The 47,195-nt window shown below is 73.0% G+C and carries 46 protein-coding genes; 26 read left to right on the top strand and 20 right to left on the bottom strand.

Translation table 11 applies throughout. The annotated features are described in order from the left end of the window. Nucleotides 1–200 precede the first annotated feature (200 nt). Complete coding sequence (locus tag ACWEFJ_RS34610) at nt 201–713, bottom strand: CGNR zinc finger domain-containing protein (protein WP_378095102.1); 513 nt, start codon at nt 711–713, stop codon at nt 201–203. A 207-nt stretch (nt 714–920) separates the two neighbouring features. On the opposite strand from ACWEFJ_RS34610, the gene ACWEFJ_RS34615 reads away from it, so the two are divergent. Beyond that, on the top strand, nt 921–1,592 hold the full coding sequence (locus tag ACWEFJ_RS34615) for a TetR/AcrR family transcriptional regulator (RefSeq protein ID WP_378095104.1): 672 nt from the start codon (nt 921–923) through the stop codon (nt 1,590–1,592). On the opposite strand, the gene ACWEFJ_RS34620 is transcribed toward ACWEFJ_RS34615, so the two are convergent. Next, a complete protein-coding gene (locus ACWEFJ_RS34620; protein WP_378095106.1) occupies nt 1,497–2,387 on the bottom strand; it encodes a sucrase ferredoxin in 891 nt (296 codons plus the stop codon). The two genes, ACWEFJ_RS34615 and ACWEFJ_RS34620, sit on opposite strands and share 96 nt — an antisense overlap. Before the next feature lie 142 nt (nt 2,388–2,529). Here ACWEFJ_RS34620 and ACWEFJ_RS34625 point away from each other — a divergent pair, with 142 nt between their 5' ends. The 4 genes from ACWEFJ_RS34625 (at nt 2,530) to ACWEFJ_RS34640 (ending at nt 5,663) form a co-directional block, all read left to right on the top strand. Continuing rightward, nucleotides 2,530–3,228: an alpha/beta fold hydrolase gene (locus ACWEFJ_RS34625; RefSeq protein WP_378095108.1), complete on the top strand. Its 699-nt coding sequence runs from the start codon at nt 2,530–2,532 to the stop codon at nt 3,226–3,228. Continuing rightward, nucleotides 3,216–3,929, top strand: a complete 714-nt coding sequence (locus ACWEFJ_RS34630) for an SDR family oxidoreductase (protein WP_449716334.1) — start codon at nt 3,216–3,218, stop codon at nt 3,927–3,929. The genes ACWEFJ_RS34625 and ACWEFJ_RS34630 overlap by 13 nt, the downstream gene beginning before the upstream one ends. Nucleotides 3,930–4,055: 126 nt before the next feature. Then, nucleotides 4,056–4,628 carry a class I SAM-dependent methyltransferase gene (locus ACWEFJ_RS34635; protein ID WP_449716335.1) on the top strand — a complete coding sequence of 191 codons (573 nt, stop codon included), beginning with the start codon at nt 4,056–4,058 and terminating at the stop codon, nt 4,626–4,628. Nucleotides 4,629–4,697: 69 nt separating this feature from the next. Continuing rightward, a complete protein-coding gene (locus tag ACWEFJ_RS34640; RefSeq protein WP_449716336.1) occupies nt 4,698–5,663 on the top strand; it encodes a helix-turn-helix transcriptional regulator in 966 nt (321 codons plus the stop codon). A 52-nt stretch (nt 5,664–5,715) separates the two neighbouring features. On the opposite strand, the gene pip is transcribed toward ACWEFJ_RS34640, so the two are convergent. After that, nucleotides 5,716–6,663, bottom strand: a complete 948-nt coding sequence (gene pip / locus ACWEFJ_RS34645; protein ID WP_449716337.1) for a prolyl aminopeptidase — start codon at nt 6,661–6,663, stop codon at nt 5,716–5,718. A 42-nt stretch (nt 6,664–6,705) separates the two neighbouring features. Between pip and ACWEFJ_RS34650 the strand changes: the two genes are divergently transcribed. From ACWEFJ_RS34650 to ACWEFJ_RS34690, 9 genes are all read left to right on the top strand, one after another. Beyond that, on the top strand, nt 6,706–7,212 hold the full coding sequence (locus tag ACWEFJ_RS34650) for a MarR family winged helix-turn-helix transcriptional regulator (RefSeq protein ID WP_378095118.1): 507 nt from the start codon (nt 6,706–6,708) through the stop codon (nt 7,210–7,212). Nucleotides 7,213–7,297: 85 nt separating this feature from the next. After that, complete coding sequence (locus ACWEFJ_RS34655; protein WP_449716338.1) at nt 7,298–8,509, top strand: glycosyltransferase; 1,212 nt, start codon at nt 7,298–7,300, stop codon at nt 8,507–8,509. Between the two features lie 761 nt (nt 8,510–9,270). Next, nucleotides 9,271–10,254 carry a tyrosine-type recombinase/integrase gene (locus ACWEFJ_RS34660; protein ID WP_378095122.1) on the top strand — a complete coding sequence of 328 codons (984 nt, stop codon included), beginning with the start codon at nt 9,271–9,273 and terminating at the stop codon, nt 10,252–10,254. A gap of 95 nt (nt 10,255–10,349) precedes the next feature. After that, nucleotides 10,350–11,234 (top strand): non-homologous end joining protein Ku, encoded by an 885-nt coding sequence (gene ku, locus ACWEFJ_RS34665; protein ID WP_378095124.1) that lies wholly within the window; start codon nt 10,350–10,352, stop codon nt 11,232–11,234. Between the two features lie 16 nt (nt 11,235–11,250). Further along, nucleotides 11,251–12,702, top strand: coding sequence for a non-homologous end-joining DNA ligase (ligD, locus tag ACWEFJ_RS34670; protein WP_378095126.1), 1,452 nt, complete (start codon nt 11,251–11,253; stop codon nt 12,700–12,702). After that, nucleotides 12,695–13,597: a non-homologous end-joining DNA ligase gene (gene ligD / locus ACWEFJ_RS34675; protein ID WP_449716339.1), complete on the top strand. Its 903-nt coding sequence runs from the start codon at nt 12,695–12,697 to the stop codon at nt 13,595–13,597. Before ligD (ACWEFJ_RS34670) ends, ligD (ACWEFJ_RS34675) begins: the two co-directional genes overlap by 8 nt. A gap of 39 nt (nt 13,598–13,636) precedes the next feature. After that, nucleotides 13,637–14,188, top strand: coding sequence for a GrpB family protein (locus ACWEFJ_RS34680; protein WP_449716340.1), 552 nt, complete (start codon nt 13,637–13,639; stop codon nt 14,186–14,188). Between the two features lie 44 nt (nt 14,189–14,232). Then, on the top strand, nt 14,233–17,244 hold the full coding sequence (locus ACWEFJ_RS34685; RefSeq protein WP_449716341.1) for an ATP-binding protein: 3,012 nt from the start codon (nt 14,233–14,235) through the stop codon (nt 17,242–17,244). Between the two features lie 53 nt (nt 17,245–17,297). Next, nucleotides 17,298–17,759 carry a PPOX class F420-dependent oxidoreductase gene (locus ACWEFJ_RS34690; RefSeq protein ID WP_449716342.1) on the top strand — a complete coding sequence of 154 codons (462 nt, stop codon included), beginning with the start codon at nt 17,298–17,300 and terminating at the stop codon, nt 17,757–17,759. Between the two features lie 373 nt (nt 17,760–18,132). Here ACWEFJ_RS34690 and ACWEFJ_RS34695 read toward each other — a convergent pair whose 3' ends face one another. The 3 genes from ACWEFJ_RS34695 to ACWEFJ_RS34705 form a co-directional block, all read right to left on the bottom strand. Continuing rightward, nucleotides 18,133–18,801, bottom strand: coding sequence for a VOC family protein (locus ACWEFJ_RS34695; protein ID WP_449716343.1), 669 nt, complete (start codon nt 18,799–18,801; stop codon nt 18,133–18,135). A gap of 28 nt (nt 18,802–18,829) precedes the next feature. After that, nucleotides 18,830–20,875, bottom strand: a complete 2,046-nt coding sequence (locus tag ACWEFJ_RS34700; protein ID WP_378097334.1) for a putative bifunctional diguanylate cyclase/phosphodiesterase — start codon at nt 20,873–20,875, stop codon at nt 18,830–18,832. Nucleotides 20,876–20,943: 68 nt separating this feature from the next. Then, complete coding sequence (locus ACWEFJ_RS34705) at nt 20,944–21,300, bottom strand: hypothetical protein (protein ID WP_378097337.1); 357 nt, start codon at nt 21,298–21,300, stop codon at nt 20,944–20,946. 68 nt (nt 21,301–21,368) lie between these two features. Here ACWEFJ_RS34705 and ACWEFJ_RS34710 point away from each other — a divergent pair, with 68 nt between their 5' ends. Next, entirely contained in the window at nt 21,369–22,145 is a 777-nt protein-coding gene (locus ACWEFJ_RS34710) for a glycerophosphodiester phosphodiesterase family protein (protein ID WP_449716344.1), read from the top strand. Nucleotides 22,146–22,346: 201 nt separating this feature from the next. Beyond that, on the top strand, nt 22,347–23,744 hold the full coding sequence (locus ACWEFJ_RS34715) for an MFS transporter (RefSeq protein WP_378097343.1): 1,398 nt from the start codon (nt 22,347–22,349) through the stop codon (nt 23,742–23,744). A 16-nt stretch (nt 23,745–23,760) separates the two neighbouring features. Here the strand turns inward: ACWEFJ_RS34715 and ACWEFJ_RS34720 are convergent, their stop codons facing one another. Further along, nucleotides 23,761–24,480 carry a hypothetical protein gene (locus ACWEFJ_RS34720; RefSeq protein WP_378097346.1) on the bottom strand — a complete coding sequence of 240 codons (720 nt, stop codon included), beginning with the start codon at nt 24,478–24,480 and terminating at the stop codon, nt 23,761–23,763. Then, complete coding sequence (locus ACWEFJ_RS34725) at nt 24,477–24,791, bottom strand: PadR family transcriptional regulator (RefSeq protein WP_378097360.1); 315 nt, start codon at nt 24,789–24,791, stop codon at nt 24,477–24,479. The genes ACWEFJ_RS34720 and ACWEFJ_RS34725 overlap by 4 nt, the downstream gene beginning before the upstream one ends. Before the next feature lie 281 nt (nt 24,792–25,072). On the opposite strand from ACWEFJ_RS34725, the gene ACWEFJ_RS34730 reads away from it, so the two are divergent. From ACWEFJ_RS34730 to ACWEFJ_RS34745, 4 genes are all read left to right on the top strand, one after another. Then, nucleotides 25,073–25,792: a thymidine kinase gene (locus ACWEFJ_RS34730; protein ID WP_378097348.1), complete on the top strand. Its 720-nt coding sequence runs from the start codon at nt 25,073–25,075 to the stop codon at nt 25,790–25,792. Nucleotides 25,793–25,865: 73 nt separating this feature from the next. Then, entirely contained in the window at nt 25,866–26,471 is a 606-nt protein-coding gene (locus ACWEFJ_RS34735; protein ID WP_378097351.1) for a helix-turn-helix domain-containing protein, read from the top strand. A 61-nt stretch (nt 26,472–26,532) separates the two neighbouring features. Then, nucleotides 26,533–27,003, top strand: a complete 471-nt coding sequence (locus ACWEFJ_RS34740) for an NUDIX domain-containing protein (RefSeq protein ID WP_449716345.1) — start codon at nt 26,533–26,535, stop codon at nt 27,001–27,003. Between the two features lie 470 nt (nt 27,004–27,473). Then, nucleotides 27,474–27,818, top strand: a complete 345-nt coding sequence (locus ACWEFJ_RS34745; protein WP_378097357.1) for an RNA polymerase-binding protein RbpA — start codon at nt 27,474–27,476, stop codon at nt 27,816–27,818. 78 nt (nt 27,819–27,896) lie between these two features. Here ACWEFJ_RS34745 and ACWEFJ_RS34750 read toward each other — a convergent pair whose 3' ends face one another. From ACWEFJ_RS34750 to ACWEFJ_RS34760, 3 genes are read right to left on the bottom strand one after another with little or no spacing between them, the layout of a single operon-like run. Next, complete coding sequence (locus ACWEFJ_RS34750; protein ID WP_378097551.1) at nt 27,897–28,688, bottom strand: polyprenol monophosphomannose synthase; 792 nt, start codon at nt 28,686–28,688, stop codon at nt 27,897–27,899. Next, the gene (gene lnt / locus ACWEFJ_RS34755) at nt 28,663–30,270 is read right to left on the bottom strand and encodes an apolipoprotein N-acyltransferase (protein WP_378097548.1); all 1,608 of its coding nucleotides are present in this window, start codon (nt 30,268–30,270) and stop codon (nt 28,663–28,665) included. Before lnt ends, ACWEFJ_RS34750 begins: the two co-directional genes overlap by 26 nt. Before the next feature lie 37 nt (nt 30,271–30,307). Next, nucleotides 30,308–31,381, bottom strand: coding sequence for an MrcB family domain-containing protein (locus ACWEFJ_RS34760; RefSeq protein ID WP_449716346.1), 1,074 nt, complete (start codon nt 31,379–31,381; stop codon nt 30,308–30,310). Between the two features lie 141 nt (nt 31,382–31,522). Here ACWEFJ_RS34760 and ACWEFJ_RS34765 point away from each other — a divergent pair, with 141 nt between their 5' ends. After that, nucleotides 31,523–31,708 carry a PspC domain-containing protein gene (locus tag ACWEFJ_RS34765; RefSeq protein WP_378097545.1) on the top strand — a complete coding sequence of 62 codons (186 nt, stop codon included), beginning with the start codon at nt 31,523–31,525 and terminating at the stop codon, nt 31,706–31,708. On the opposite strand, the gene ACWEFJ_RS34770 is transcribed toward ACWEFJ_RS34765, so the two are convergent. The 9 genes from ACWEFJ_RS34770 to ACWEFJ_RS34810 form a co-directional block, all read right to left on the bottom strand. Then, the gene (locus ACWEFJ_RS34770) at nt 31,702–32,073 is read right to left on the bottom strand and encodes a GntR family transcriptional regulator (RefSeq protein ID WP_378097542.1); all 372 of its coding nucleotides are present in this window, start codon (nt 32,071–32,073) and stop codon (nt 31,702–31,704) included. The genes ACWEFJ_RS34765 and ACWEFJ_RS34770 overlap by 7 nt on opposite strands. Before the next feature lie 515 nt (nt 32,074–32,588). Beyond that, a complete protein-coding gene (kal, locus tag ACWEFJ_RS34775; RefSeq protein WP_449716347.1) occupies nt 32,589–32,990 on the bottom strand; it encodes a 3-aminobutyryl-CoA ammonia lyase in 402 nt (133 codons plus the stop codon). Beyond that, nucleotides 32,987–33,727 (bottom strand): lysine 5,6-aminomutase subunit beta, encoded by a 741-nt coding sequence (gene kamE, locus ACWEFJ_RS34780; protein ID WP_378097536.1) that lies wholly within the window; start codon nt 33,725–33,727, stop codon nt 32,987–32,989. Before kamE ends, kal begins: the two co-directional genes overlap by 4 nt. Continuing rightward, complete coding sequence (kamD, locus tag ACWEFJ_RS34785; RefSeq protein ID WP_378097533.1) at nt 33,724–35,292, bottom strand: lysine 5,6-aminomutase subunit alpha; 1,569 nt, start codon at nt 35,290–35,292, stop codon at nt 33,724–33,726. The genes kamE and kamD overlap by 4 nt, the downstream gene beginning before the upstream one ends. 76 nt (nt 35,293–35,368) lie before the next feature. Further along, nucleotides 35,369–36,865, bottom strand: a complete 1,497-nt coding sequence (locus ACWEFJ_RS34790; protein ID WP_449716354.1) for an amidohydrolase — start codon at nt 36,863–36,865, stop codon at nt 35,369–35,371. A 56-nt stretch (nt 36,866–36,921) separates the two neighbouring features. Continuing rightward, a complete protein-coding gene (gene kdd, locus ACWEFJ_RS34795) occupies nt 36,922–37,938 on the bottom strand; it encodes an L-erythro-3,5-diaminohexanoate dehydrogenase (protein WP_449716348.1) in 1,017 nt (338 codons plus the stop codon). 103 nt (nt 37,939–38,041) lie between these two features. Further along, a complete protein-coding gene (locus tag ACWEFJ_RS34800; RefSeq protein WP_449716349.1) occupies nt 38,042–39,586 on the bottom strand; it encodes an alpha-amylase family protein in 1,545 nt (514 codons plus the stop codon). Continuing rightward, complete coding sequence (locus ACWEFJ_RS34805; protein ID WP_378094119.1) at nt 39,583–40,542, bottom strand: TIGR03885 family FMN-dependent LLM class oxidoreductase; 960 nt, start codon at nt 40,540–40,542, stop codon at nt 39,583–39,585. The genes ACWEFJ_RS34800 and ACWEFJ_RS34805 overlap by 4 nt, the downstream gene beginning before the upstream one ends. A gap of 59 nt (nt 40,543–40,601) precedes the next feature. Continuing rightward, nucleotides 40,602–41,075, bottom strand: coding sequence for an FxsA family protein (locus ACWEFJ_RS34810; RefSeq protein WP_378094122.1), 474 nt, complete (start codon nt 41,073–41,075; stop codon nt 40,602–40,604). A gap of 108 nt (nt 41,076–41,183) precedes the next feature. On the opposite strand from ACWEFJ_RS34810, the gene ACWEFJ_RS34815 reads away from it, so the two are divergent. The 5 genes from ACWEFJ_RS34815 to ACWEFJ_RS34835 all read left to right on the top strand — a co-directional run bounded on the left by ACWEFJ_RS34815 (nt 41,184) and on the right by ACWEFJ_RS34835 (nt 47,011). Beyond that, complete coding sequence (locus ACWEFJ_RS34815) at nt 41,184–42,569, top strand: KamA family radical SAM protein (RefSeq protein WP_449716350.1); 1,386 nt, start codon at nt 41,184–41,186, stop codon at nt 42,567–42,569. A gap of 204 nt (nt 42,570–42,773) precedes the next feature. Then, nucleotides 42,774–43,991 carry a cytochrome P450 gene (locus ACWEFJ_RS34820; protein ID WP_449716351.1) on the top strand — a complete coding sequence of 406 codons (1,218 nt, stop codon included), beginning with the start codon at nt 42,774–42,776 and terminating at the stop codon, nt 43,989–43,991. A 107-nt stretch (nt 43,992–44,098) separates the two neighbouring features. Beyond that, nucleotides 44,099–44,938, top strand: coding sequence for a carbohydrate kinase family protein (locus ACWEFJ_RS34825; protein WP_449716352.1), 840 nt, complete (start codon nt 44,099–44,101; stop codon nt 44,936–44,938). 76 nt (nt 44,939–45,014) lie between these two features. Next, complete coding sequence (locus ACWEFJ_RS34830) at nt 45,015–46,040, top strand: LacI family DNA-binding transcriptional regulator (RefSeq protein ID WP_378094130.1); 1,026 nt, start codon at nt 45,015–45,017, stop codon at nt 46,038–46,040. Next, nucleotides 46,037–47,011, top strand: coding sequence for a winged helix DNA-binding domain-containing protein (locus ACWEFJ_RS34835; protein WP_449716353.1), 975 nt, complete (start codon nt 46,037–46,039; stop codon nt 47,009–47,011). Before ACWEFJ_RS34830 ends, ACWEFJ_RS34835 begins: the two co-directional genes overlap by 4 nt. Nucleotides 47,012–47,195: the final 184 nt, after the last annotated feature.

The raw sequence follows: 47,195 nt of genomic DNA on the forward strand, positions 1-47,195 counted from the left end.
GGCCAAAGCCGGCAGGCCCGGCGGGGAAAAGCGTCCCGCCAGGCCTGCCGGCTTCGTCCAGCCTAGGACACTCGAACCCGTGTCAAATCGGGCCTCGGTGGGGATGGTGGCGGGGCCGTTGTGGGTGGGGTGGGTGTGGTGTGGTGAGGGTGCGGTGAGGGGAGGGAGGGAGGGAGGGTTGAAGCGGGGCGGGGTTGGGGTTAGGCGGTGCGGGTGCGGTGGTCGGCGACGTGGACGCGGTTGGCGCAGCGGGTGGTGCAGAAGCGGCGGCGGGCGTTGCGGGAGGTGTCGATGTAGACGGTGTGGCAGCCCGGTCTGGCGCAGCGGCCCAGGCGGTTCGGGTCTTCGCAGACCAGGTGGGCCAGGCCGGCGGCGGTGAAGGCGCGGACGCGGTCGGCGGTCGGGGCGGTTTCGGGGGCGAAGTGCAGGTGGGGTGGGCGGTTGTCGTGGGTGGAGATGTAGGGCTTGGCGGCGGCTTCGGTGAGCAGGTCGTTGACGAGGGAGACCTGGTCGGGGGTGCGGTCGAAGACCGGGGAGAGGCGGGCGGCCCAGGTGGTCAGGGTGCGGGCCTGGTGGTGGTCGAGGGTGCCCAGGGGTTTGTAGCCGTGGTCGCGCAGCAGGTCGAGCAGTTGGTCGGCGGTGCTGTCGGGGTCGGCGTTGACCAGGGCGGCGGCGAGTTCGGCGGCGGCCCCGCCGTAAGGGTTGAAATGCACTGAACCATGACAGCACGCTGGTGGGGTGAGCACCAGTTCCGGTTCCTGTCCTTGCTGTGGGTGGCCCGTGGCCGAGCCTGTGTACCCGGTGTCGTCGCACGGCGCGGTGGAGTACGTGCGCTGCGTGTGCGGGGTGTGGTTGGTGGTGGAGTCGGGGCGGGTGGTGGCGACGGCGGGCCGGCGGTGATCGGCTAGTGTCCCGTGCCCGTGACGAGCCGTCGGGACCTGTTGTGCGACTCTGCGATCGCCGTGCTGGCGGCGGAGGGCGGCCGGGGGTTGACGCACCGGGCCGTGGACCGGGCGGCCGGGGTGCCCGAGGGGACGACGAAGAACTACTTCCCGACCCGGGACGCGCTGTTGGGCGCGGCGGCGGCGCGGATGACGGCGTCGCACGCGGCGGCGGTGCGGCGGTTGCGGGAGACGACGCCGGAGGGTGTCACGCCGGCGGAGGTGGCGCGGTTGTACCCGGCGTTGCTGCGACGGGCCGTGGTGGAGGACCCGACGCAGTTGCTGGCGATGGTGGAGCTGTACCTGGAGGCGGTGCGGCGGCCGGGGGTGCGGGAGGCGTTGGGGCGGATGGCGGTGTCCAACGCGCGGGCCGGCGCGGGGTTGCACGCGACGGCGGGGCTGGCGAGCACGGTGCGGGACGCCGGGTTGCTGGACGCCTACTTCCTGGGGGTGGCGTTGTCGCTGGTGGCGTTGCCCGAGCAGGCGTTGCGGGCGGTGGGGTTGGACGACCCGGAGGCGGTCGGCTCGGGGTTGTTCCGGGCGGCGGTGCCGGGGTCAGCCGACGGGGACGAGCCGGTGGACGGCGGTGGCGACGAGCTCGGTGGCCGGGGTGAAGGGCGCGCCGCAGCTGGCGGGCCGGGCGGCCGGTAGTTCGCGGCCCTCGACGGTGACGTGCCAGGCGCGGCCGTCGGTGTGGTGGACGGTGTCGCCGCGGACGGTGAGCACGTCGCGGTGCTCGCCGGTGTGGCGGCGGACGGCGAGTTCGGCGACCTGGCCGTGCGGGGTGTGGGTGGAGCGGCCGCGGCAGCGGTCGGTGACGACGTGGCCGGCGGCGGCCCGGTCGAGCAGGCGGTCGGCGAAGTCGCGGTCGAGGCGGCCGTAGGTGTAGCCGGTGGGCAGCAGCACGCCGGTGGGGGCGAAGCGGTGCCCGCCGGTGTGGGTGCACTCCCAGACGGCGTCGGGACGGGTGGCGGCGAGGTCCTCGGCGAGGGGCCGGCCGCGCAGCGCGCAGCAGACGTCGCGGCGGCTGTTGGTGCACACCAGCAGCAGGGGGTCGGTGACGGGCGTGCCGAAACCGGCGGGCCGCTGTCCGGCGGCGAGGTCGGCGAAGTCGAGGTCGAGCAGGTCGCCCGGGTCGGCGAGGTCGGCCCGCGCCAGCCACGGCCGGCCGGGGGTGGTGGCGGCGAGGTAGGCGCGGCGCGGAGCGTCGTGGTGGGTGTCGGCGTGACGGCCCGGGCGGCGGATGAGCAGGACGCGGACGCCGGTGTCGGCGGCGCGGCGGGCGAGTTCGGCGCCGAGCGCGGGGTCCAGGCGGCTCTGGGTGAGCGCGTCGCGGCCCCACGGGCCGGGTTGTTCCAGGCAGATCCAGGCGGCGGCGGTGGCGGCGGTGCCCGCCTGGGGTTCCTCGAGGTCCGCGGAGATCGCGGCGCAACGCGGCTCGGTCACGCCCCCAGGGTGCCCTGGAACGACCGTTCGAGTGACACCGGGGTACGGGTTCACGCGTTCGGGCGGCAACCGGTGGCCGTCCGTGGCCGGTGTTCGCGACGGGTGGACGCCGTCCGGGGCCGCGGGGCATTAGGTTCGGACCATGGTGATCACGGGGGAAGCGGCGGGGATCCGCTACGTGGCGACGCCGCCCGCGGGCGACGGACGACGCCTGGTGCTGGTGTGGCACCTGCTGGGCGAGCCCGACACACCGGAGGCCATGGCACGGGCGCTGCCGCTGGCCGGTGTGGACGCGTGGCGGCTGTACCCGGCGCTGCCCGCGTGGGGCCAGGGCGACGACCCGGTCGCCGACGGGTACGCGCCCCTGGTCGAGGCGGCGCTGGCCGCGACACCGGAGCTGGTCGGGGCCGCGCGGGAGCGGCTGGGCTGCGACGACGGACCGGTGGACGTCGTGGGCGGCTCGGCCGGCGGTCACGTGGCGTTGCTGACGGCCGTGCGGCGGGTCGTGCCGGTGCGGCGGGTGGCCGTGGTCAACCCCGCGGTGACCGCCCGCGCGGTGGTCGAGGCGTCCCTCGACGTCGGCGCGCTGGAATCCCACCACTGGACCGACGCCTCGCTCGCCGCGGCCGAGCCGCTGGACGTGGCGGCGCGGGCCGACCGGCTCGACGTGCCGCTGCTGGTCGTGCAGGGCGAGCAGGAGTACGAGGCGTTCCGACCGGTGCAGCGGGCCCTGGTCGACGCGGTGCCGGGCGCGCGGCTGGCGCGCGTGCCCGGGCTGGCGCACATGCTCGTGACGCGGCAGGACGTGGTGGACGCGGAGGTGTCGGCGTGGCTGGCCTGATCGTGGTGACCGGCGGCAGCCGGGGCATCGGCGCGGCGGTGGTGCGGCGGGTGGCCGCGGACGGGCACCGGGTGGTGATCGGCTACCGCGCCGCGACCGAGGAGGCCGAGGCGCTGGCACGCGAGGTCGGCGGGGTCGCGGTGCGGGCCGAGGTCTCCGACGAGGCCGACGTCGACACCCTGTTCGACACCGCCGCCGGCCTCGGCCGGGTGACCGGGGTGGTGATCAACGCCGGCATCACCAGCCCCGTCGGCACGCTGGCGCAGCTGCGGGTGCAGGACCTGCGCCGCGTGGTGGACGTCAACGTGGTGGGCGCGCTGCTGTGCGCGCGGCGCGCGGCACGCGACCTGGTCTCCGGCGGATCGATCGTGTCCCTCTCGTCCGTCGCCGCGACGCTCGGCGCACCGGGGGAGTACGTGCACTACGCGGCCAGCAAGGCGGCGGTGGACGCGATGACCGTCGGCCTGGCCAAGGAACTCGGGCCGCGCGGCATCCGCGTCAACGCCGTCGCCGCCGGCACCGTGCGCACCGCGATCCACGAGCTGTCCGGCGTGCCCGACCGACCCGACCGGGTCGCCTCCCGCATCCCGCTCGGCCGACCCGGCGAACCGGAGGAGATCGCGGAGGCCGTGGCGTGGCTGCTCAGCGACGCCGCGTCGTTCACCACGGGCGCGGTCCTGCGGGTCGCCGGAGGGCTCTGACCCACCCCGGCACTAGCATCACGGCATGGTGCGACAGCCCGCCCCGGCCGACCACGACCCCACCCGGACGCCGCGACCGGACGCCTAGTGGAGGACTTCGTCCGCGCGGCCACCACCCCGCGACCGGTGCCCCTCACACCGGACATCGTGCTGCGCACCGCCGACGACATCATCGCCCTGTGGGAACGCACCGGATCCCCCGAACCCCCGTTCTGGGCGTTCCCGTGGGCCGGCGGACAGGCCCTCGCCCGACACGTCCTCGACCACCCCGACCTCGTCGCCGGCCGCCGCGTCCTCGACCTCGCCTCCGGCTCCGGCCTCGTCGCCGTGGCCGCCGCCCGCGCCGGCGGCCACGTCACCGCCAACGACATCGACCCCGTCGCCACCGCCGCGATCACCCTCAACGCCCGCGCCAACGACGTCACCCTCACCGTCACCGAAGGCGACCTGCTCGACACCACGCCCGACACCGACGTCCTGCTCGCCGGCGACGTCTTCTACGACCGCGACATGGCCGCCCGCGTCGCCCCGTTCCTGCTCGCCGCCCACCGCCGCGGCGCGCTCGTCCTCGTCGGCGACCCCCAGCGCTCCTTCATGCCCCGCGGCTGGACCCGCGTCGACGCCTTCGACGTCCCCGTGCCCCACGACCTCGAAGGCGTCGACACCCGCACCACCACCGTGTGGCGACCCCCGCCCTGACGCACCACGCCCGACGCACCCGCCCCTTGCGGCCGGTTCCCGTCCTCGACACCCGGCAGACTGCACGCCATGCTGGAAACCTCCGCGAGACTGCTGCGCCTGCTGTCGCTGTTGCAGACCCGCCGCGACTGGCCCGGCCCCGAACTCGCCGAACGCCTCGACGTCAGCCCCCGCACCGTCCGCCGCGACGTCGACCGCCTCCGCGAACTCGGCTACCCCGTCCACGCCACCACCGGCACCCTCGGCGGCTACCGCCTCGGCGCCGGCGCCGCCCTGCCACCCCTGCTCCTCGACGACGAGGAAGCCGTCGCCGTCGCCGTCGGCCTGCGCACCGCCGCCACCGGCACCGTCACCGGCATCGAGGAAACCTCCCTGCGCGCCCTGGCCAAACTCGAACAGGTCCTGCCCTCCCGCCTCCGCCACCGCGTCAACGCCCTGCAGACCTTCACCGTCCCCGTGCCCCACGACACCCCCGCCGCCACCGTCGACCCCGACGTCCTCACCACCCTCGCCGCCGCCTGCCGCGACCGCGAACGACTCCGCTTCGACTACCTCGACCACCACGGCCACACCACCACCCGCGCCGCCGAACCCCACCGCGTCGTCACCTGGGGCCGCCGCTGGTACCTCGTCGCCTACGACGTCGACCGCCAGGACTGGCGCACCTACCGCGTCGACCGCATCACCCCCAAGACCCCCACCGGCCCCCGCTTCACCCCCCGCGACCTCCCCGACGGCGACGCCGCCGCCTACGTCGCCCGCAGCGCCTCCAGCGCCGCCTGGCGACACCACGCCGAAGTCGTCGTCCACGCACCCGCCGACACCGTCGCCGCCCGCGTCAACCCCGCCGTCGGCACCGTCGAACCCCTCACCGACACCACCTGCCTGCTGCGCACCGGCGCCGACACCGTCGCCGCCCTCGCCGTCCACCTCGGCCTGCTCGACACCGACTTCGAGGTCACCTCACCCGCCGAACTCGTCGCCCACCTGCGCACCCTCGCCACCCGCTACGCCCGCGCCACCCCCACCGCCTGACACCCGACGGCGGGCCGGGGGAGCGGACCCGCCCCGACCCGCCCACCGGCGACTACCGACGGCGCGCGAACCGGTCCGTCGCCGCCAGCACCGCCTCCGCCATGCCCGGGTCCGACACCGCGTGCGACGCGCCCGGCACCACCACCAGCTCCGCGTCCGGCCACTTCCGGGCCAACTCCCACGCCGTCCACAACGGGCCCTGCAGGTCCAGCCGACCGTGCACCAGGATCGCCGGGATGCCGCGCAACCGCTCCACGTCCCCCATCACCTCACCGTCGCGCAACCACGCCCGGTGCCGGAAGTAGTGCGCGCACAGCCGCGCGAACGCCATCCGCCACGCCGGATCCGCCGCCCGCGGCCCCGGCCGGTAGTCCGGGTCCAACGACACGATCGAGAACTCCCAGTCCGTCCAGTCCGTCGCCGCCTTCTCCCGCACCGCCGGATCCGGGTCGTTGAGCAACCGGTCGTACGCGGCCACCAGGTCCGTCGCCCCCTCGCCCGCGCCCTCCCGGAACCGCGACCACTCCTGCGGGAACAACATCCCCAACCCGTGGTACAGCCAGTCCAGCTCCGCGTACCGGCCCGTCGTCACCGCCACCAGCACGATCTCCGTCACCCGCTCCGGGAACGACTGCGCGTACCGCAGCCCCAACGTCGAACCCCACGACCCGCCGAACACCATCCACCGCCCGATCCCCAGGTGCTCCCGCAACCGCTCGACGTCCGCCACCAGGTGCGCCGTCGTGTTCACCGACAGGTCCGTCGAGAACTCGCCCGCGTGCGGCACGCTGCGCCCGCTCCCGCGCTGGTCGAACAACACCACCCGGTACGCCTCCGGGTCGAACTGCCGCGCCGCGCCGGGGGAGCAGCCCGTGCCCGGCCCGCCGTGCAGGTACACCACCGGCTTCCCCTCGGGGTTGCCGCACTCCTCCCAGTACACGAGGTTGCCGTCACCGACGTCCAACATCCCCTGCGCGAACGGCTCGATCTCCGGGTACACGACCACTCCTCCCAGAAACAACAGTGCTGTTACATTAGGGGAGTGGACCACGCACCCGCCGGCCAATACCTCGGCACCCGCCTCCGCCACCTCCTCGACCTCCTCGAAGGCGACGTCACCCGCGTCTACACCGACCTCGGACTCCCCGGCTTCCGCCCCCGCTACACCCCGGTCATCCGACTCGTCCACACCCGCGGACCCCACTCCATCCGCGACCTCGCCGACACCATCGGCGTCACCCACTCCGCCATCAGCCAAACCGTCAACCAGATGCGCCGCGACGGCCTCGTGGACCTCCACCCCGGCGACGACGCCCGCCAACGCATCGTCCACCTCACCGACCACGCCCGCGCCATCCTGCCCGTCCTCGACGCCGAATGGCACGCCACCACCACCGCCACCCACCACCTCGACACCGAGCTGCCCCACCCCCTCAGCACCCTGGTCGACCACGCCCTGCGCGCCCTGCGCGACAAACCCCTCCGCGACCGCATCCACGAACACCTCACCCCACCGGCGAACACCACCGACCCCACCCGAAGCCCCTGACCCACAACTCCGCACCGGGCTCGGAAACCCCGGCTACAGTCCGCTCCTTCCCAGCGCCCACCACCCCGCGCCACGAGGAGCACCCATGCCGCCGCGCATCTCCGTCGTGATCCCCACCTACAACCGCGCCGAACTCCTCCGCCGCACCCTCGACAGCCTCACCGACCAAACCCTCCCACCCGACGACATCGAAGTCGTCATCGCCGACGACGGCTCCACCGACCACACCACCGACGTCGTCGACGCCTTCGACCACCGACTCCACCTCCGCTACCACCACCAACCCCACCTCGGCCGCCGCGTCGCCCACGCCCGCAACGCCGGCACCCGCCTCACCACCGCACCCGTCGTCGCCTTCCTCGACACCGGCACCCTCGCCGGACCCGACTTCACCCGCGCCCACGCCGACGCCCACACCGGCCCACCCCTGCTCAACCTCGGCTACATCCACGGCTACCGCCCCTTCGACCCCGCACCCGACCTCGCCGACGCCATCGCCACCCGCACCCCGAAGCGACTCCACCACGACTTCCACGACCACCCCGGCTTCCGCGACGTCCGCCACGACCACCTCGCCGCCGTCGACTTCCGCCCCGACCGGCTGCCCTTTCCCTGGCTGTACGCCTGGAGCGCCAACTTCTCCGTCCGCCGAACCCACTTCGACGCCGTCGGCGGCTTCGACGAACGCTTCACCGACTGGGGCACCGAGGACATCGAACTCGGCTACCGCCTGCGCCGACACGGCCTCGCCACCCACTTCGACCGCACCGCCTGGGCCGTCGAAACACCCCACGACCGCGACCCGGGGGAGATGCTCGCCGCCGCCAAGCGCACCATGCGCCAGTTCCTCGACAAGACCCGCGATCCCGACGTCGAACTCGTCTGGGCCGCCCTCGAACGCGACAACCCCCTCATCGCCGAAACCGAACACCGCACCCTCACCGCCTGGACCGAGCAGGCCCGCGCCCTGGACGTGCGCGCCGAGATCGAACGGCACACCGCGGACGCCGGGGGACCGGTGTGCGTCGTCGGCTGCGGCGACGACATCCCGGACACGCTGCCCGAAGGCAGCGCCCTGGTCGACTTCGACGCCGACGTCCTGGCCAAGGCCGGCGGCGGGCACGCGCGGCACCACGCCATCGGCCTGCGGCTCCCGCTGCCGGACGGGGCGGTGGAGCGCGTCGTCGTCACGTCACGGCTCGCGGGGCTGTGGCCCGCGTGGGGCGACACGGTCGCGGCGGAGGCCCGGCGGGTGGGCAGGGAAGCGCCCCGGACGGCCTTCGATCCTCTTACTTAACATAATGTAGATTATCGGCGTTCCGGACAGGCTGGTCGGAGGCCGTCCGAGCACGGGCCGGCCGGTGGTCGGTCCACACCGGACGTACGCGTGTACGACGCGCTGTGCGCGGCGCGTGCACCGGGCGGCGGCCGCGGAGCGGACGGACTGGCGACGGGCCCACGGTGTGCGGCCCGTCGACCGGTGCCCACGGCCTCGCGGGTGGGCGGGGTCGGTGGTGGCGGTGCCGTGCCCGGCACACCGCCCGAGAAACGTCACAGTGACGGATCATGGGTGGTGTGGGAGGAAGGCGACGCGGCGCGCGGGTCGGCGCTCGACGGAAAGTTGATCTCTCCGGGTGGCCCCCGGGCCTCGGCCTTGGTGGACGGTGACGTGCGGCCGGTCCCAGGGGCGGGCGCACGCGGTGCGCGGGGGTTGTGCGCGAACGGGCGTTCCGGGGCGCGGAGAGGTCCGGTGGCGGGCCGTGCGGGAGGGGCATCCCCCGGTCGGAGGTCCACCCCCTTCCGGATCCGCTTTTGATGGATAATCGCCATTATCCATGAGTTGATCATGGTCGGCCCGGGTGTCGGGTGTGGGTCGGCGGCGGTCGGCACGGGTGGTGCGGGTGCCGGTTCGTGGGTGGTCGGGTTGCGCCGCTCGGGTGGTCCCGCGGTGCGCGGATTGACGGTTGCACGCGTTTGACCTGCGGTGACGGGGGTTCCCGGGGTGGCTCCCCTCCCCCGCCGGGCGGCGGTGCGGTCGGATTGTCGGTGGTATCGGGTATGAAGATCGACATGCAGGTGCTTGCCGCTCAGGAGTCGTTCTTCCTCGCTCGTCGGCCGCGGAAGGATTCGCCGCACACCACCGCGGCGTACCGGCGTGACCTGGCGGGGGTGACGGCGTTGTTGGCGCAGGTCACGGGCCGGCCGGCGGAGTCGCTGGTGATGGCGGACCTGACGGCGCGCAACCTGCGGGAGGCGTTCGGGGTGTTCGCGGACACGCACGCGAAGTCGTCGGTGTTGCGGGCGTGGTCGACGTGGAACCAGTTCCTGACGTTCTGCGTGGCGGAGGAGCTGGTGGCGGGCAACCCGATGGGTGCGGTGGCGCGGCCGAAGACCCCTCCCCTGGTGCCGAAGCCGTTGCGGGGCGAGGACACGCCGGAGCGGTTGTTGGCGGCCGCGGCGGAGGGCGTGCGGCGGGGGCGCGATCCGTGGCCGGAGCGGGACGTGCTGGTGTTGGCGTTGGGGTTGGTGGCGGGGTTGCGGTCGGCGGAGATGCGGACGTTGACGTTGGCGTCGGTGGTGGGTCGGCCGGGTGAGCGGCGGTTGCACGTGGCGGGCAAGGGGAACCGGGATCGGTCGGTGCCGATCGAGCCGGCGATGGACCGGATCATCGAGCAGTACCTGCAGTCGTGTCGGCGGCGGTTCCCGCAGGGGCGGTTCGACCGGGGTTCGGCGTTGTTGCGGGACCGGCACGGTGAGCCGATCGGGCGGGGCGGGTTGGAGTACCTGGTGCGGTCGTGCTTCCGGTGGGCGGGGTTGCACGACCGGGTGCCGTCGGGGGCGAACCTGCACGCGTTGCGGCACACGTTCGCGACGCGGTTGGCGGAGGACGGCGCGTCGGCGTCGGAGATCATGGCGTTGTTGGGGCACGCGTCGTTGGCGACGTCGCAGAACTACATCGAGGCGACGGCGCGGGAGCGGCGTGCGGCGGTGGCGGGCAATCGGACGTACGTGTCGTTGGCGCGGTTGCCGCATCGGGAGTAGCGGGGTGGGTTCGGTGGTGGCGGCCCGTGGCGGTTGTTAGCCCGTTCGGGTGACGTCCTGGTGCGGATTGCGCTGGTGGCGGGTAGTCACGTGGCATGAGGTCCGTGTGGCGTGGGGCGATTTCCTTCGGGTTGGTGACGATCGGTGTCCGGTTGTACACGGCCACGGAGGAGCACGACTTCCGGTTCCACCAGGTGCACCGGGAGGACGGTGGGCGGATCCGCTACAAGCGGGTGTGCCAGGTGTGTGGCGAGGAGGTCGCCTACGCCGACATCGCGAAGGGCTACGAGTTGGACGACGGCCGGGTCGTGGTGTTGGACGCGGAGGATTTCGACAAGTTGCCGATCAACACCGATCACGCGATCGACGTGGTGGAGTTCGTGCCGGTGGAGGACGTCGATCCGATTTATTTCCAGAAGTCGTACTACCTGGAGCCGGACAAGGCGGCGACGCGTCCTTATGTGTTGTTGCGGACGGCGTTGGAGCGGAGCGGTCAGCTCGCGGTGGTGAAGATCACCATTCGTCAGCGGGAGACGTTGGCGATGTTGCGGGCGCGTGAGGATTTGTTGGTCATGCACACGATGTTGTGGCCGGACGAGGTGCGGAAGCCGGATTTCGAGTTCCTGGGGACGGATGTGGAGGTTCGGCCGCAGGAGTTGAAGATGGCGTCGTCGTTGGTGGAGAGCATGGCGGGGTCGTTCGATCCGGGTGATTTCACGGACGATTACACCGAGGCGATGCAGAAGGTGATCGAGGCGAAGGCGGAGGGTGCGGAGCTGCCGGAGCGGCCGGAGGTGGAGGAGGCCGGTGAGGTGATCGACCTGATGACGGCGTTGGAGCGGAGCGTGGAGCAGGCGAAGTCGGCTCGGGGTGGGAAGTCGGCGGGGCGGAAGCCTGCGGCGAAGAAGGCGTCGGGGTCGTCGTCGGGGTCGGGGTCGTCGCGGAAGGCGCCGGCGAAGAAGAAGGCGAAGCCCGCCTGAGGGCGTGGCGGTCGGGATGGGTGGGGATCTGTCGGAGTACCGGCGGAAGCGGGATGCGGGGCGGACGCCGGAGCCGGTGCCGGGTGAGGGTGAGGTGGTGCCGCGGGGTGGGGACGACACGTTCGTGATCCAGGAGCACCACGCGTCGCGGTTGCACTGGGATGTGCGGTTGGAGCGGGGTGGGGTGTTGGTGTCGTGGGCGGTGCCGAAGGGGTTGCCGCCGGAGCCGGGGACGATCCGGTTGGCGGTGCGCACGGAGGATCACCCGTTGGAGTACGCGTCGTTTTCGGGGGTGATTCCGAAGGGTGAGTACGGCGCGGGTGAGATGACGATCTGGGATCGCGGTCGGTACGAGACGGTGAAGTGGTCGGACCGCGAGGTGGACGTGGTGTTGCACGGGTCGCGGGTGGAGGGCGAGTTCGTGTTCTTCCGCCGGGGGTCGGCGGGTGGGGGTCGGGAGTGGATGGTGCGGCGGCGGCACGAGGCGGCGCGTCCGGGGTGGGTGCCGTTGCCGGAGTTCCTCTCCCCCATGTTGGCGACGCCGGGGGTGGGGTTGCCGGGTCCGGCGTCGAGGTGGGCGTTCGAGTTCAAGTGGGACGGGGTGCGGGCGATCGCGCGGGTGGAGGGCGGTCGGGTGCGGTTGACGAGCCGGTCGGGCAACGACGTGACGGAGACGTATCCGGAGTTGCAGGGGTTGGGGGCGCAGTTGGGGGCGACGCAGGTGTTGTTGGACGGGGAGATCGTGGCGTTGGAGGGTGGTCGGCCGAGTTTCGGGGCGTTGCAGCAGCGGATGCACGCGTCGGCGGCGCAGGCGCGGCGGTTGGCGGGTCGGGTGCCGGTGACGTTCCTGGTGTTCGACGTGTTGCACCTGGACGGGTCGCCGACGGTGGGGTTGCCGTACGAGCGGCGTCGGGCGTTGTTGGAGGGGTTGGGGTTGCGGGGTGCGCATTGGGCGACGCCGAAGGCGTTCCCGGGTGCGGGGGCGGAGGTGTTGGCGGCGAGTCGGGAGCAGGGGTTGGAGGGGGTGGTGGCGAAGCGGCTGGATTCGCCGTATGTGGCGGGTCGGCGGTCGCCGCAGTGGGTGAAGGTGACGTGGGTGGCGACGCAGGAGGTGGTGGTCGGGGGGTGGCGGCCGGGTGTGGGCAGGCGTGAGGGGGTGGTGGGGTCGTTGTTGTTGGGGATCCCGGGGCCGGGTGGTGGGTTGGTGTTCGCGGGGTCGGTGGGGACGGGGTTCGACGGGGCGGAGTTGGAGCGGTTGACGGCGCGGTTGTCGGCGTTGGAGGTGGGGCGGTCGCCGTTCGTGTCGGGGGTGCCGCGGGAGCGGGCGCGGGGTGCGCGGTGGGTGCGGCCGGAGTTGGTGGGCGAGGTGGCGTTCCGGCAGTGGACGGCGGACGGGCGGTTGCGGTTCGCGACGTGGCGGGGGTTGCGGCCGGATCGGGCGCCCGGGGAGGTGCGGCGTGGTGGCTGACGCGGTGGTGTCGGTGGAGGGGCGTCGGTTGAAGCTGACGAACCTGGACAAGGTGCTGTACCCGGAGGTGGGGTTCACGAAGGCGGAGGTGATCGATTACTACACGCGGATCGCGCCGGTGTTGTTGCCGCACCTGGCGGGTCGGCCGATGACGTTGCGGCGGTATCCGAACGGGGTGGAGGGGAAGTCGTTCTTCGAGAAGAACGCGCCGTCGCACGCGCCGGAGTGGGTGCGGACGGTGCGGGTGGGGACGCCGGGGTCGTCGCGGGGTGCGGAGTACGCGGACTTCGTGGTGGTGGAGGACCTGGCGACGGTGGTGTGGTTGGCGAACCTGGCGGCGTTGGAGTTGCACGTGCCGCAGTGGAGGGTGGGTGCGCGGGGTGGGCGTGGGGTGCCGGATCTGGTGGTGTTCGACCTGGATCCGGGTCCGCCGGCGTCGGTGGTGGAGTGTTGTCGGGTGGCGTGTCGGGTGCGGGAGGTGTTGGTGTCGGACGGGTTGTCGCCGGTGGTGAAGACGTCGGGGTCGAAGGGGTTGCAGGTGTACGCGGCGGTGTCGGTGTCGTCGCCGGAGCGGACGTCGGAGTATGCGAAGGGGGTGGCGCGGCGGTTGGCGGCGGAGTCGCCGGAGGAGGTGGTGTGGCGGATGGCGAAGGCGCAGCGGACGGGGAAGGTGTTGATCGACTGGTCGCAGAACAACCCGGCGAAGACGACGGTGGCGCCGTATTCGTTGCGGGCGCGGTCGCGGCCGTCGGTGTCGGCGCCGGTGACGTGGGAGGAGGTGGAGTCGTGTCGGGTGGTGGAGGATCTGGTGTTCTTGGCGGACGAGGTGCGGGAGCGGGTGGCGGAGGTGGGTGACCTGTTCGTGCCGGGGAGGCCGTCGTCGTTGCCGGGGTGAGGGTCGGGTCGTGGCCGGTGGGCCGGGAGGGAGGGTGTCGTGGGGTTGTCGGAGGAGGGGATCCGGGCGGCGCACGTGGGGCCGGTGCCGCGGTTGCCGGGGCGGCGGGTGGTGTTGGTGGAGTACGACCCGGCGTGGCCGGGGTTGTACGAGCGGGAGGCGGCGCGGATCCGGGCGGTGTTGGGGTCGGTGGTGGTGGGGTTGGAGCACGTGGGGTCGACGTCGGTGCCGGGGTTGGCGGCGAAGCCGGTCGTGGACGTGGTGTTGACGGTGGCGGATTCGGGTGACGAGGCGTCGTACGTGCCGGCGTTGGAGGCGGCGGGGTACGTGTTGCGGATCCGGGAGCCGGAGTGGTTCGGGCATCGGATGTTCAAGGGGCCGGACACGGACGTGAACCTGCACGTGTTCACGGTGGGTGAGCCGGAGGTGGCGCGGATGGTGGCGTTCCGGGACCGGTTGCGGGTGTCGGCGGCGGACCGGGGGTTGTACGAGCGGACGAAGCGGGCGTTGGCGGCGCGGGAGTGGGAGTACCTGCAGCAGTACGCGGACGCGAAGGCGGGGGTGGTGGCGGAGATTTTGGGTCGGGCGTGACGCTCCTCCCCCGGTTCCCGGTTTTCCGGTGGGGTGGCCGGCGGGTGCGGGAGGATGCGCGGGTGCGGTTCGGGGTGTTGGGTCCGATGGTGGTGCGGCGTGCGGACGGGTCGGAGGTCCGGGTCGGCGGGCCGCGGTTGCGGGCGTTGGCGGCGGTGCTGGCGGTCGAGGCGGGTCGGGTGGTGGGGGTCGACCGGCTGGTGGAGGCGCTGTACGGGCAGTGCCCGCCGGCGGGGGTGGTGAACGCGGTGCAGTCGCAGGTGTCGCGGTTGCGGGCGTTGGTGGACGTGGAGGTGGAGCGGTCGGCGGCCGGGTACCGGCTGGTGGTGGATCCGGGTGAGGTGGACGCGCTGCGGTTCGAGGAGCTGGTGGCGCGGGGGTCGGTGGGTGAGGCGTTGGCGTTGTGGCGTGGTCCGGCGTTGCGGGACGTGGGTGACGCGCCGTTCGCGGCGGTGTGGGTGGCGCGGTGGGAGGAGTTGCGGCTGCGGGCGGTGGAGGAGCACGACGGGGCGTCGGTGGGGTTGTTGCGGGAGTTGGTGGCGGCGCATCCGACGCGGGAGCGGCTGGTGGCGCGGTTGGTGCGGGCGCTGCACCGGGAGGGTCGTCAGGCGGAGGCGTTGGGGGTGTTCGAGCGGACGCGGCGGGTGTTGGCGGAGGAGTTGGGGGCGGACCCCTCCCCCGGTTTGGTGGCGGCGCACGGTGAGGTGGTGCGGGGTGAGGCGCCGGCGGTGCGGCGGGTGTTGCCGGCGCAGTTGACGGGGTTCGTGGGTCGTGAGGAGGAGTTGCGGCTGGTGGGTGGGGCGTTGGCGGGGTCGCGGCTGGTGACGTTGACGGGTCCGGGCGGGTCGGGCAAGACCCGGTTGGCGGTGGAGGCGGCGTCGGTGTGGCCGGGTGAGGTGTTCTTCGTGGATCTGGCGTCGGTGGCGGTGGGTGGTGATGTGGCGCGGGCGGTGGTGTCGGCGTTGGGGTTGCGGGAGGGCGGGGTGGGGCCGGTGGTGGAGCCGGTGGCGCGGGTGGCGGCGGCGGTGCGGGACCGGTCGGTGTTGGTGGTGTTGGACAACTGCGAGCACGTGGTGGAGGACGCGGCGGCGGTGGCGGGCGGGTTGTTGGTGGCGTGTGCGGGGTTGCGGGTGTTGGCGACGTCGCGGGAGGCGTTGGGGGTGACGGGTGAGGTGGTGCGACCGGTGCCGCCGTTGGGTTGCGACGGGGTGGGGTCGGAGGCGGTGCGGTTGTTCGCGGAGCGGGCGGTGGCGGTGAACCCGTCGTTCCGGTTGGACCCGGCGACGGCGGAGGTGGTGGTGGGGATCTGCCGGGCGTTGGACGGGTTGCCGTTGGCGGTGGAGCTGGCGGCGGCGCGGGTGCGGTCGTTGCCGGTGGCGGAGGTGGCGGCGCGGTTGGGTGACCGGTTCCGGTTGTTGTCGCGGGGCAGTCGGGCGGTGGTGGCGCGGCATCGGACTTTGCACGCGGTGGTGGAGTGGAGTTGGGGGTTGTTGGACGAGGAGGAGCGGGTGTTGGCGCGCCGGTTCACGGTGTTCCGGGGCGGGGCGGGGTTGGCGGACGTGGCGGCGGTGTGCGGGGTGGCGGGGGCGGACGAGGTGTTGCCGTCGTTGGCGGACAAGTCGTTGGTGGAGGTGTCCGGGGACCGGTACCGGATGTCGGAGACGATCCGGGAGTTCTGCGCGGCGCGGTTGGCGGAGGCCGGTGAGCGGGAGTGGGTGGGGCGGGCGCACGCGGTGCGCTTCGCGGGGTTGGCGGCGCGGGCGGCGCCGCACCTGTTCCGGTCGGAGCAGTTGGAGTGGTTGGGGCGGTTGGCGGCGGAGCACGGGAACCTGGTGGCGGCGTTGCGGTGGGCGGTGGCGCACGACCACGGGGTGGCGTTGCGGTTGGCGGCGGACCTGGGGTGGCCGTGGTGGTTGCGGGGGCGGCGTTCGGAGGGTGCGGCGTTGGCGGCGGAGGTGGTGCGGGCGGTGGGTCCGGTGGCGCCGGAGGGGTTGGCGGAGGAGCACTTGTTGTGCGTGGTGAACGCGTCGTCGACGGGTGCGGGGTTGCCGGGTGCGCCGTCGCCGCACCGGCCGTCGCCGGAGGGGTTGGGCGGTCCGCCGTCGCGGCCTTTTCTGACGGTGTTGTGGGGTATGGCGCACGGTGCGCCGCGGGAGGGCGCGGCGGGGGTGGAGGCGGTGCGGGAGGTGTTGTTGGGGCGTGACGCGTGGAGCCGGGCGTTGGGTCGGTTGGGCGCGGGGATGCAGTGGCGGTACCGGGGTCGGTTGCGGGAGGCGCGGGAGGAGCAGGAGGCGGCGTTGGCGGGGTTCCGGGCGGTGGGTGAGCGGTGGGGTGCGGCGTTGGCGTTGTCGCAGTTGGCGGGGTTGGCGTGGGCGGGTGGTGACGTGGCGGGGGCGATGGGGTTCGTGGACGAGGCGTTGGCGTTGTCGCGGTTGTTCGGGGCGACCGAGCACACGGCGGGTCTGTTGTGCGGTCGGGCGGAGTGGTCGTGCCACGCGGGTGACCTGGACGGTGCGGAGGCGGACCTGGAGGAGGCGGCGGCGTTGGCGCGGTCGCAGGGTGCGGAGGAGGCGTTGGCGCAGGCGTGGGTGGGGCGGGCGGAGGTGGCGCGGCGGCGGGGTGACCTGGAGGGGGCGCGGCGGTGGTGCGCGGAGGCGTTGCGGGTGTGTCCGCGGGGGTGGTTCGGGCCGGAGGAGGTGCGGGCGTCGGCGCACGTGGCGGCGGGTCTGGTGGAGTTGGCGGCCGGGGATCGGGCGGCGGCGCGGCGGGCGTGGGGTGAGGCGTTGGCGGGGGCGCGGGAGTGGGACAACCGGGTGGTGTTGGCGCGGGTGGCGGAGGCGTGTGCGGCGTTGGCGGTGGTGGAGGGTGACGGGGAGCGGGCGGGGTTGTTGGTGGGGGCGGCGCGGGGGTTGCGGGGTGGGGTGGCGGTGGATCCGGAGGTGGTGGCGGTGGAGGGGGCGGTGCGGGAGTTGGTGGGTGGGGTGGGGTTCGACGTGGTGGTGGGGCGGGGTGCGGCGGTGGGGGTGGACGGGGTGTGGGGGTTGGTGGGGTTGTAGGTGGTTGTTCGGTGGGGAGGTGGGTGGTGGGGGGTGATCGTAGGGTGAGGGGTATGCCGAGGATCGCGACCGCGGAGGCGGTGTCCCGTGACGGGTTGGTGGAGTTCCTGCGGCCGCGGCACCGGGCCCTGTTGGTCACGGTGCGCGGGGACGGGCGGCCGCAGGTGTCGCCGGTGACGTGCGGGGTGGACGGTGAGGGCCGGTTGGTGGTGTCGACGTATCCGCAGCGGGCGAAGACGCGCAACGCGCGGCGGGACGACCGGGTGACGGTGTGCGTGTTGTCCGACGAGTGGGACGGGCCGTGGGTGCAGGTGGACGGGCGGGCGGAGGTGGTGGACCTGCCGGAGGCGTTGGAGCCGTTGGTGGAGTACTACCGGTGCATCGCCGGGGAGCACCCGGATTGGGACGAGTACCGGGAGGCGATGCGGCGGCAGGGGAAGTCGTTGATCCGGGTGACGATCGAGCGGTGGGGGCCGGTGGCGACGGGTGGGTTCCCGCCCGGGGTGGTGGGGTGATTCGGGGGCTGCTCCCCTCCCCCTGGGTCGGTGTGCCGGGGGGTTGTGGTTTGAGAGAGCACAAGCGTCCTCGCCGGACGGGCAGATCAGCAGGATGACGGGGTTCGGTGGTCAAGCCCTTGTACCGGCGTGGGTCGGGTTTCGTGTCATCCCGCCGACCTCCACAAGGGCTACCGCACGCGTCAAGGGGGCGGTTCCGGCGCAAGGTGCGGTAGGGCTGGAAGTGCCCCCTTGACACGCGCGGTAGGGCTGCGCCAGGTCGGCGGGATGACACGAAGCCCTGGTCTGTTCGTGGCGAACGGACCAGGGCTTCGGGGTGGGCGGGTCGGGGGCGGGGGTGGCGGGGGTCGCCCGGGTCGGGCGTGGGCTTGTGTCAGGCGTGGGCTTGTTCGGTGGTGGACCAGGTGCCGCCCCAGCCGGGCGGGTTCTCCAGGATGGCGAAGGCGGTGCCGGTGGGGTCGGCGATGGCGGCGACGTGGCCGGTCGGGACCTCGCGTGGGGGGATGAGGACGGTGCCGCCCAGGGCGGTGGCGTCGGCGGCGGCGCGGGTGGTGTCGGGGACGGCGTAGTAGCAGGTCCAGCCGCCGGGGGCGGTGAGGCGGCCGGCGACGGGGCGGCGGTCGTCGGCGGTGGTGGCGTCGTAGAGGGTGAAGTCGGCGTCGGGGTCGCGGACCTGCCAGCCCAGTGCGGTGGCCCAGTAGTCGTCGTCCGCGGGGCCGCCCATGAGTTCGACCCAGCAGGGTTCGCCGGGGCGGGGCGCGGGTGCCCAGGGGCCGTGCAGGACGCGTCCGGTGTCGGTGGCGGCGCCGTCGGGGAGGTCGCGGGTGTCGGTGGCGGCGAAGACGAGCCGGCGGCCGGGGTCGCCGGGGCGGACGTGGGTGGCGAGGCGGTCGCCGACCCAGCCGGTGAACGAGCCGTCGGGTTCGGCGATGATCACCCAGCCGAGGAGCCGGGCGTAGAACTCGGCGACGGGTTCGGGGGTGGGGGTGGTCAGTTCGACGCGGCGGACACCGCGTGCGGGGCTGTCGGGGGTACCGGGCACGGCGGTGGTTTCCCATCGGGGGCGGGGGTCAGGAACGCGCCCCATCCTCCGCACCGGCCAGGCGTGGCGACAATGCTCCGTTCGGCCGCTGCGGGTGGTCCGGGAGGACCTGGGCGAGCGGGATGGGGCGGCCGAGGTGGAAGCCCTGGCCGATGCGCACGCCGAGGCGGACGAGGGCGTCGACCTGGGCGGGGCGTTCGACCCATTCGGCGACGGCGGACAGGCCGAGGCCCTGGGCGATCTGGACGATGCCGGCGACGAGGACGGCGTCGGTGGAGCGTTCGTCGATGCCGCGCACGAACTCGCCGTCGATCTTGATGCCGGTGATGGGCAGGTGCTTGAGGTGGACGAAGGACCCGAACCCGGAGCCGAAGTCGTCGAGGATGATGCGGCAGCCGAAGCCGCGCAGTTGCAGGGCCAGGGCGCGGGCGGCGTCGAGGTTGGTGACGGCGGCGGTCTCGGTGATCTCCAGGCCGAGGCGGCCGGGTGCGACGCCGGCGGTGGCGAGGCGGTCCAGGACGAACCCGCCGAAGTCCTCGTCCTCGAGGGTGCGGCCGGAGACGTTGACGTTGAACCGCAGGTCGGGGTCGGGGTGGCGGACGAGGGCGTCGATGGCGGTGGACAGCACCCACCGGTCGATGTCCAGGACGAGGTCGGAGCGTTCGGCCTCGGGCAGGAACTCGGCGGGCCCGAGGTAGGGGGTGCGGCCGTCCTCCAGGCGCAGCAGCAGTTCGTGGCCGAGGGTGCGGCCGGTGGCCAGTTGCACCATGGGCATGGCGTGCAGGACGAGGCCGCCGTGGTCGAGGGCGGCGCGCAGCCGGTCGAGCACGGAGACGCGTTTGGCGGTGTCGGCGTAGTGGCCGGGTTCGTAGACGGTGACGCGGTTGCGGCCGGCGGCCTTGGAGGCGTAGAGGGCGAGGTCGGCGTTGGCGAGGACGAGTTCCCAGGTGTCGCCGGGCCCGTACTCGGCGACGCCGGTGGACACGGTGATGCTGCGGGCGGCGCCGACCAGCGGGAGGGCGGCGACGGCGTCGCGCAGTCCTTCGGCGACGCGGGCGGCGTCGGCGGTGCCGGCGCCGGGCAGGACGACGGCGAACTCGTCGCCGCCGAGCCTGCCGATGAGCTGGCCCGGGGCGAGCCGGGACCGCAGGGCGGAGGCCAGGGCCTTCATCAGCCGGTCGCCGACGGCGTGGCCGCGCAGGTCGTTGACGTCCTTGAAGTTGTCCAGGTCGAGCAGCAGCATCGCGCCGGGGCCGCCGCCGGCGAGCTGCCGTTCGAGTTCGCGGGTGACGGCGCGCCGGTTGGCCAGGCCGGTGAGCGGGTCCTGTTCGGCCAGGGCGAGCAGTTCGTCGTGGACGCGGCGGGCGCGGGTGATGTCGTGGGCGGTGCCCAGCACGCGCAGGGGGACGCCGTCCTCGTCGGCGACGACTTCCCCGAAGCACTCGAACCAGCGTTCGACGCGGTCGTCGCCGATGATCATGCGGTGGGTGTAGGAGAACCCGGCCCCGGAGCGCATGGCCTCCTCGAGGGTGGCCTGGATCATCGGCAGGTCGTCGGGGTGGACGTGGGCGGCGTAGCCGTCGAAGTCCAGTTCGGTGTCGGCGGCGAACCCGAACATCTCCAGCAGGGTGTCCGACCAGACGACGCGGTCCTCGGCGATGTGCCACTCCCAGGTGCCCATGCGGCCGAGGACCTGGGCGCGGCGCAGCGCGTCGGCCTCGTGGGTGGCCTCCAGCTCGCGGTCGCGCCACGCGGTGACGTCCACGACCCGGTAGAGCAGGTGCGCGTCGTCGTCCGGGCCGTCGGGGTCGAGGGGTTGGCAGGTGACCTCGAGCCAGCGGTGGCCCTTGCGGTAGGCGCTGGGGGTGAGCAGCGCGAGGCCGGAGCGGGGGCGTTCGGGCGCGCCGGGCAGCAGCGCGGGCAGCGACCGGCCGACCACGTGCTCGACCGGGACGCCCAGGATCTCCGCGAGGGCCGGGTTGACCCAGGCCAGTGTGCCGTGCACGTCCGTGACACCGAAACCGACGTCGGCCCGGTCGAGCACCTCGCGGTGCAACGCGCCGTTGCCGTTCACGCGCCCCTCCTCGCCCACCCGCGCGTCATGATGGTCGAGACCACGCTGTGCGGGCAAGCCGGCCTCGTTCAGCGCAACCGCTCCAGACCGCGGGCGGTGTCGACCAGCTCCCCCGCCAGCCGGCGCAGCTCCGCGCCGTCCGCGCCGTCCTCGGCGGCGGTGGCGACGTCCTCCGCGGCGCAGCGCAGCTGGAACAGCCGGTCCTGCAGGTCGGCCAGCTCCCCCGCGGACAGCACCACGGCGTCCTCGGGCAGCCCGCCGCGCTGCACCGCGGCACGGCGTTCGTAGGCGCGTTGCCGGCACGGTTGCGCGCAGTACCGGCGCGGCCGGCCGATCCGGCCGCTGTCGGGCAGGCGGCGCCCGCACCAGGCGCAGTGCCTGGCCTCCTCACGGCGCGCCGCGACGGCCTCGCTCACCAGCTCCATGGCCGGCGACGGTATCCGGCTACCCACCGGTCACCGCAACGCCACGCCGCCAGGGCACACTCCGGTGTGTGACCGCGACCCACCCGTACCTGTCCGGACCGCACCCGAGGGCGTTCGCGCACCGGGGCTGGCACCTCGACGACCTGTCGGGGATGGAGAACTCGCTGTCGGCGTTCCGCCGGGCGGCGCGGGAGGGCTACCGGTACCTGGAGACGGACGTGCACGCCACCTCCGACGGTGTGGTGGTGGTGCACCACGACGCGCTGCTGGACCGCACGACGGACGCGACCGGTCCGCTGGCCGGGCAGCCGTGGTCGGCGGTGCGGCGGGCGAAGGTGGGCGGCCGGGAGGCGGTGTGCCGGTTGGCGGACCTGCTGGAGGAGCTGCCCGACGCGATGGTGAACATCGACGTCAAGGCGGACTCGGCGGTGGAGCCGGTGCTGGAGGTGCTGCGCCGGGCGGACGCGCTGGGCCGGGTGTGCCTGGCGTCGTTCTCGGAGCGGCGGCTGGCGGAGCTGCGGCGGCGGGGCGGTCCGGGGCTGCTGACGTCGATGGGGCCGCGTTCGGCGGGGGCGTTGTGGGCGGCGGGCCGGGTGCCGCTGGTGGGGTTGCCGGTGCGGGGCGCGGTGGCGCAGGTGCCGGTGCGGCAGGGCCGGTTGCTGGTGGTGGACGGCCGGTTCGTGCGGGCCGCGCACCGGCGGGGTCTGGAGGTGCACGTGTGGACGGTGGACGAGGAGGCCGAGATGCGGCGGCTGTTGGACCTCGGGGTGGACGGGTTGGTCACGGACCGGCCCGACCGGCTGCGTGACGTGCTGGTCGAGCGGGAGGTGTGGGCGGGCGGCTGAGACGCCGAGCGCCGACGCCGGGGACGTGGTGCGTGTCGTCGGGTGGGGTGGGCCGGCGTTCCGGGCGGGGGCCGGGCGGCGGTGCGGGTGGTGCGGCGGCCGGGGCGGTGTGGCCGCGTGGGTGGCGTGCGGGAGACCGGTTGGCAACAGGTTGGTGGTGATCGCCACCGGCGGGCGGGGCGCGATATACAGTCCGCCCCCATGAGCGTGGCCGACAGCACCGCAACCGCCCAGGACCGCAAGCGGGAGCAACGCGGGTGGACCTGGTACGACTGGGCGAACTCGGTGTTCCCCACCTCCGTGGTCACCGTGTTCCTCTCCGGCTACCTCACCGCGGTGGCCAAGGAGGCGGCGGTCGCGGACGTCGCCCACAACGGGCCGGACGCGTGCGTGGACGGCTCGTTGCGGCAGTGCGACATCTCGCTGTTCGGCGCGTACTTCCCGGCCGGGTCGCTGTGGGGCTACCTGCTGTCGATCGCGACCGTGGTGCAGGTGGTGGTGCTGCCGGTCATGGGCGCGATCGCCGACCGGACGCAGAACAAGCGCCGCATGCTGGCGGGGCTGGCGTTCACCGGGTCGGCCGCCACCGCGGCCCTGGCGACCGTCGGCGGCGACGACTGGCACCTGGGCGTGGCGCTGTTCATCGTCGGCAACATCTGCTACGGCGCGTCGGTCGTCGTGTACTACGCGTTCCTGCCGGAGATCGCCGCGCCCGACGAGCGGGACGCGGTGTCCTCGCGCGGGTGGGCGTTCGGCTACCTGGGCGGCGGTCTGGCGCTGGCGGTGCAGCTGGCGTTGTTCGTCGGCCACGACGCGATCGGGTTGACCGAGGGCGTGGCGGTGCGGGTGGGGTTCGTGCTGTCGGGTCTGTGGTGGGCCGGGTTCACCCTGATCCCGCTGGCGCGGCTCAAGCGGCACCAGGCCCCGCACGGCACCGAGTCCGGCGCGTCGGTGATCACCGCCGGGTTCGCCGAGCTGCGCCAGACGGTCAGGCAGGCGCGGATGTTCCCGCTGACGCTGGCGTTCCTGGGCACCTACCTGATCTACACCGACGGCATCGCCACCGTCGCGAACGTCTCGGCCCAGTACGGCCGCGACGAGCTGCGGCTGGACGAGACGGTGCTGATCACGACGATCCTGATCGTGCAGTTCGTCGCGTTCCTCGGCGGTGTGCTGCACGGCCGGGTCGCGCGCTCGTGGGGCGCGAAGCGCACCATCATGGCCAGCCTGTGCGTGTGGATCGTGGTGATCGGCGCGGCGTTCTTCGTGCAGGCCGGGCAGCAGACCCAGTTCTACGCCCTGGCGGCCGGGATCGGGCTGGTGCTGGGCGGCACGAACGCGTTGTCGCGGTCGTTGTTCTCGCAGATGATCCCGCCGGGCCGGGAGGCGCAGTACTTCTCCCTCTACGAGGTGGGCGAGCGGTCCACGTCGTGGCTGGGGCCGCTGGTGTTCGCCGGGGTCGGCCAGGCCACCGGGTCGTTCCGGCTGGCGATCATCTCGCTGGTGGTGTTCTTCGTGGTCGGCTTCGTGCTGATGGTCTTCGTGCCGGTGCGGCGGGCGATCGTGGCGTCGGGCAACCCGGTGCCCGCGAAGGTCTGACCGCCCGCCGCGCCGGTCAGGCCGGGGCCGCGGGCCGGCGCGCCGTCCAGGGCCGCACCAGCACCACCGCGACGGCGGCGACCAGCCACGCGGCCAGCATCGTCGGCGTGGACAGCGCGGGCGTGAACGCCACGGTCGCCACGCCCGCCGGCACGGCGAGGGCCGCGGCCGGCCACCAGCGCCGCGACACCGGCGGGGCCTCCCGGTGGAACCCCGCCACCACCGCCGCCGCGGTCGCCGCCGCCGGGACGTGCCACAGCAGCGTCCACCACGGCGACACCCCCGCCGCCGACCAGGCCAGGGCCGCGAGCGACGCCGCGCCCAGCAGCCCGCCCGCGACCCGGCCGACCGCGCGCCGCCCCGCCACCAGCGCCGCGAACGCCACCGCGGCCAGGGCGTCGTACCACCAGCCCTCCGGCACCTCGCCGCCCCACCGGGCGGTCACCGTCCACGACTGGGCCGCCGCGACCAGCTGCCCCAGCAGGCCGGTCAACGCCACCAGCCGCCACGCCGTGCCGGCCGCGCGTCGCGCGCCCAGCCGCACCCGCACGGCCAGCGCCGCCGTCGCGCCCGCCTCGCCCCACCCCGGCCAGCCGTGCTCCAGGTCCAGGTCGTCGGTGCGGTCGGCCAGCAGGATCCCGACCATCTCCTCCTCGCGCTCCGCCCGGTACCAGGCGGGCAGCAGCCGCAGCAGCGCCCGGTAGCGGCGTTCCAGGTTCGACCTGTTCGACCTCACAGCGCTCCCCTCGCCCGCAGCACCGACGACGCGGCGCGCACGTTGGCCGACAACCTCGCCACCTCGGCCGACAGCGCCCGCACCCCGGCGTCGGTCAGCCGGTAGTAGCGGCGCAGCCGGCCCTGGTGGACCTCCTCGCGGTCGCGCTCGGCCAGGCCCTCGGCGACCAGCCGGTCGAGCACCCCGTAGAGCGTGCCCACCCGCAGCCGCATGCGGCCCTCCGACAGCACCTCGACCGCGCGCACGATCGCGTACCCGTGCAACGGCTCCTCCGCCAACGCGGTGAGCACCAGGAACACCTGCTCCGACATACCCCTCACACCGCAGGTTATATCGCGAAGCGGTATATCTCGGCAATGCGGAACGTCGGTCGGGGACGTCCGGTCTCCGGCGGCGGGTCGCAACAGAGGGGGTCGGCCGGCCGTAGGCGGCGCAGGCGGGTCGGATGGCGCAGGCGGGTCGGATGGCGGCGCGACGGGTGCTGTGGGTCGGGTGGTGCGGGGTGGTGGCCGGGCAGGTGGTGGGGCGGCCGGGTGGGCGCGGTGGAGGTCGCGGCGGGCGGGGCGGTGGCGGCCCGTTAGGGTGGCCGCCCGTGGAACCGATCATCCCCGCCCCGGACCCGACCGACGCGTTGTCCTCCGTGCCCGCCGCCGGGGCCGGGCGCGGGATCGCGCCGACCGGGCGGTTGCGGTTCTTCTTCGGGCCGATGGACTGCGGCAAGTCGACGTTGGCGTTGCAGATCGACCACAACCAGGCGCGGCAGGGGCGGCGCGGGTTGTTGCTGGTGCGTCACGACCGTTCGGGGACGCCGACGATCTCGAGCCGGATGGGTCTGGCCCGCAACGCGCTGGAGGTGCACGAGGGCATGGACCTGTGCGCGTTGGTGCGGGAGCGGTGGGCGGCCGGGCACCGGGTGGACTACCTGATCGTGGACGAGGCGCAGTTCCTGTCCACGGGGCAGGTCGACGACCTGGCGGAGTTGGCCGACGACGCGCACCTGGAGGTGTACTGCTTCGGGCTGGCGACGGATTTCCGCAGCCGGCTGTTCCCGGGGTCGCGGCGGTTGTTCGAGCTGGCCGACGAGTTGAACGCGATCCAGGTGGAGGTGTTGTGCTGGTGCGGCCGGCCGGGCCGGTTCAACGCCCGGGTGCACGACGGGGACGTGGTGCGGGCGGGTGACACGGTGCTGGTGGCGGACACGTCGGCCGCGGACGCCGCGGAGGTCCGCTACCAGGTGCTGTGCCGCACCCACTACCGCACGGGGGATCTGGGTCCGCACGCGGTGGACGGCCACCAGCTGAGCCTGGCCTGACGGGCCGGTGTGGACGGCGGGCGGCGCGGCCGGCCACAATGGCAACCTCCTGTTGCCGATACCGGGACACGACATGGACGACGCAGACGACGCTGCAGGCGGCGCTGCCGCGGATCCGACCGCCGGGGTGCTGGACCGGGTGGGCGAGCGGTTGCGGCACATCCGCACGAGCCGGGGTGCGACGTTGGCGGACCTGGCGGCGGCGACGGGGATCTCGAAGAGCACGTTGTCGCGGCTGGAGTCGGGGTTGCGGCGGCCGAGCCTGGAGCTGCTGTTGCCGATCGCGCGGGCGCACCGGGTTCCGTTGGACGAGCTGGTGGGCGCGCCGCCGGTGGGCGATCCGCGGATCCGGCCGGTGCCGGTGCGCCGCAACGGCATGACGGTGCTGCCGTTGACGCAGCAGCCGGGCGGTCTGCAGGCGTACAAGATGATCATCCCGGACCGGGGCGAGCCGGATCCGCGCACGCACACCGGCTACGAGTGGCTCTACGTGCTGTCGGGGCGGTTGCGGCTGGTGCTGGCGGATCACGACGTGGTGCTGGCGCCGGGCGAGGCGGCGGAGTTCGACACGCGGTTGCCGCACTGGTTCGGGCCGGCGGGGCCGGAGCCGGTGGAGATCCTGAGCCTGTTCGGCAAGCAGGGCGAGCAGATCCACATGCGCACCCGCCGCCGGCGTTGAGGGCTCCGGCCGCGGGTGCGGGCGTGGCGGGTGACACTGGGGGCATGACGGGACGGCGCGGGTGACGGGGCGGCGCAGCGCGGGGATCGTGCTGCACCGGGTGGTGGACGGGGAGCCGCAGGTGTTGCTGGGGCACATGGGCGGCCCGTTCTGGGCGCGGCGGGACGAGGGCGCGTGGTCGATCCCGAAGGGCGAGCCGGTCGACGGGGAGGAGCCGGAGGCGACGGCGCGGCGGGAGTTCGCCGAGGAGTTGGGGGTGCCGGTGCCGGAGGGGGTGCTGGTGCCGTTGGGCGAGGTGCGGCAGTCGGGCGGGAAGGTGGTGGCGGCGTGGGCGCTGGCCGCGGACCTGGACCCCGATCGGGTGGTTCCGGGGATGTTCACCCTGGAGTGGCCGCGCGGGTCGGGTCGGCTGCGGGAGTTCCCGGAGGTGGACCGGGTGGCGTGGTTCCCGTTGGCCGAGGCCCGCGTGCGGATCGTGGCGGGGCAGCGCCCGCTGCTGGACCGCCTGTCCGAGAAGCTCACTTTCGGGTGACACTGAGGGTATCGAACGGATAAGGCGTCCGATTGGACGTTTGGGTGCGGTCCGGTCGGGTGATTCATCCTCATGTTCGCCACCGAGCACACCCGGTCCGCCACCCTGCGTGGTGAGGTCCGCGAAAACTTACGAAATGACTTTGCGTAACCGTAACCATGACAGGCGTCACTACTGTCGAGTTAAACCCGCCTTAACGTCGCCCTGCGTGGTCGGTCTAAGCTGTCGCAGCCGCACGACGACTGCCAGGAATGCTCCATCCGTGTGATGGGTTGACCCGGTAGCTTGATAACGCGTCACGATCCGCCCGCGATGGCATCCCTCAGAGGGAAGCCTTCGTTGACGGGTGAAAGACGTCACTGTGGGCGACGATGACCGTGAAGCCGGGAACGAACGGAGCAGTCCGGTCGTTGCACTCGGTGAGCAACAAGCCTGGGCCCCGGCCCTGAGCCGAGCGAAAGGACACCGCCATGGCCGACCGCGTTCTACGGGGTAGCCGGCTCGGAGCAGTCAGCTACGAGACCGACCGCAATCACGACCTCGCCCCGCGCCGGTCGGTGCGGTACGCCTGCCCCAAGGGCCACGACTTCGAGGTCCCCTTCTCCGACGACGCCGAGATCCCCCACACCTGGGAGTGTCGCCTGCACGGCCAGGAGTCCAAGATCATCGACGGTGCCGAGCCGGAGCAGAAGAAGGTCAAGCCGCCGCGCACGCACTGGGACATGCTCCTGGAGCGGCGCACGATCCCGGAGCTGGAGGAGCTGCTGGACGAGCGGCTGGAGGAGCTGAGGGGGCGGCGCACCCGCACCGCCTGACCCGTGCCACGTCGTGAGGCCCGTCGGACCACCGTCCGGCGGGCCTCACGACGTTCCGCCCACGATCCCCCGCGGGGGTCAGCGGGCGGTGGGGGTCTTGGGTTTGGGGGCGAACAGTTCCCGCAGCTGGGTCGCGCGGCGTCGCACGCCCCACTTGGTGACGCGCCACAGGGCTTCGCGGACGATGCTGCCGCTCATCTTGGACTCGCCGACCTCACGCTCGGTGAAGGTGATGGGGACCTCGACGACGCGGTAGCCGAGTTCGATGGCGCGCCAGGCGAGGTCGATCTGGAAGCAGTAGCCCTGGGAGGCGACCGTGCCGAGCTTGAGCCGGTCGAGGACCTCGGCGCGGAACGCGCGGAACCCGCCGGTGATGTCCTTGACCTTCGCGCCGAGCGCGATCTGGGAGTAGACGTTGCCGCCGCGGGAGATCAGTTCGCGGTACTTGGGCCAGTTGACCGTGCTGCCGCCGGGCACGTAGCGGGAGCCGAGGACGAGGTCGGCGTCGTGCAGGGCGTCGAGCAGCCGCGGGAGGTCCTCGGGGGCGTGGGAGCCGTCCGCGTCCATCTCCACGACCACGCCGTAGCCGCGTTCCAGCGCCCACCGGAAGCCCGCGACGTAGGCGGCGCCGAGGCCGGCCTTCTCGGTGCGGTGCAGCACGTGGATCCGGTCGTCCGCGGCGGCCATCTCGTCGGCGAGCTGCCCGGTGCCGTCGGGGCTGCCGTCGTCGACCACGAGCACCTGCGTCGCCGGCAGCGCGGTGTGCAGCCGCCGCACGATCTTCCCGATGTTGTCCCGCTCGTTGTAGGTCGGGATCACCACCAGCACCGGCCCGAGCTCGCGGTCAGGCTGCGCCTGCTGGTCCGCCATCCGTGTCCTCCTCGCCGACACCCGCACCAGGGGTCGGACGCGATCGTCGTTTCGTCGTCACGCTGAACGCCACGGCCATCAGGCCCAGAGCGGTCATCACCCACTCGGGCCATGCGCCGAGCCGGGTGGCCAGCGTAGCCTCCCCGCGCAGCGGCACCGTCGCCACCAGCGCGTCGGGGGTGAACATGCCGGTCCGCCGCGTGACCGACCCGTCGGGCAGCACGATGGCGCTGACCCCGCTGGTGGCCGCGACCACCACGGACTTGCCGTGCTCGACGGCGCGGACGCGGGACATGGCCAGCTGCTGGTAGGTCATCTCGGTGTAGCCGAAGGTGGCGTTGTTGGTGGGGATGGCGATGAGGTTCGCGCCCTCGGTGATCGAGTCGCGGACCACGCCGTCGAACGCGACCTCGTAGCAGGTGTCGATCGCGACCTTGGCGCGGCCCATGGCGAAGCCCTCGGGGTCGGTGCCGGGCTGGAAGTTCCCGGCGCGGTCCACGGCGGGGCTGAAGATCCGGAAGAAGTCGCGGTAGGGCATGGTCTCGCCGAAGGGCTGCAGCTGCCGCTTGGTGTAGGTGTCGGTGGGGCCGACGCCGGGTTCGTAGAGCACGACGGTGTTGCGGGGCAGCTTGTCGTCGGGGTCGACGACGACCGCGCCGACGGCGACGGGCACGCCGATCGCGTCGGTGGCGCGTTGGATGCGGGTGGCGGCGTCGACGTTGCGGAAGGGGTCGATGTCGGAGGAGTTCTCCGGCCAGATGACCAGGTCGGGTCGTGGGGCGCGGCCGGCCGCGACGTCGTCGGCGAGCTGGAGGGTGCGGGCGACGTGGTTGTCGAGCACGGCGCGGCGCTGGGCGTTGAAGTCCAGGCCGGCGCGGGGCACGTTGCCCTGGATCGCGGCGACGGTGACCGTGCCCCGGTCGGGGTCGGTGTGCACGAGGGCGGTGGCGGCGAGCCCGGCGGCGAGCGGCAGCACGACGGCGGCCGCGCCGACGGCCGGGCGGCGCAGCAGGTGGGCGGCGCCGAGGCCGGTGAGCGCGACGGCGAACCCGACCAGGGGCGCGCCGCCGACCGCGGCCAGCGGCAGGTACCAGCCCTCGGGCTGGCCGAACGCGATCTTGCCCCAGGGGAACCCGCCGAAGGGGACGGCGGCGCGCAGCGCCTCGTCGGCGACCCACACCAGCGCCATCCACAGCGGCGCGCCGGGCAGCCGGGACACCACGGCCATGGCGGCTGTGCCGACCGCGATCAGCGCCGCGCACAGCAGGGCCAGGGGCAGCCAGGCGACCAGGCCGACGAACTCGCCGGTCCAGCGCAGCAGCGGGGCCATGAACGCCAGGCCCCACACCAGGCCGAGGCCGAACCCGGCGCGGGCGCGGCGGCCGTGCAGCAGGACGCCGAGGACGGCGAACCCGACGGGCGCGAGCCACCACAGGGTGCGCGGCGGGAAGCTCAGGTAGACGGCGGCGCCGCCGGCGGCGGCGAGCAGCACCCGCAGGAGCGTGCCGCGCACGTCCCGGCGTCGGCGGGCGGGGGGCGTGTCGGCGCCGGGGGGTTGCGGCGTCACGGGGGCTGCGACCACCGGTTCAGCCTACGAGCACCCGCCCGCTCCCCCGCAGTCAGCCCGTGCCGATCCGGTACCGGTAGGACAGCGGTGTCAGGTCGGCGTCGGCGACGGCCCACGGGTGCACGACCCGCATCCGCCCGCCGGACGCCTGGGGTGGTGCGGTGTTCCTGTCCAGGGCGATGTCGCTGACGACGATCAGCATGGTGTGCGGGTGGTGCTCGGCGTTGAGCCGGACCTCGTTGGGGGTGAGCACGACCTCCACACCGGCGGAGGTCGTGCCTTTGACCTCGACGTACAACTGCTCCCCCGGGCGTGTGGCGTGCAGGTCGTAGGACTGGAACGCGCCGACGTCGCGCACGGTGTACCCCTGGTCCTCCAGGTGGCGCGTGGCGCGGGCGACGGCGTGGCGCTCGATGGCGACGCGTTCGGCGTGGTCGGGTCGGAAGCCTTGGCCGGCGTTGCGGCGTCCGGCGGCGTGTGCGGCCGCGGTGACGGCCTCGACGACCTCGGGCGCGGGGTCGGCGTCGTCGTCGATCGCATGGAGCCTGCCGAGCACGGAGACGAGGAACCTCAGGTCGGCGTCCAGGACGTCTTCGGCGGGGATCGCGTGGCTGTGGTATTCGACGGCGGCGACGGTGCCGTGCTCGTAGCCGCGGGCGCGTTTGCCCTGCGTCCCTTTCAGGGTGATCGCGTGCCGCAGGTCGGGGCGGGCCGCCAGGTGGTCGGCCAGGGCGGTGCGCGCCCGGTGGGAGCGGGCGCGCAGTTCCGGGAAGGGCCGGTCGACGGGGGTGTTGCCGTTCCAGGTGGTGGTGCCCTGCATGAGGGCGAGGTAGACGCTGTCGCCGCGGGCGTCGAAGAGGTACACGACGTACCAGCCGTCACGGGGTCGGGGTGAGCGGCTCGTGGAGTGCACGCGCGCCCAGGGGATCTCGGCGCGGCGGCCGATGCCGTCGCTCGCGTCGATGTCGAGGTCGTCGACCGACACGGCCCGCAGGTCGGGCAGCCGGGCGCGCAGCCACGCCGTCATGTGGTGGCGGACCAGTTCGCCGCGGCGTCGCATCTCGTCGGTGTAGTGGGCGGTGAAGTGGGGTTGGGCGTCGAGCACGCCCTGTAAGACCTCTCGCACCACCGAAGGATCACACGGGCGGGTGGGGTGGACGTGTGGGGCGGGCCGGGGTTGTCCCCGGGGTTGGGGGTGGTCGGGTGGGGGTAGGAAATCAGGGTTGTTACCGATGTCGGCTGGTTCGGGCGCGGGGATGGTGGAGGCATGACGACGTTGAGCAGGCCGCAGGACCGGAAAGTGATCGCGGGTGTGTGCGCGGGGCTGGCGGCCCGGTACGGGTGGAGGCCGAACACGGTGCGGCTGGTGTTCCTGCTGTCGTGCCTGTTGCCGGGGCCGCAGTTCCTGGTCTACCTGGTGTTGTGGGTGATGATGCCCAAGCGTCCCTACTGACCGGGTCGGGGTCGGTCGGCGAGGGCGGCGCGGACGATGTCGAGGGCCTCGTCGGCGGTGAGGCCGTGTTCGCGGGCGGTGGCGGCGTAGGTGTGGGCGGCGCGCAGGACGTGTTCGCGGCCGCGTTGGCCGGCGGCGCTGACGACGGTGCCGGCGCGGCCGCGGGTTTCGACGAGGCCGGTTTCCTCCAGTTCGCGGTAGGCGCGGGCGACGGTGTTGACGGCCAGGCCGAGTTCGGCGGCCAGGGCGCGCACGGTGGGCAGTCGGGCGCCCACGGCGAGGTCGCGGTCGGTGATCGCGCGGGCGAGTTGGGTGCGCACCTGTTCGTAGGGCGGCACGGGTGAGGCCGGGTCGATGCTGATCACGTGTCGATGGTGGCAGAGGGGCGCGGCGGGCGGGGTGACCGGCGGGGGTGACGTCGGGTCGCCGGTCGGGCACGGGGCGTGGCAGGGTGGTGCGCGTGTTCCGCCGACCGCTGCTGCCGACCGTGCTGCTGGCGTTGGTCACCGGGGTGGCCCTGCTGGTGCTGGTGTCGTGGCCGGGTCGCCGGGTGGAGGGCACGCCGGTGCCGCACTGCTCGGCGGTCGAGCTGCTGTTCGGCACGGACGAGGCGATGCGGGGCGCCGCCGAGGGGCTGCGCCGCGACCCGCGGGTGCGGGAGGTGCGGGACGAGCGGACCCGGGCGGAGAACTACGCGCGGTTGACCGCGGCGCTGCGCGCGGCGGGGCACGACGACCTGGCGGACGCGGCGCGGGTGGAGCGGACGCCGGCGTCGTTGCGGGTGGTGGAGGCGTTCGGGGTGGACCCGCGGGAGTTGGCCGGGGAGCTGCGGCAGCGGCACCGGGTGAACGTGGTGGACGTGTGCGCCGACCCCGACTCCCTACCCGGCGGCGGTGGTGGGGTGGGGGACGACGACGGTGCCGCGGGCGCGGGTGACGACGAGGGGCGGGTCGAGCACGTCGGCGGCGGTGGGGCCGCGGTCGGGGGCGCTGCGGCACACGACGCGCGCCTCGAACTCCAGGTCGCGGGAGCGGGTGCCGACGCGGACGAGGGTGGCGGTGGCCTCGACGACGTCGCCGGCCCGGACCGGGGCGAGGAACGCGACGTCGCGGTAGCCGGCGAACAGGCCCTCGTCGCCGTCGGTGCGGATGAGCAGTTCGGTGGCGACGTCGCCGAACAGGCCCAGGCCGTAGGCGCCGTCGACCAGGGCCCCGCCGTAGTGGGCGTGGGAGTGGGGCACGTAGCGGCGGTGGGTGACGGTGAATCCCTCGGTGAGGCTCACGCGTTCTCCTTCTTCGTCCGGACGGCGTGGACCAGGTAGCTGGCGACCTCGCCGGGGGTGGTGCCGCGGCCGAACACGCGGTCCACGCCCAGCTCGTCGGCCATGAGCGGGTCGAAGCGGGGCCCGCCGGCCACGAGCAGCGGCCGCCGCCGCCCCATGGCCTCGCGGAACGCCGCGGACATCTCCCGGGTGTTGTGCAGGTGCGCGTCGCGTTGGGTGACGACCTGGGAGACCAGGACGGCGTCGGCCTTCTCGGCGCGGGCGCGGCGCACGAGTTCGGGCACCGACACCTGCGCGCCGAGGTTGACGACCTTCAGCTCGCGGTAGTACTCGAGGCCCTTCTCGCCGGCGAAGCCCTTGACGTTGAGGATCGCGTCGATGCCCACGGTGTGGGCGTCGGTGCCGATGCACGCGCCGACGACCACGAGTTTGCGCCGCAGCAGCCTCCTGACCGCGCCGTTGACCTCGGTGGGCGGCAGGAGCGGGTACTCCCGTTCCACGACCTGCACCTCGTCGAGGTCCACGATGTGGCGGACGGGGCCGTAGACGACGAAGAAGGTGAAGTCGTCGCCGATGGGGTGGGAGTGCACGACCAGCGCCGGGTCGATGCCCATCCGGGTGGCCAGCTGGCGGGCGGCCCCGTCGGCGCGGGGCCCGGCGGGCACGGGCAGGGTGAACGAGGTCTGCACCATGCCGTCGCCGGTGGTGTCGCCGTAGGGGCGGACGTGGCGCTTCACGGCTGTGCCTCCAGCAGGTCGGCGGCGGGGTTGACGTAGTCGTCGGCCTTGGCGACCACGCCGTCGGCTCCTTTGCCGCCGTCGGCGGGGCGCCGCATCAGGCCGAAGGTGCCGTCGGCGATGGCGTTGAGCAGCCCGTCGTCCACGATGCGGCCCAGCAGGTCCACGGCCTCGCCCAGGACCTGGTGGGCGCGCTTGACGATGAACCCGTCGGGCGCGGGCCGGAAGTCCTCGGCGAGGTTCCCGGCCGCGCCCAGGACGTAGCGGACGTTGCGCAGCGCCAGGTCGCGGTCGGACAGGAACGGGGTGGCCACCGCCTCGGTCATCATGCCGACCAGCAGGATCGACTGGCCGGTGAGCACGCCGGCGAGGTTGAAGAACCCGTCGAGCAGGTGACCGCGGAACACGTCGCCGGTCATGTGCCGGGTGGGCGGCATCCACTTCAGCGGCGCGTCGGGGAACAGCTCCCGCGCCAGCAGCGCGTGCGCCAGTTCCAACCGGAACGACTCCGGCAGGTCGGGGTCGATCTCGAAGGCGTGCCCCAGGCCCAGCAGGTGGTCGGGCAGCCCCGCCTCGTGCGCGAAGTGCTCGTTGAGCAGCTGCGACACGGTGACGGTGTGGGCGGCGTCGACCGCGTCGGCGGTGGTGAGGTAGTTGTCCTCGCCGGTGTTGATCACGATGCCGGCGCGGGCGTGGACCTGCCGGGAGAACCGCTGGTCCACGAACGTCCGCACCGGGTTGATGTCGCGGAACAGGATGCCGTACATGGAGTCGTTGAGCATCATGTCCAGCCGCTCCAGGCCGGCCAGCACGGCGATCTCCGGCATGCACAGCCCGGAGGCGTAGTTCGTCAGCCGCACGTACCGCCCGACCTCCCGCGACACCCGGTCCAGCGCGGCCCGCATGATCCGGAAGTTCTCCTGCGTGGCGTAGGTGCCGGCGAACCCGTGGTGGGTCGCCCCCTCCGGCACGTAGTCCAGCAGCGACTGGCCGGTGGAGCGGATGACCGCGATGACGTCCGCGCCCGCGCGGGCCGCGTTCGCGGCCTGCACCACGTCCTCGTCGATGTCACCGGTCGCCACGATCAGGTAGATCCACGGCCGGCGGGGCGGATCCCCCAGCCGCGCGACGAGCGCGTCCCGGCGGGCACGGTTGCGGTCGACCGTCCGCAGACCCCGCGTGACCGCCGCGGTGGCGGCCTTGCGGGCCCGCTCCCGGTCCCGGCCGGTCGGCACCGTGTAGCGGACCTGCCCCGCCGCCGTGGCCTCGGCCAGCTCGGTGAGCGTGGCCAGGCCGTGCTCGCGCAACGCGTGGAACACCGGCAGCACCACGCCCCGCTCCAGACCGCAGTGCTCCCGCACCGTGTCCACCACCCGGTTCACCCACGGCACGTCACCCGCCCGGTGCGTCGTGTCCGCGCCCGTGATGCCCGCCAAACGCAGGGTGGCGCGCTCGACCGCGACGGTGGTGTGGGCCCTGGCCATCGCCACCACGGGCGCGGCGGCCTTCGCCGCGAGATCGCGGGCCGCGGCGACCACGGCGGGGTCGAGGTCGAGCAACGCCATCGGGCTCACTCCTGTTCTGACGACGGGCGGAACGCGCCGGTGCCCGGCACGCGACACGGCGACCGCGGGGCGCGCCTCATCCGAGGTCGCCCCGGTCGAAGATCGTGCGGCCGCGCAACACGGTCCGCAGGCACACCGGCGCGGGACCGTCCAACGCCGGCAGCGCCGGCACCCGGGAACGGGGGTCGGTCGACCACCGCTGCACCCGCGTGTCCGGGGCGGAGACCTCCAACCCGGCCGCGTCCCACACCGCGTAGGTGGCGGGCGCGCCCGGCTGCAGCGTGCCGGTCAACCCGTCGTCCACCCCGGCCGCGCGCCAGCCGCCGCGGGTGTGGGCGGTGAACGCCGCCCGCGGCGAGATCCCGTGCCCCTCCGTGCGGTGCCGCACCGCGGCCTTCACCGCGGCCCACGGGTCCACCGGCGTCACCGGCGCGTCCGACCCCAGCGCCAACACCATCCCCGCCGCGGCCAGCCGCGAGAACGGGTTGAGCGCCGTGCCCCGCCCGACCCCCAACCGCTGCGCGTACATGCCCTCCGGCCCGCCCCACGCCCGGTCGAACAACGGCTGCACCGACGCCACCGCGCCGAACGACGCCAACACCTCCGCCTGCCCGCCCGTGACCATCTCCAGGTGCTCCAGCCGGTGCCGCCGCGCCGCCAGCGCGGGCACGCCCACCACCTCGGCGGCCCGGCGGAACCCGTCGACCACCTCGGCGACCGCCGCGTCCCCGATGACGTGGAACCCCGCCTGCAACCCCGCCCGCGTGCACGCCACCAGGTGCCCGGCGATCGCGGCCGCGTCCAGGTACAACGCGCCGGTGGTGTCGGCGTCGGCGTACGGCTCGCACAACGCGGCGGTGCGCGACCCCAGCGCGCCGTCCACGAACAGGTCCCCCGCCAGACCCCGCACCGGCAGGTCCACCGGCTCCAACCCGCCCCAGTAGCCCACCACGTCCACCGTGTCCGTCGCCAACAAATCGGCCAGGTCGTCCCGCCCGGAGATGTCCGGCCCGGCGCACTCGTGCACCGACGCGATGCCCCGCGACGCGGCATGGGCCAGGAACGCGTGCTGCGCGGCGCGGCGACGCCCCGCGGGGATGGCGTCCTTCGCCGCCCGCCGCACGTGGTGGTGCGCGGCCCGCGACAACGGCCCGTCCGCGCTGAACCCGTCCGCGCCGCGGGCCCGCGGGGCCAGGTCGAGCAGGGCGGTGGACACCAGCGCGGAGTGCACGTCGATCCGCGACAGGTACACCCGCGCGCCCCCCGCCGCCTCGTCCAGCTCCGCGCGCGTGGGCGGCCGCCGCTCCGGCCACCGCGTCTCGTCCCACCCGTGCCCCCACACCACCGGCCCCCCGGCCGCGCGCACGGCGTCCAACAGCTCGGCCGACGACCGGCACCCGGTCAGGTCCAGGCCGGTCAACAGCAACCCCGCGGACGTCGCGTGCACGTGCGCGTCCACGAACGCGGGCGCCACGAACGCCCCGTCCAGGTCCACGATCTCGGCGTCGGGGTGCAGCGCGCGGCCCACGGCGTCCTGGCCCAGCCACACCACGGCGCCGTCGGTCACGGCCATCGCGGTGGCGTCGGGAGCGGTCGGGGAATGGATACGTCCCCCCACGAGCAGAGTAGTCACGCCTGCTGAGTCTGCCTGTGCTCGAACAACGCCCGCACGGCAGGCTCCGCGCGCAGCAGCCCCAACGCGAACGCCGCGTGACCCGGCACGTACCCGTTGCCCACGAGCATCTCCACGTCGGCCGCCAGCCCCTCCGCCCCCAGCGCGGCCGCCGGGAACGACGTCGCCATCGAGAAGAACACCACCGTGCCGCCGTCCGCGGTGGCCAGGATCGCCCCGTGCTCGCACCCCGGCACGTCCACGCACACCACCGTCACGTCCACCCGCTCCCCCACGGCGCCCGCGACCGCCAGCGGGTCGCGCGCGTCGGCCACCACCACCTCGTCGGCCAGGCCGGCCGACCGGACCGCCCCGGCCTCCGCCGCGGTCGGCACGAGCGCCACCACCCGCGACGCCCCCGCCCGGCGCGCCGCCGCCAACGACAACGACCCCGACTTCCCGCCCCCGCCCAGCACCAGCACCGACGGCGCGCGGCGACGACGCACCACCCGGTCGGTGAGCGCCGGCGCGCCGCACACGTCCAGCACCGACAGCGCCAACTCCTCGGGCAGGTCGTCCGGCAGCACCGCGACCACCGACCGGCCGAACAGCACCGCGGTCCCCTCGCACGGCACCTGCTCGCCCGCGCCGTCCCACCGGGCCAGACCGTCGGTGATCCGCAACGGCGTCAACGTCAACGACACCAGCGTGGCGACCCGGTCGCCGACGCGCAGCCCCAACGGCGACGCCGGACCCACCTCCCGGACCGTGCCCAGCAGCATGCCGCCCGACCCCGTGACCGGGTTCTGCATCTTGCCCCGCGCCGCGACGATGTCCAGCACCGCCCGCCGCACGCCCCCGACCCCGTGCTCCTCCCGCAACTGCCGGTAGGACGCGGCGTCGAGGTTGAGCCGCGCCACGTCCACCACGACCTCGTCCGGCCCGCACACCGGGGTGGCGTCCAGCCGCGCGGCCTGCTGCGGCAGCACCCCGGCCGGGTCGAGGACGCGATGCAGACCGTACGGCGACGTCATGTAAATCCTTCGGTCAACAGGGGCCGGGACGCGCATATCTTCACGCGAAGTGGCGACATTCCGCAAGGCACACACTGAAGACGACCGAACACCCCCAGGACGACTACCCCGTCACCTGCCGGAACCACCGACACCCGTACGGACCCAACTCCACCCTCGCCGACCCGCCCTTCGCCCGCACCGACCCGTCCACCAACAGATCCGCCAACACCCCCTCCACCCCCGGCACCTCCACCGACACCTCCCGATCACCCAGGTTGTGCACCACCACCACCGTCCCACCCTCGATCTCACACCGGTGCGCGAACACCGCCGGCTCCGCCGTGTCCACCACCGAGAACTCCCCCCACGCCAACTCCGGACACTCCCGATACCGCTCCACCAACAACCGCACCCACCCCAACAACGACCCCGGATCCCGCCGCTGCCCGTCCACCGCGTCCCACCACATCGGCGTCCGCACCGCCAACCTGCCCTCCAACGACAGGTCCTCCGTCATCCCCACCTCCTCCCCGTAGAACAACACCGGCGTCCCCGGCAACGAGAACAACAGGCTGTACACCATCTTGATCCGCGCCAGATCACCCCCCAACATCGACGGCAACCGCCGACGCAACCCCCGCCCGTACAACTGCATGTCCTCATCCGGACCGAACGCCGCGAACACCTCCCGCCGCTCCGCCTCCGTCAACTTGTCCAACGTCAACTCGTCGTGATTCCGCACGAACGTCGCCCAATGACAATCACGCGGCGGAACCGGCCGCTCCCGCAACGCGTGCGTCAACGGACTCGCCTCCCGCCGCGCCAACGACAGGAACATCTGCTGCATCCCCACGAAATCGAAACACATGTGCAACTCGTCACCCACACCGTCCGACTCCCCGAAGAACGCCATCGCCTCCGTGTACGGCAGGTTCACCTCACCCAACAACACCGCCTCACCGTTGCGACGCGACAGGAACGCCCGCAGATCCGCCAAATAGTCGTGCGGATCCGGCAACGCCTCCACCGGCGCCTCCAACAAAAAAGGCACCGCGTCCACCCGGAACCCCGACAACCCCAACTCCATCCAGAAACCCATCACCCGCGCGATCTCGTCCCGCACCGCCGGATTCGCCACGTTCAAATCCGGCTGATGCCGGTAGAACCGGTGCAGGTAATACCGCTTCGCCTTCCGGTCGTACGTCCACAACGACCTCTCCTCGCCCGGGAACACCACCCCCTCCGCCGCGTCCGCCGGCGGCTCGTCCCGCCACACGTACCAGTCGTGGAACGGACTCCCCGGATCACGCGCCGCCTGGAACCACGGATGCCGGTCCGACGTGTGGTTCACCACCAGGTCCGCGATCACCCGCATCCCCCGGTCACGCGCCGTCCGCACGAACTCCACGAAATCACCCAACGTGCCCAACCGCGGATCCACCGCGTAAAAATCCGTGATGTCATAACCGTCATCCCGCTCCGGCGTCGGGAAGAACGGCATCAACCACAAACACGTCACACCCAACCGGTGCAAGTGGTCGATCTTCTCGATCAACCCCCGAAAATCACCGCACCCGTCACCATTCGAATCATGGAACGTCTCCACGTCCAGGCAGTACACCACCGCGTTCTTCCACCACAGATCCGCCGTCCGCGTCAACCTCACGACCGCACCTCCGGCAGCACCCGCTCACCGAAAACGTCCAGAAAACGCTCCTGCTCCCGCCCCACGTGATGCAGGAAAATCTCCTCGAACCCCAACTCCGCATACTCCCGGATCGTCTTCGCGTGCCACCCGAGATCCGACGACACGTTCACCACCCGCTCCACCTGCTCCACCGACACGTGCTCCGACACCACGTCGAAATGCTCCGCCGTGTCCAAATCCCAACACACCGGCGGCGGGAACACGTTGCTCCGCCACTGCTCGTGCGCCACCCCCCGCGCCTCGTCCTCCGACTCCGCCCAACTCAAGTGCACCTGCAACCGCAACGACCCCCGACCACCCGCCTCCCGGTACGCCGCCACCACCCGCGCCAACCGCTCCGGCGGCGCGTTCACCGTGACCAACCCGTCCGCCCACCCCGCACACCACCGCGCCGTCGCCTCGCTCACCGCCGCACCCACCAACAACGGCGGCTCCTCCGGCCTCGTCCACAACCGCGCCCGGTCCACCCGCACCAGACCGTCGTGACTGACCTCCTCCCCCGCCAACAACGCCCGGATCACGTCCACGCACTCGCGCAACCGCGCGTTGCGCACCTCCTTGCGCGGCCAACCCCCGCCCGTGATGTGCTCGTTGCTCGCCTCACCACTGCCCAACGCCGCCCAGAACCGACCCGGGTACATCGCCCCCAACGTCCCGATCGCCTGCGCCACGATCGCCGGGTGATACCGCTGACCGGGCGCGTTCACCACCCCGAACGGCAACCCGGTCGCCTCCAACGCCGCACCCAACCACGACCACGCGAACCCGCTCTGCCCCTGCCGGGCACTCCACGGCGAGAAGTGGTCCGAACTCATCGCCGCCCCGAAACCCACCTCCTCCGCCCGCCGCACCGCCGCCAACAACGCCGACGGGTGAACCTGCTCATGGGACGCGTGCACACCGATGACGGTCATGCCGTCTCACGTACCCAAGCCACCCCCGCACGACACCGCCGACCCGCCGCCGCCCGCGATCACGGCAACTCCGGCCGCTCCACCCGCGGCTCCGACCGCACGTCCACCACGTCACCCTCCACCACCACACCACCCGCCATCGGATGCCGCCCGTACCGCAGGTTCAACGCCAACACCCGCTCCCGCTCCTCCGCCCGACGCGCCATCCGCCGACTCACCAACCGCCGCGTCGGCGGGAACAACAGGAACAACCCCACCACGTCGCTCAAAAACCCCGGCACCAGGATCAACAACCCCGCCGCCGCGATCAACACCCCGTCCGCCACCTCCTGGTGCGGCGCACGCCGCACCCGCACCGCCTCCGAGAACGCCGCCAACGCCCGCACACCCTCACGACGCATCAGCACCGCACCCACCACCCCGCCCAACACCAACAACCCCAGGGTCGGCGCCAGGCCCCACGCCCCGAACGCCGCCACCAGAGCCGTGACCTCCACGGCGAGACCGACCAGCACACCCGCGAACACCCGCATACCCCTCCCAACGAACAACCACCCCGAAACGCTCCCCGCCGAAATATTTACGCCCAACAGGCCATCTGGCAACATATCTTCACGCCACTCGACCAACAGGGAGCATGGATGACCGCGCTGCACGAGGTCGCACCCCCACCCCGGGCCGAACTCCAGCCCTACACCTACGTGCGCCGACCACTCGCCGAACCCGACTGGCGCCGACTCCCCGGCTGGCACGACGTCACCGACACCCAATGGCGCGACGCCCAATGGCAACGCGCCCACTGCATCAAGAACCCCAAGCAGCTCCGCACCCTCATGGGCAACCTGCTCACCGACCGGTTCTACGACGACCTCACCGCCGACCAGCAGCACTCGGCCACCATGTCCATGCTCGTGCCACCCCAGATGATCAACACCATGGCACCCGACGCCCCACTCGACCCCGAGGCGTTCACCGAAGCCTTCCTCGCCGACCCCGTCCGCCGCTACATGATCCCCGTCCGATCGGACCGCGACCCCCACTGGCCCAACCACCCCCACTCCTCCCGCGACTCCCTCCACGAAGCCGAGATGTGGGTCGTCGAAGGACTCACCCACCGCTACCCCACCAAAGTCCTCGCCGAACTCGTCTCCACCTGCCCCCAGTACTGCGGCCACTGCACCCGCATGGACCTCGTCGGCAACTCCACACCCCAGATCCAGAAGCACAAACTCGCGCTCAAACCCGTCGACCGCCAAGACCACATGATCGACTACCTCAAGCGCACCCCCGGCGTCCGCGACGTCGTCGTCTCCGGCGGCGACGTCGCCAACGTCCCCTGGCCCCAACTCGAGTCGTTCCTCATGCGACTCCTCGACATCGACACCGTCCGCGACATCCGCCTCGCCACCAAAGCCCTCGCCGGACTACCCCAGCACTGGCTCCAACCCAAGGTCGTCGAAGGACTCGAACGCGTCGCCCGCACCGCCGGCCGCCGCGGCGTCAACCTCGCCATCCACACCCACGTCAACCACGTGCAGTCCGTGACCCCGCTCGTCGCCGAAGCCGCCCGCACCGCCCTCGAGATCGGCGTCCGCGACGTCCGCAACCAGGGCGTGCTCATGAAGGGCGTCAACGCCACCCCCGACGACCTGCTCGACCTCTGCTTCGCGCTCCAGGGCGAGGCGAACATCCTGCCCTACTACTTCTACATGTGCGACATGATCCCCAACGCCGAGCACTGGCGCGTCGCCGTGTGGGAAGCGCAGGAACTCCAGCACGCCATCATGGGCTACCTCCCCGGCTACGCCACACCGCGCATCGTCTGCGACGTCCCCTACGTCGGCAAGCGCTGGGTCCACCAACTCCACGAGTACGACCGCGAGCTGGGCATCTCCTACTGGACCAAGAACTACCGCACCGGCATCGAGCTGGACGACCCCGAAGCCCTCGACCGCCGCTACCCCTACTACGACCCCATCTCCACCCTCGGCGAGACCGGTCGCCGCTGGTGGTCCGAACAAGCCTGACCCGTACGCGAAGGCCCCGGGCGTGTGCCGCCCGGGGCCTTCCGTGCGGTTTTGTTCCTCCGGTGGTCACGCAACCACGGGTCTTGGGTTCGTTTTGGTCAACACTGAAGATATCGAGAAAGTTGAGAGTCGAAGCGCGCTCGACTACGCCATTCCGCTGGCGTTCGTGGTGCCCCGCCGCGAACGCCGGACAGACTGGCCCCCATGACCGATACAGCCGTTGCCGTCCAGTCCTACGACCTGTTCACCCCCGAGGTCGCGGCGGACCCGATGCCGGTGCTGCACCGCATCCGCGCCGAGAGCCCCGTCAGCCACCTCCCCCAGCTCGACGCCTACCTGCTCACCCGGCACGCCGACATCGTCGCGGCGCTCAAGGACCGCCGCCTCTCCCCCGCCAACATGGCGCAGCGGCTGGCCACGTTCACCCGGGCCGAACAGGACGAACTGCTCCCCCTGCGCGAGTCCATGCACCTCTGGATGGGCCACACCGTCGAAGCCGACCACGTGCGGTTCCAGCAGCTGCTCAAGCGCTACTTCACCCCCGCCACCGTCAACGGCCTGCGCCCCCGCATCCGCGAGCTGACCACCGAACTGCTCGACGCCGCCGCCGAACGCGGCCGGATGGACGTCGTCGCCGACCTCGTCTACCCCTTACCCGCCAACGTGATCGCCGAGATGCTCGGCATGCCCACCGAACACCGCGAACAGCTCCAAGCCTGGTCGCGCGACATCCTCGCGATCTTCCAGCTCGCCGACTTCGAGCAGCTCCTGCGGTCCCAGCGCAGCGTCCTGGAGATGGAGGACTACGTCCGCGGCCTCGTCCGGGACCGCCGCACCGACCCGCGCGACGACCTGATCAGCATGTTCGTCGGAGCCGAGCGCGAGGGCCTGGTCACCGAGGACGAGATCGTGGCCAACTGCGTGCTGCTGCTGTTCGCGGGCCACGAGACCACCGCCGGGCTCATCGCCAACGGCCTCGCCCTGCTGTTCGAGCACCCCGACGAGCTGGCCCGCCTCCAGGCCGACCCCGACCTCACCCCGGCCGCGGTCGAGGAGATGCTGCGCTGCGGCGGACCGGCCTCCCTGATCGTCCGCGAGAGCACCGAGCCGGTGCGGGTCGGCGGCGTCGACCTGCCCGCCGGCGCCCGGATCTACCTGGCGATGATGGCGGGCAACCGCGACCCCGAGGTCTTCGCCGACCCCGACCGGTTCGACATCGCCCGCAGGCCCAACCGGCACACCGCGTTCGGGCTCGGCGCGTTCTACTGCCTCGGCGCGGCCCTGGCCCGGACCGAGGCCGACGAGTGCTTCCGCGCCCTGCTCCCCCGGTTCCCGGACCTGCGCCCGGCCTACGACCGGCTCGATCGCGTCGCCACCCCGCCTCTCGGCCACCGGCTGCGTTCGCTCGACGTGGAGCTGTGAGGTCTTTTTCGGTCAGCACTGAAACTATAGAGGCAAGCATGACAGGACTTGCGGTCGCCCGGCTTCGCGGTTCGCCGACCCGGTGATCACCCCTCACACTGGCCGCCATGCCCAAGGTGTTCGTCGCAGGCCCGGTGTCGTGGAACCGGCTCGTGCTGCTGGACCGGCTCCCCCACCCGCGACCGCACACCACGTTCGCCCACGGCCACCGGACGGCCGTCGGCGGCACGTCGGCGGGCAAGGCGCTCAACCTCGCGTCGCTCGGCGCGGAGGTCACCCTCCGGACCGTGGTCGGCGACGACGAGGCCGGGAGGTCCGTGCTGGACGTGCTCGACCGCGCCGGCGTGGAGGTGATCGCCGAGGTGGTCGACTCCCCCACCGAGCAGCACCTCAACCTCATGGACCCGCACGGCGGCCGGGTGTCGATCTACCTCGAACTGCCCCGGCTCGCCGAGGCGCGGCACGACCGGCGCGCGGCCGCGGCGCTGGCGGCGGCCGACGCGGCGGTGGTCGACCTGGCCGACCACGCCCGTCCCCTGCTGGCCGCCGCACGCGCCGCCGGCGTGCCCGTGTGGTGCGACCTGCACGACTACGACGGCGTGGCCGAGTTCCACCGCGACTTCCTGGACGCGGCCGACCGCGTGTTCCTCAACGACGACGGCTTCGCCGACCGCGACGCGCTCGTGGCGTTCCTCGGCGGCCTGGGCAAGCCCGCCGTGGCCACGCTCGGCGCGGACGGCGCGCTCGCGGTGGTCGACGGGCGGGTGCACCGCGTGGCCGCCGAGCCGGTCGAGGAGATCGTGGACACCAACGGCGCGGGCGACGCGTTCTTCTCCGGCTTCCTGGTCGCCCACCTCGCCGGCGCGGACGTGCCCTCCGCGATGGCCGCCGGGGCGCGCCAGGCCGCCCTCTGCCTCGGTTCAGCGGGCCTCGCGCCCGAACTGTGACGGTCAAGGACTTGCTGAAAGTCTTTGCAAGGTCTTTCCTTCGGGGGCGCGTGTCGCCACGACGGAAAGGACCGACATGGACGGCGTGACCGCCCGGTTGAGCGACATCGCCGCGCAGGCCGGGGTCAGCGAGGCGACGGTCAGCCGGGTGTTCAACGGCAAGTCGGGGGTCTCCACGGCCACCCGCCAGGCGGTGGTCGCCGCGATGGACCTGCTCGGCTACGAACGCCCACCCCGGCTGCGGCAACGCAGCGCCGGGCTCATCGGGCTCATCACGCCCGAGCTGAACAACCCCATCTTCCCCGCGCTGGCGCAGGTGGTGGAGCAGGTGCTGACCGGAGCGGGCTACACGCCCCTGCTCTGCACGCAGACACCGGGCGGCTCGACCGAGGACCAGCTGACCGAGATGCTGGTCGACCGGGGCGTGGCCGGGATCGTGTTCGTGTCCGGCCTGCACGCCGACTCCACCGCCGACATGGGCCGCTACACCAAGCTCGCCGGGCGCGGCATCCCGTTCGTCATGATCAACGGCTACACGGAGAAGGTGTCCGCGCCGTTCATGTCGACCGACGACCGCGCGGCCATGCGACTGGCCGTGTCCCACCTGGTCGAGCTGGGCCACGAACGCATCGGCCTAGCCGTCGGACCGCGCCGGTTCGTGCCGGTGCTGCGCAAGATCGAGGGCTTCGTGCAGCACATGCGCACCGCCCTGCCCTACACCGCCGAACAGGCCGAGGCGCTGGTCCAGCACTCCCTGTTCACCGTCGAGGGCGGGCAGTCCGCGGCGGCGGCCCTGCTGGACAAGGGCTGCACGGCGATCATCTGCGGCAGCGACCTGATGGCGTTCGGCGCGATCCGCGCGGCCCGGCAGCGGGGGCTGGTCGTGCCGCAGGACGTGTCCGTGGTCGGGTTCGACGACTCGCCGCTGATCGTGTTCGCCGACCCGCCCCTGACCACGCTGCGCCAGCCCGTCGAGGCGATGGGCCAGGCCGCCGTGCACGCGCTGCTGGAGGAGATCGGCGGCACGCCCGCGCCCCACGCCGAGTTCGTGTTCCTGCCCGAGCTGGTGGTGCGCGGCTCGACGGGCGCGGGGCCGAGGTGACCGCCGACCGGGCGCGGGCGCTGCGCATGCGGGCCCAGCGCCTGACGACACCCGCGCGGTCGCTGGCCGGGCTGCTGCACGACGTGCTCGCCGTCCAGGCGCAGGACCTCGCCGCCGCCGGGCTCGCCGTGCGGGCCCGCACCACCGGCCTCTCCCCCGCCGACGTGACCGCCGCGCTCGACGCGGGCGAGGTGGTGCGGACCTGCGCCATGCGCGGCGCCGTGCACCTGCTGCGCCGGGAGGACGTCGGCTGGGTGCTGGCCCTGCTCGGCCCGCTGAACGTCGCCCGGTCCCGCCGGCGGCGGCTGGAACTCGGGTTGACCGACGAGGTGTGCGCGCGGGCGGTGGACGCGCTGCGCGAGGTGCTCACCGAGCCGTTGACGAAGCCGCAGGTCGTGGCGCGGCTCGGTGAGGTCGGGGTGGTGCTCGACCCGGACACCGCGGCACCCGCCTACCTGCTGGCGTACGCCGCGAACAAGGGCGTGGTGTGCGCCGGTGAGAACACCTATCGGCTGCTCGACGGGATCGACGGCCGGCCGCGTGGGGTGGCGGAGTTGGTGCGGCGGTACCTGAGGGCGCACGGGCCGGCGACGGTCGAGGACTTCGTCGTGTGGAGCGGTGTGCCGGAGGTCGAGGTCAGGGCGGCCTGGCCCGGTGAGGAGCTGGTGGAGGGCAAGCACGGGTGGCAGTTGGCGGTGTCGGACGCCGAGGAGTTGGACGGGACGGTCCGCCTGCTCGGGCCGTTCGACACGTTCCTGCTCGGGTACGCGGACCGCGAGTTGCTGCTCGATCGGGCGCACGCGCCCCTGGTGCAGACGGCGGGTGGTGCGCCGGTGCCGCATGTCGTGGTGGACGGGCAGGTGCGTGGGGTGTGGCGGCGGAGGGAGGGGCGGGTGGTGGTGGAGCAGTTCGGGCACATCCCGGTGTCGCAGCTCGATGTGGAGGTGGAGTCGGTGTTGGCGTGGGGGTGAGGGGGTGAGGTTCCGGGGGGTGGGGTTCGGGGGTTGGGGGGTGTGGGTGCGGTCCGGCTCGATTTGACATGGGGCCCTTACGGGTACCCGGGGCAGGCCAAAGCCGGCAGGCCCGGCGGGGAAAAGCGTCCCGCCAGGCCTGCCGGCTTCGTCCAGCCTAAGGCACCCGAACCCATGTAAAATC

It is taken from the genome of Actinosynnema sp. NPDC004786 (assembly GCF_053601135.1).

What these genes read in the sequence shown, in the direction of transcription:
- ACWEFJ_RS34725 (WP_378097360.1), bottom strand. Translation starts at nt 24,791, where the DNA reads ATGTCGGAGCAGGTGTTCCTGGTGCTCACCGCGTTGGCGGAGGAGCCG.
- ACWEFJ_RS34820 (WP_449716351.1), top strand. Translation starts at nt 42,774, where the DNA reads ATGACCGATACAGCCGTTGCCGTCCAGTCCTACGACCTGTTCACCCCC.
- ACWEFJ_RS34715 (WP_378097343.1), top strand. Translation starts at nt 22,347, where the DNA reads ATGAGCGTGGCCGACAGCACCGCAACCGCCCAGGACCGCAAGCGGGAG.
- ACWEFJ_RS34690 (WP_449716342.1), top strand. Translation starts at nt 17,298, where the DNA reads ATGCCGAGGATCGCGACCGCGGAGGCGGTGTCCCGTGACGGGTTGGTG.
- ACWEFJ_RS34735 (WP_378097351.1), top strand. Translation starts at nt 25,866, where the DNA reads ATGGACGACGCAGACGACGCTGCAGGCGGCGCTGCCGCGGATCCGACC.
- kamD (WP_378097533.1), bottom strand. Translation starts at nt 35,292, where the DNA reads ATGGCGTTGCTCGACCTCGACCCCGCCGTGGTCGCCGCGGCCCGCGAT.
- ACWEFJ_RS34805 (WP_378094119.1), bottom strand. Translation starts at nt 40,542, where the DNA reads ATGACCGTCATCGGTGTGCACGCGTCCCATGAGCAGGTTCACCCGTCG.
- ACWEFJ_RS34765 (WP_378097545.1), top strand. Translation starts at nt 31,523, where the DNA reads ATGACGACGTTGAGCAGGCCGCAGGACCGGAAAGTGATCGCGGGTGTG.
- ku (WP_378095124.1), top strand. Translation starts at nt 10,350, where the DNA reads ATGAGGTCCGTGTGGCGTGGGGCGATTTCCTTCGGGTTGGTGACGATC.
- ACWEFJ_RS34830 (WP_378094130.1), top strand. Translation starts at nt 45,015, where the DNA reads ATGGACGGCGTGACCGCCCGGTTGAGCGACATCGCCGCGCAGGCCGGG.
- ACWEFJ_RS34655 (WP_449716338.1), top strand. Translation starts at nt 7,298, where the DNA reads ATGCCGCCGCGCATCTCCGTCGTGATCCCCACCTACAACCGCGCCGAA.
- ACWEFJ_RS34640 (WP_449716336.1), top strand. Translation starts at nt 4,698, where the DNA reads ATGCTGGAAACCTCCGCGAGACTGCTGCGCCTGCTGTCGCTGTTGCAG.
- ACWEFJ_RS34625 (WP_378095108.1), top strand. Translation starts at nt 2,530, where the DNA reads ATGGTGATCACGGGGGAAGCGGCGGGGATCCGCTACGTGGCGACGCCG.
- kdd (WP_449716348.1), bottom strand. Translation starts at nt 37,938, where the DNA reads ATGACGTCGCCGTACGGTCTGCATCGCGTCCTCGACCCGGCCGGGGTG.
- ACWEFJ_RS34660 (WP_378095122.1), top strand. Translation starts at nt 9,271, where the DNA reads ATGAAGATCGACATGCAGGTGCTTGCCGCTCAGGAGTCGTTCTTCCTC.
- ACWEFJ_RS34810 (WP_378094122.1), bottom strand. Translation starts at nt 41,075, where the DNA reads ATGCGGGTGTTCGCGGGTGTGCTGGTCGGTCTCGCCGTGGAGGTCACG.
- ACWEFJ_RS34750 (WP_378097551.1), bottom strand. Translation starts at nt 28,688, where the DNA reads ATGGCGGACCAGCAGGCGCAGCCTGACCGCGAGCTCGGGCCGGTGCTG.
- ACWEFJ_RS34745 (WP_378097357.1), top strand. Translation starts at nt 27,474, where the DNA reads ATGGCCGACCGCGTTCTACGGGGTAGCCGGCTCGGAGCAGTCAGCTAC.
- ACWEFJ_RS34825 (WP_449716352.1), top strand. Translation starts at nt 44,099, where the DNA reads ATGCCCAAGGTGTTCGTCGCAGGCCCGGTGTCGTGGAACCGGCTCGTG.
- ligD (WP_378095126.1), top strand. Translation starts at nt 11,251, where the DNA reads ATGGGTGGGGATCTGTCGGAGTACCGGCGGAAGCGGGATGCGGGGCGG.
- ACWEFJ_RS34790 (WP_449716354.1), bottom strand. Translation starts at nt 36,865, where the DNA reads ATGGCCGTGACCGACGGCGCCGTGGTGTGGCTGGGCCAGGACGCCGTG.
- ACWEFJ_RS34705 (WP_378097337.1), bottom strand. Translation starts at nt 21,300, where the DNA reads ATGGAGCTGGTGAGCGAGGCCGTCGCGGCGCGCCGTGAGGAGGCCAGG.
- ACWEFJ_RS34815 (WP_449716350.1), top strand. Translation starts at nt 41,184, where the DNA reads ATGACCGCGCTGCACGAGGTCGCACCCCCACCCCGGGCCGAACTCCAG.